The sequence below is a fragment of the Aquibium pacificum genome (genome assembly GCF_040839445.1).
Lineage (GTDB): Bacteria > Pseudomonadota > Alphaproteobacteria > Rhizobiales > Rhizobiaceae > Aquibium > Aquibium pacificus.
Window position 1 is genome coordinate 510,520 of record NZ_JBDPGJ010000003.1, and the last position, 55,272, is coordinate 565,791.

58 protein-coding genes (2 of these 58 cut by a window edge) are annotated in these 55,272 nt (G+C 65.2%); 15 read left to right on the top strand and 43 right to left on the bottom strand.

The window, feature by feature from the left end; all coding sequences use genetic code 11:
• The 3 genes from ABGN05_RS14925 to tpiA form a co-directional block, all read right to left on the bottom strand.
• Window positions 1–558: the 5' portion of a L,D-transpeptidase gene (locus ABGN05_RS14925; RefSeq protein ID WP_367954825.1), read on the bottom strand. The gene continues 321 nt to the left of window position 1, outside the view; 558 of the gene's 879 nt are visible here — the first part of the coding sequence; its start codon is at window positions 556–558; its stop codon lies off the left edge, out of view.
• 236 nt (window positions 559–794) lie between these two features.
• Entirely contained in the window at window positions 795–1,178 is a 384-nt protein-coding gene (secG, locus tag ABGN05_RS14930; protein ID WP_367954826.1) for a preprotein translocase subunit SecG, read from the bottom strand.
• Window positions 1,179–1,337: 159 nt separating this feature from the next.
• A complete protein-coding gene (tpiA, locus tag ABGN05_RS14935) occupies window positions 1,338–2,102 on the bottom strand; it encodes a triose-phosphate isomerase (protein WP_367954827.1) in 765 nt (254 codons plus the stop codon).
• A 149-nt stretch (window positions 2,103–2,251) separates the two neighbouring features.
• Here tpiA and ABGN05_RS14940 point away from each other — a divergent pair, with 149 nt between their 5' ends.
• From ABGN05_RS14940 to lexA, 6 genes are all read left to right on the top strand, one after another.
• Window positions 2,252–4,138 (top strand): SurA N-terminal domain-containing protein, encoded by a 1,887-nt coding sequence (locus ABGN05_RS14940; RefSeq protein WP_367954828.1) that lies wholly within the window; start codon window positions 2,252–2,254, stop codon window positions 4,136–4,138.
• A 6-nt stretch (window positions 4,139–4,144) separates the two neighbouring features.
• A complete protein-coding gene (trpD, locus tag ABGN05_RS14945) occupies window positions 4,145–5,167 on the top strand; it encodes an anthranilate phosphoribosyltransferase (protein ID WP_367954829.1) in 1,023 nt (340 codons plus the stop codon).
• Window positions 5,164–5,982 carry an indole-3-glycerol phosphate synthase TrpC gene (trpC, locus tag ABGN05_RS14950; protein WP_367954830.1) on the top strand — a complete coding sequence of 273 codons (819 nt, stop codon included), beginning with the start codon at window positions 5,164–5,166 and terminating at the stop codon, window positions 5,980–5,982. The genes trpD and trpC overlap by 4 nt, the downstream gene beginning before the upstream one ends.
• A 7-nt stretch (window positions 5,983–5,989) precedes the next feature.
• Complete coding sequence (gene moaC, locus ABGN05_RS14955; protein WP_367954831.1) at window positions 5,990–6,481, top strand: cyclic pyranopterin monophosphate synthase MoaC; 492 nt, start codon at window positions 5,990–5,992, stop codon at window positions 6,479–6,481.
• Entirely contained in the window at window positions 6,471–7,691 is a 1,221-nt protein-coding gene (locus ABGN05_RS14960; protein ID WP_367954832.1) for a molybdopterin molybdotransferase MoeA, read from the top strand. The genes moaC and ABGN05_RS14960 overlap by 11 nt, the downstream gene beginning before the upstream one ends.
• A 112-nt stretch (window positions 7,692–7,803) precedes the next feature.
• A complete protein-coding gene (gene lexA / locus ABGN05_RS14965) occupies window positions 7,804–8,514 on the top strand; it encodes a transcriptional repressor LexA (protein ID WP_367954833.1) in 711 nt (236 codons plus the stop codon).
• A 55-nt stretch (window positions 8,515–8,569) separates the two neighbouring features.
• On the opposite strand, the gene ABGN05_RS14970 is transcribed toward lexA, so the two are convergent.
• Window positions 8,570–10,915, bottom strand: coding sequence for a ComEC/Rec2 family competence protein (locus ABGN05_RS14970; protein WP_367954834.1), 2,346 nt, complete (start codon window positions 10,913–10,915; stop codon window positions 8,570–8,572).
• Between the two features lie 153 nt (window positions 10,916–11,068).
• On the opposite strand from ABGN05_RS14970, the gene gltX reads away from it, so the two are divergent.
• Both gltX and gltA read left to right on the top strand, forming a co-directional pair.
• Entirely contained in the window at window positions 11,069–12,490 is a 1,422-nt protein-coding gene (gene gltX / locus ABGN05_RS14975; RefSeq protein WP_367954835.1) for a glutamate--tRNA ligase, read from the top strand.
• 186 nt (window positions 12,491–12,676) lie between these two features.
• Window positions 12,677–13,966: a citrate synthase gene (gene gltA, locus ABGN05_RS14980; RefSeq protein WP_367954836.1), complete on the top strand. Its 1,290-nt coding sequence runs from the start codon at window positions 12,677–12,679 to the stop codon at window positions 13,964–13,966.
• Window positions 13,967–14,052: 86 nt separating this feature from the next.
• Here the strand turns inward: gltA and lpxB are convergent, their stop codons facing one another.
• The 15 genes from lpxB to ABGN05_RS15055 all read right to left on the bottom strand — a co-directional run bounded on the left by lpxB (window position 14,053) and on the right by ABGN05_RS15055 (window position 28,477).
• Window positions 14,053–15,225, bottom strand: coding sequence for a lipid-A-disaccharide synthase (gene lpxB, locus ABGN05_RS14985; protein ID WP_367954837.1), 1,173 nt, complete (start codon window positions 15,223–15,225; stop codon window positions 14,053–14,055).
• The gene (locus ABGN05_RS14990; protein WP_367954838.1) at window positions 15,222–16,109 is read right to left on the bottom strand and encodes an LpxI family protein; all 888 of its coding nucleotides are present in this window, start codon (window positions 16,107–16,109) and stop codon (window positions 15,222–15,224) included. The genes lpxB and ABGN05_RS14990 overlap by 4 nt, the downstream gene beginning before the upstream one ends.
• On the bottom strand, window positions 16,093–16,923 hold the full coding sequence (lpxA, locus tag ABGN05_RS14995) for an acyl-ACP--UDP-N-acetylglucosamine O-acyltransferase (RefSeq protein WP_367954839.1): 831 nt from the start codon (window positions 16,921–16,923) through the stop codon (window positions 16,093–16,095). The genes ABGN05_RS14990 and lpxA overlap by 17 nt, the downstream gene beginning before the upstream one ends.
• Before the next feature lie 3 nt (window positions 16,924–16,926).
• The gene (gene fabZ, locus ABGN05_RS15000; RefSeq protein ID WP_367954840.1) at window positions 16,927–17,397 is read right to left on the bottom strand and encodes a 3-hydroxyacyl-ACP dehydratase FabZ; all 471 of its coding nucleotides are present in this window, start codon (window positions 17,395–17,397) and stop codon (window positions 16,927–16,929) included.
• Window positions 17,394–18,449 (bottom strand): UDP-3-O-(3-hydroxymyristoyl)glucosamine N-acyltransferase, encoded by a 1,056-nt coding sequence (gene lpxD, locus ABGN05_RS15005; RefSeq protein ID WP_367954841.1) that lies wholly within the window; start codon window positions 18,447–18,449, stop codon window positions 17,394–17,396. The genes fabZ and lpxD overlap by 4 nt, the downstream gene beginning before the upstream one ends.
• A gap of 60 nt (window positions 18,450–18,509) precedes the next feature.
• The gene (gene bamA / locus ABGN05_RS15010; RefSeq protein ID WP_367954842.1) at window positions 18,510–20,876 is read right to left on the bottom strand and encodes an outer membrane protein assembly factor BamA; all 2,367 of its coding nucleotides are present in this window, start codon (window positions 20,874–20,876) and stop codon (window positions 18,510–18,512) included.
• A gap of 214 nt (window positions 20,877–21,090) precedes the next feature.
• Entirely contained in the window at window positions 21,091–22,230 is a 1,140-nt protein-coding gene (rseP, locus tag ABGN05_RS15015) for an RIP metalloprotease RseP (protein ID WP_367954843.1), read from the bottom strand.
• 82 nt (window positions 22,231–22,312) lie between these two features.
• Window positions 22,313–23,131 (bottom strand): phosphatidate cytidylyltransferase, encoded by an 819-nt coding sequence (locus tag ABGN05_RS15020; protein ID WP_367954844.1) that lies wholly within the window; start codon window positions 23,129–23,131, stop codon window positions 22,313–22,315.
• A 28-nt stretch (window positions 23,132–23,159) separates the two neighbouring features.
• Window positions 23,160–23,960, bottom strand: coding sequence for an isoprenyl transferase (locus ABGN05_RS15025; protein ID WP_373695937.1), 801 nt, complete (start codon window positions 23,958–23,960; stop codon window positions 23,160–23,162).
• Window positions 23,917–24,477: a ribosome recycling factor gene (gene frr / locus ABGN05_RS15030; protein ID WP_367954845.1), complete on the bottom strand. Its 561-nt coding sequence runs from the start codon at window positions 24,475–24,477 to the stop codon at window positions 23,917–23,919. Before frr ends, ABGN05_RS15025 begins: the two co-directional genes overlap by 44 nt.
• Before the next feature lie 40 nt (window positions 24,478–24,517).
• A complete protein-coding gene (gene pyrH, locus ABGN05_RS15035) occupies window positions 24,518–25,240 on the bottom strand; it encodes a UMP kinase (RefSeq protein WP_367954846.1) in 723 nt (240 codons plus the stop codon).
• A 98-nt stretch (window positions 25,241–25,338) separates the two neighbouring features.
• Window positions 25,339–26,262 (bottom strand): translation elongation factor Ts, encoded by a 924-nt coding sequence (gene tsf, locus ABGN05_RS15040; protein ID WP_367954847.1) that lies wholly within the window; start codon window positions 26,260–26,262, stop codon window positions 25,339–25,341.
• Between the two features lie 150 nt (window positions 26,263–26,412).
• Window positions 26,413–27,174 carry a 30S ribosomal protein S2 gene (gene rpsB, locus ABGN05_RS15045; protein ID WP_367954848.1) on the bottom strand — a complete coding sequence of 254 codons (762 nt, stop codon included), beginning with the start codon at window positions 27,172–27,174 and terminating at the stop codon, window positions 26,413–26,415.
• A 189-nt stretch (window positions 27,175–27,363) separates the two neighbouring features.
• Window positions 27,364–27,648, bottom strand: a complete 285-nt coding sequence (locus tag ABGN05_RS15050; protein ID WP_367954849.1) for a DUF4031 domain-containing protein — start codon at window positions 27,646–27,648, stop codon at window positions 27,364–27,366.
• A gap of 4 nt (window positions 27,649–27,652) precedes the next feature.
• Entirely contained in the window at window positions 27,653–28,477 is an 825-nt protein-coding gene (locus ABGN05_RS15055) for a cell envelope integrity EipB family protein (protein ID WP_367954850.1), read from the bottom strand.
• 139 nt (window positions 28,478–28,616) lie between these two features.
• Here ABGN05_RS15055 and ABGN05_RS15060 point away from each other — a divergent pair, with 139 nt between their 5' ends.
• From ABGN05_RS15060 to ABGN05_RS15070, 3 genes are read left to right on the top strand one after another with little or no spacing between them, the layout of a single operon-like run.
• Window positions 28,617–29,081, top strand: coding sequence for a RidA family protein (locus tag ABGN05_RS15060; protein WP_367954851.1), 465 nt, complete (start codon window positions 28,617–28,619; stop codon window positions 29,079–29,081).
• A 21-nt stretch (window positions 29,082–29,102) separates the two neighbouring features.
• Complete coding sequence (locus ABGN05_RS15065; protein ID WP_367954852.1) at window positions 29,103–29,819, top strand: glycerophosphodiester phosphodiesterase; 717 nt, start codon at window positions 29,103–29,105, stop codon at window positions 29,817–29,819.
• A 59-nt stretch (window positions 29,820–29,878) separates the two neighbouring features.
• Window positions 29,879–31,084, top strand: a complete 1,206-nt coding sequence (locus ABGN05_RS15070) for a GNAT family N-acetyltransferase (RefSeq protein ID WP_367954853.1) — start codon at window positions 29,879–29,881, stop codon at window positions 31,082–31,084.
• 3 nt (window positions 31,085–31,087) lie between these two features.
• Here the strand turns inward: ABGN05_RS15070 and ABGN05_RS15075 are convergent, their stop codons facing one another.
• Complete coding sequence (locus ABGN05_RS15075; protein WP_367954854.1) at window positions 31,088–31,417, bottom strand: DMT family transporter; 330 nt, start codon at window positions 31,415–31,417, stop codon at window positions 31,088–31,090.
• A gap of 89 nt (window positions 31,418–31,506) precedes the next feature.
• Between ABGN05_RS15075 and ABGN05_RS15080 the strand changes: the two genes are divergently transcribed.
• Complete coding sequence (locus tag ABGN05_RS15080; RefSeq protein ID WP_367954855.1) at window positions 31,507–31,932, top strand: HIT family protein; 426 nt, start codon at window positions 31,507–31,509, stop codon at window positions 31,930–31,932.
• A 10-nt stretch (window positions 31,933–31,942) separates the two neighbouring features.
• On the opposite strand, the gene ABGN05_RS15085 is transcribed toward ABGN05_RS15080, so the two are convergent.
• From ABGN05_RS15085 to ABGN05_RS15105, 5 genes are all read right to left on the bottom strand, one after another.
• On the bottom strand, window positions 31,943–32,296 hold the full coding sequence (locus tag ABGN05_RS15085; protein ID WP_367954856.1) for an AzlD domain-containing protein: 354 nt from the start codon (window positions 32,294–32,296) through the stop codon (window positions 31,943–31,945).
• Complete coding sequence (locus ABGN05_RS15090; protein WP_367954857.1) at window positions 32,293–33,042, bottom strand: AzlC family ABC transporter permease; 750 nt, start codon at window positions 33,040–33,042, stop codon at window positions 32,293–32,295. The genes ABGN05_RS15085 and ABGN05_RS15090 overlap by 4 nt, the downstream gene beginning before the upstream one ends.
• Window positions 33,043–33,207: 165 nt before the next feature.
• A complete protein-coding gene (gene clpA / locus ABGN05_RS15095; protein ID WP_367954858.1) occupies window positions 33,208–35,676 on the bottom strand; it encodes an ATP-dependent Clp protease ATP-binding subunit ClpA in 2,469 nt (822 codons plus the stop codon).
• Between the two features lie 8 nt (window positions 35,677–35,684).
• Window positions 35,685–36,035: an ATP-dependent Clp protease adapter ClpS gene (clpS, locus tag ABGN05_RS15100; RefSeq protein ID WP_367954859.1), complete on the bottom strand. Its 351-nt coding sequence runs from the start codon at window positions 36,033–36,035 to the stop codon at window positions 35,685–35,687.
• Between the two features lie 254 nt (window positions 36,036–36,289).
• Window positions 36,290–36,616 (bottom strand): phasin family protein, encoded by a 327-nt coding sequence (locus ABGN05_RS15105; protein ID WP_367954860.1) that lies wholly within the window; start codon window positions 36,614–36,616, stop codon window positions 36,290–36,292.
• A 257-nt stretch (window positions 36,617–36,873) separates the two neighbouring features.
• Here ABGN05_RS15105 and ABGN05_RS15110 point away from each other — a divergent pair, with 257 nt between their 5' ends.
• Window positions 36,874–38,217: a serine hydrolase gene (locus tag ABGN05_RS15110; RefSeq protein WP_373695938.1), complete on the top strand. Its 1,344-nt coding sequence runs from the start codon at window positions 36,874–36,876 to the stop codon at window positions 38,215–38,217.
• A 65-nt stretch (window positions 38,218–38,282) separates the two neighbouring features.
• Here ABGN05_RS15110 and ABGN05_RS15115 read toward each other — a convergent pair whose 3' ends face one another.
• From ABGN05_RS15115 to ABGN05_RS15140, 6 genes are all read right to left on the bottom strand, one after another.
• Window positions 38,283–38,975: a DnaJ domain-containing protein gene (locus ABGN05_RS15115; protein ID WP_367954861.1), complete on the bottom strand. Its 693-nt coding sequence runs from the start codon at window positions 38,973–38,975 to the stop codon at window positions 38,283–38,285.
• The gene (locus tag ABGN05_RS15120; RefSeq protein WP_367954862.1) at window positions 38,972–39,718 is read right to left on the bottom strand and encodes a vWA domain-containing protein; all 747 of its coding nucleotides are present in this window, start codon (window positions 39,716–39,718) and stop codon (window positions 38,972–38,974) included. Before ABGN05_RS15120 ends, ABGN05_RS15115 begins: the two co-directional genes overlap by 4 nt.
• 70 nt (window positions 39,719–39,788) lie before the next feature.
• Window positions 39,789–40,727: a division plane positioning ATPase MipZ gene (locus ABGN05_RS15125; protein ID WP_367954863.1), complete on the bottom strand. Its 939-nt coding sequence runs from the start codon at window positions 40,725–40,727 to the stop codon at window positions 39,789–39,791.
• 131 nt (window positions 40,728–40,858) lie between these two features.
• Window positions 40,859–41,296, bottom strand: a complete 438-nt coding sequence (locus ABGN05_RS15130; protein WP_367954864.1) for a DUF1489 family protein — start codon at window positions 41,294–41,296, stop codon at window positions 40,859–40,861.
• 66 nt (window positions 41,297–41,362) lie between these two features.
• Window positions 41,363–42,763 (bottom strand): L-serine ammonia-lyase, encoded by a 1,401-nt coding sequence (locus ABGN05_RS15135; RefSeq protein WP_367954865.1) that lies wholly within the window; start codon window positions 42,761–42,763, stop codon window positions 41,363–41,365.
• A gap of 172 nt (window positions 42,764–42,935) precedes the next feature.
• The gene (locus ABGN05_RS15140; RefSeq protein ID WP_367954866.1) at window positions 42,936–43,064 is read right to left on the bottom strand and encodes a hypothetical protein; all 129 of its coding nucleotides are present in this window, start codon (window positions 43,062–43,064) and stop codon (window positions 42,936–42,938) included.
• Window positions 43,065–43,349: 285 nt separating this feature from the next.
• Here ABGN05_RS15140 and ABGN05_RS15145 point away from each other — a divergent pair, with 285 nt between their 5' ends.
• Window positions 43,350–44,039: a DUF599 domain-containing protein gene (locus tag ABGN05_RS15145; protein WP_367954867.1), complete on the top strand. Its 690-nt coding sequence runs from the start codon at window positions 43,350–43,352 to the stop codon at window positions 44,037–44,039.
• Window positions 44,040–44,057: 18 nt separating this feature from the next.
• Here the strand turns inward: ABGN05_RS15145 and ABGN05_RS15150 are convergent, their stop codons facing one another.
• The 7 genes from ABGN05_RS15150 to ABGN05_RS15180 all read right to left on the bottom strand — a co-directional run bounded on the left by ABGN05_RS15150 (window position 44,058) and on the right by ABGN05_RS15180 (window position 49,400).
• Complete coding sequence (locus ABGN05_RS15150) at window positions 44,058–44,855, bottom strand: YdcF family protein (RefSeq protein ID WP_367954868.1); 798 nt, start codon at window positions 44,853–44,855, stop codon at window positions 44,058–44,060.
• Between the two features lie 45 nt (window positions 44,856–44,900).
• A complete protein-coding gene (locus ABGN05_RS15155; RefSeq protein ID WP_367954869.1) occupies window positions 44,901–45,524 on the bottom strand; it encodes a hypothetical protein in 624 nt (207 codons plus the stop codon).
• Between the two features lie 77 nt (window positions 45,525–45,601).
• Entirely contained in the window at window positions 45,602–46,282 is a 681-nt protein-coding gene (locus tag ABGN05_RS15160; protein WP_367954870.1) for a class I SAM-dependent methyltransferase, read from the bottom strand.
• Between the two features lie 28 nt (window positions 46,283–46,310).
• Window positions 46,311–47,792, bottom strand: coding sequence for an Asp-tRNA(Asn)/Glu-tRNA(Gln) amidotransferase subunit GatA (gene gatA / locus ABGN05_RS15165; RefSeq protein ID WP_367954871.1), 1,482 nt, complete (start codon window positions 47,790–47,792; stop codon window positions 46,311–46,313).
• Window positions 47,789–48,259, bottom strand: coding sequence for a GNAT family N-acetyltransferase (locus ABGN05_RS15170; protein WP_367954872.1), 471 nt, complete (start codon window positions 48,257–48,259; stop codon window positions 47,789–47,791). The genes gatA and ABGN05_RS15170 overlap by 4 nt, the downstream gene beginning before the upstream one ends.
• 5 nt (window positions 48,260–48,264) lie before the next feature.
• A complete protein-coding gene (gene gatC / locus ABGN05_RS15175; protein WP_367954873.1) occupies window positions 48,265–48,552 on the bottom strand; it encodes an Asp-tRNA(Asn)/Glu-tRNA(Gln) amidotransferase subunit GatC in 288 nt (95 codons plus the stop codon).
• Between the two features lie 140 nt (window positions 48,553–48,692).
• Entirely contained in the window at window positions 48,693–49,400 is a 708-nt protein-coding gene (locus ABGN05_RS15180) for a metal-dependent hydrolase (RefSeq protein ID WP_367954874.1), read from the bottom strand.
• Window positions 49,401–49,417: 17 nt separating this feature from the next.
• Between ABGN05_RS15180 and ruvX the strand changes: the two genes are divergently transcribed.
• A complete protein-coding gene (ruvX, locus tag ABGN05_RS15185) occupies window positions 49,418–49,951 on the top strand; it encodes a Holliday junction resolvase RuvX (protein WP_373695944.1) in 534 nt (177 codons plus the stop codon).
• Here ruvX and ABGN05_RS15190 read toward each other — a convergent pair.
• From ABGN05_RS15190 to ABGN05_RS15210, 5 genes are all read right to left on the bottom strand, one after another.
• Window positions 49,921–50,229: a DUF6105 family protein gene (locus ABGN05_RS15190; protein ID WP_367954875.1), complete on the bottom strand. Its 309-nt coding sequence runs from the start codon at window positions 50,227–50,229 to the stop codon at window positions 49,921–49,923. The two genes, ruvX and ABGN05_RS15190, sit on opposite strands and share 31 nt — an antisense overlap.
• Window positions 50,229–50,789: a hypothetical protein gene (locus tag ABGN05_RS15195; RefSeq protein ID WP_367954876.1), complete on the bottom strand. Its 561-nt coding sequence runs from the start codon at window positions 50,787–50,789 to the stop codon at window positions 50,229–50,231. The genes ABGN05_RS15190 and ABGN05_RS15195 overlap by 1 nt, the downstream gene beginning before the upstream one ends.
• A gap of 151 nt (window positions 50,790–50,940) precedes the next feature.
• On the bottom strand, window positions 50,941–52,569 hold the full coding sequence (locus ABGN05_RS15200; RefSeq protein ID WP_367954877.1) for an acyl-CoA dehydrogenase family protein: 1,629 nt from the start codon (window positions 52,567–52,569) through the stop codon (window positions 50,941–50,943).
• A 155-nt stretch (window positions 52,570–52,724) separates the two neighbouring features.
• Entirely contained in the window at window positions 52,725–53,171 is a 447-nt protein-coding gene (locus ABGN05_RS15205) for a BA14K family protein (RefSeq protein ID WP_367954878.1), read from the bottom strand.
• Between the two features lie 259 nt (window positions 53,172–53,430).
• Window positions 53,431–55,272: the 3' portion of a bifunctional 2',3'-cyclic-nucleotide 2'-phosphodiesterase/3'-nucleotidase gene (locus tag ABGN05_RS15210; protein WP_367954879.1), read on the bottom strand. Its footprint extends 141 nt past the window's final position; the window shows 1,842 of its 1,983 coding nt (coding positions 142–1,983); the start codon falls outside the window, past its right edge; it ends in the stop codon at window positions 53,431–53,433.

The window sequence follows — 55,272 nt, forward strand, 5'->3', positions numbered from 1 at the left end:
TCCCTCGCGGCCGACCGCGATGGCGTAACGGCGGGCGCTCGTCGGCGATTCGACAAGATAGAGGAAGCGCTGACCCGTATCGATGACGATGGTCCCGCGCTTGTAGCCGGAGAAGGCGACGGTCTGGGGAACGAACTCGTCCTTGACTGCGAATTTCCTGCCCTTCTGCGTCTGTTCCAGTACGCCGTCGAGCGCCTCGGTCTGGGGCAGCAACCGGGCCGCCGGGCTGCCGAAGAGGCCGCCGAACAGGCCGGTCTGCTGCTGCACGGTGCTGCGCAGCTCGCCATTGTTCCCACTTGAAACGACTTCGGCGACGGTCGGAACCGGAACGCTCGGCTTCTCCTTCTTCGGGGCAGGCGTCTTCTGACGCTCCACCACGGCTTTGGATTTCTCCTTCGACGCGACCTTCGCCTTTTCGTTCCTGGCCGGCTCCTTCTTCAGGGACAAGGGCGGCGGAGCGAAGCGATCCCGGTCACCTTCGGCACGCGCCGAGCCCAACGCAGCGACCGCGACCGCGGCAGTCAATCCCAATGCAAGCAACACACGCGCAATACGCATCGTCTCGATCCATCCTTCGCTACCGCTCAGACGGTCGAGTAAACATCGATCCGCGAGCCGCGGCATCATAGCGGATGAAGCTCATTTTGCTCAACAAGCATCCACTGTTCCCGGGCGCGGTAGAGCGAACCGAGCAAAAAAGGGTTGCAGCAAAACAACAGTCGAAGAAGGGAGCCGCCCGCGCCATGAAAAAACGGCCGGACAACCGGCCGTTTCATTGCGAGACTGGACGATGGCTACTGGTTGGGAACCTGGGGTCCCGCGGGCGCGGCCGGTTGGGCCGGCGCGGGAGTGTCGCCGCCGCCGAGCTGATCCAGGACACCGCCGCCACCGCCGCCCGTTCCGTTTTCCTGTTGCTGCTGGCCCGCGGGCAGGCGCTCGAGGATGTCGATCGGCTGCTCGCCGTAGCGTGCGATGAGCGTCAGTCCGAGCGACGTCACGAAGAAGGCCGCTGCGAGAATGGCGGTCGCCCGCGTCAGCGCATTCGCGGCGCCTCGCGCGGTCATGAAGCCGGACCCGCCGCCGATGCCCAGGCCTCCGCCCTCCGAACGCTGCAGAAGGACGACCCCCACGAGGGCGAGGACGATCATCAGGTGGACGACAACGAGTACGGTTTCCATATTTCCAATCCGCGGAAATTTTCCGGCGAGTTCTGAGCCTTGGGAGAAGACGCGGCTCAATACACGCCTTTTGCGTCGTTTCCAAGTCTGAGTGCCCCAGGGCACGGATGCGGCGGGATGTGGGTGTCCCGCGCCCTCATGTCAAACGAATTCGGGCCGCTACAGAGACCTGTAGGCCTCCGCGATTCCGAGAAAGTCCGCGGCTTTCAGGCTGGCGCCTCCGACGAGCGCGCCGTCGACGTTGTCGACCGACATCAGTTCGACCGCATTGGAGGGCTTCACCGAGCCGCCGTACAGGATGCGGGTTTTCGCCGCTTCGGCGTTCATCTTCTTTGCCAGTTCCCCGCGAATGTGCGCGTGCGCCTGCGCCACGTCCTGGGCCGTCGGGGTCAGGCCCGTACCGATGGCCCAGACGGGCTCGTAGGCAATGACGGTGTTCTTGGACGTGGCGCCGGGCGGCACCGAGCCGGCGATCTGGCGGGAGAGGACGTCGAGCGTTCTCCCTGCATCGCGCTCGCCCCGGGTCTCTCCCACGCAGATGATGGCGGTCAGGCCTCCGAGCCACGCTGCTTCGGCCTTGATCAGGACCTGCGCGTCTGTCTCCCCGTGGTCCGCCCGCCGCTCGGAATGGCCGACGATGACGTGGCTCGCACCGGCATCCTTGAGCATCTCCGCCGATATGTCGCCGGTATGGGCACCGCTCGGCCGCGCATGGCAATCCTGGCCGCCGCAACGCACGGGGGTCGAGGACAGGATCTCGTGGGCCCGCCAGAGAAGCGTGGCCGGCACGCACAGCAAGGCATCGGTCTCGGCATCGAGCCCGCTCATGAAGCCATGGCCGATCGACCGTATCTCGGGGAGCGAAACGCTGGTGCCGTTCATTTTCCAGTTGCCCGCGACGAGCGGCCGGATGCCCTTGGTCATGATTGAAATCCCGATAGGAAACGCGAAGATGCGCGGGTTTCCTACCAAATCGGCACCATAAAGCAATCGACACCCGCCTCGAAGGAGTCTATTTGCTCACCTGAATGCGCGGCCTTCTCGCGCGCCAACGTCACGAATTCGGAACACAAATGCTCGACTCACTACGCGCGGCGGCCGGAACCTGGGTGGCGAAGCTCCTGCTTCTGCTTCTGGTCCTCAGCTTCGCCGTCTGGGGGATATCCGGCCAGCTGGCGGGAACCGCCGGCGGCGACGTCGTCACGGCCGGCGACACCACGGTGTCCGCGCTCGACTACCGGCTGGCCTACGACCGGCAGCTTTCGGCTATTTCCCAGCAGTTTGGCGGCCGCATCACGCGGGAGCAGGCGGTGGCGTTCGGCCTCGACAACCAGGTCCTCGGTCAGGTCATCGCCGGTGCCGTACTGGACGAGCAGGCGCGCGACATGCATCTCGGGGTTTCGAAGGACCGGCTTGCCTTGCTGACCGCCGAGGATCCTGCGTTCCAAGGGCCGAATGGAGGCTTCGACCGCCGGCAGTTCGAGTTCGTCCTTCGGCAGATCGGCATGCGGCCGGAAGACTATCTGAAGAACCGGCAGCAGGTCGCCGTGCGTCAGCAGATCGTCGATGCCGTTTCAGATGGTTTGTCGGTGCCCGACACCTTCATGCGCGCCATGGCGCTCTACCAGGGCGAGGACCGGACAGCGGAATACCTCGTCCTGCCCGAAGCGCTCGTGGAACCGGTCGAAGAGCCGTCCGACCAGGTGCTTGCCGCGTACTTCGAGGAGAACAAGGCGCGCTATGCGGCACCGGAATACCGCCGCGTTTCCTACGTCAAGCTCGAGCCATCCGACATCGCCGATCCGTCCTCGATCACCGACGAACAGGTGGCGGAGGACTACAAGAACAACGCGGACCACTATACGACCCCGGAACGACGCAGGATCGAGCAGATCGTGTTCGCGAACCAGGATGCCGCCAAGATCGCCGCCGATCGGATTTCGGGCGGCGCCACGTTCGAACAGATGGTCACCGCGGAAGGAAAGACACTGGAGGACGTGAAGCTCGGCACGATCGAGAAGGCGCGCGTTCCCGACCGGGCGATCGCCGAAGCCGCTTTCGCGCTCCAGAAGAACGAAGTCAGCGGGATCATCGACGGCGCCTTCGGTCCGGCCATCGTCCGGGTGACCGAGATCACGCCGGAAGTGGTGAAGCCGCTCGCGGAGGTGAAGGAGGAGATTCGCCAGGATCTCGCGCTCGCCGAAGCCAACCGTATCCTGCTCGACGTGCACGATCGCTACGAAGATGCACGTGCCGGGGGTTCGACCATGCGGGAGGCGGCCGCGGACCTCGGCCTCGAGGCGGTGACGATCGAAGCGATCGATTCGTCCGGCCGCGGGCCGGACGGAGAGACGCTGTCGCAGATTCCGGAGCTGCCGCAGCTGATCGGCGGCGTGTTCGACACGGAAGTCGGCGTCGAGAACCCCGCGATCAACATCGGATCCAGCGGATTCCTCTTCTACGAAGTCGAAGGCGTCACGCCCAGCCGCGATCGTACCCTCGAGGAAATGAAGCCGAAGGTGCTTGCCGACTGGCTCACGGCCGAGAAGTCGTCGCGGATATCGAAGAAGGCCGAGGAAATCAGGAAGCGGGTCGCCGACGGAGCTTCGCTGGACGACATCGCCGCCGAACTCGGTCTGGAGAAGCAGGTCAAGCGCGGCATCAGGCGCGGCGCCGCGGATGCCGACATCGGCGAAGCCGGCGTTGCCGGCGTGTTCGGTGTTGCCGAGGGCGGCACCGGGACGACTCCGACGCCGGCCGGCGACGGCCAGATCGTCTACAAGGTCACGGAGGTGTTCGAGCCGGCGGGAGCCAGCGCCGAATCGCTGACGCCGCAGACGCGCGAGGCGCTCCAGTCTGGCTGGTCGGACGATCTGCTCGACCAGCTCGTCTCGGAGCTGCGCGGCCGCTACGACGTGCGCGTCAACCAGTCGGCCATCCAGCAGGCCCTGAGCTTTTGACGCGGGATGAGCGACTTCAAGCCATTCATCGCCAAGGTCGCGTCGGGTAGCGCGCTGACGTTCGACGAAGCGCGCGCCGCCTTCGACATCGTCATGTCGGGGGAAGCCACGCCGGCGCAGATCGGCGGCTTTCTCATGGCCATGCGTGTGCGCGGCGAAACCGTCGAGGAGATCTCCGGCGCCGTCGCGACGATGCGCGCCAAGATGCTGCCGGTTGAGGCGCCCGCGGACGCGATCGACATCGTCGGCACCGGCGGCGACGTTTCGGGCTCCTACAACATATCGACCTGCGCGGCCTTCGTGCTGGCCGGCGCCGGGGTCAACGTCGCCAAGCACGGCAACCGGGCCCTGTCGTCCAAGTCCGGCGCCGCCGACACTCTGTCGGCGCTGGGTATTGACCTCGACATCGGTCCGGCCGGTATCGCGGCGTGCATCCGCGAGGCCGGCGTCGGCTTCATGTTTGCGCCGAAGCACCATTCGGCGATGAAGCATGTCGGGCCCGCCCGGGTCGAACTCGGAACCCGTACCATCTTCAACCTGCTCGGCCCGCTGTCGAACCCGGCCGGCGTGAAGCGCCTGCTGGTCGGCGTCTTCGCGCCCGAATGGGTCGAGCCGGTGGCAAACGTGCTGAAGACCCTCGGCGCCGAGGCCGCCTGGGTGGTGCATGGCGACGGTCTCGACGAGGTCACCACGGCGGGCACCACCAGGGTGGCGGCGCTGAAGGACGGGGTCGTGGACGTGTTCACGATCGAACCCGAGGATGCGGGCCTGGCGCGCGCCGCCTTCGCCGATCTCCGTGGCGGCGATGCGGCCCACAACGCGCTGGCGCTACGATCGGTGCTCGGAGGCGAGAAATCCCCCTACCGCGACATCGTCCTGGCGAACGCAGCAGCAGCACTCGTCGTGGCGGGACGAGCCCCCACGCTGCGCGACGGCGTCTCTCTGGCAGCGGAATCGATCGACAGCGGCAAGGCCGAGAAGGCCCTCGAACGGCTGGTTGCCGTCTCGAACCGCGAGGCCGGCGAATGACCGACATCCTGCGCAGGATCGAGGCCTACAAGCGCGACGAGATCGCCGCGGCGAAGGCGCTCGTCCCGCTTGCCGACATGCGGGCGCGCGCGCTGGACGCCTCCCCTCCCCGCGACTTCGCCGACGCGATCCGCGCAAGGATCGATGCAGGCGCCTTCGCACTGATCGCTGAGATCAAGAAGGCAAGCCCGTCCAAAGGGCTGATCCGGCCCGACTTCGACCCGCCCGCACTCGCCCGGGCCTATGAATATGGCGGTGCCGCCTGCCTGTCAGTGCTGACCGACACGCCTTCGTTCCAGGGCGCGCCCGAATTCTTGACAGCCGCGCGTTCGGAGACGTCGCTGCCGGCGCTGCGCAAGGATTTCATGTTCGAACCCTACCAGGTCTACGAGGCCCGAAGCTGGGGTGCCGATGCAATCCTGATCATCATGGCGAGCGTCTCGGACGGCGAGGCGCAAGCGCTGGAGGAAGCCGCCCGCTCGCTCGGGATGGCGGTACTCGTGGAGGTACACGACGAACCGGAAATGGAACGCGCGCTTCGGCTTTCCTCGCCGCTGATCGGCATCAACAACCGCAATCTGCGGACCTTCGAGGTCGATCTCGCGACATCCGAGCGTCTGGCCGCGATGGTTCCCGGCGACCGCATCCTCGTTGGCGAAAGCGGCATCTCCACGAACGGCGACTGCCGGCGGCTCGCCGCGCACGGCATCAAGACGTTCCTCGTCGGCGAAAGCCTGATGCGCCGGGAAGACGTCACGGCGGCCACGAAGGCGCTGCTCGGGCTCGGCACGTCGGACGTGCGGAAGTCGGCCTGAGGTCCTCATGCCCGGGAAGGCCGCCCTCACCCACATCGGCGCTTCCGGTGAAGCGCACATGGTCGACGTGGGCGCGAAGGCCGAAACCGCGCGCGTGGCGGTCGCCGAGGGCAGCGTCGCGATGGCGCCCGCCACCTTGCGCATGATCCTCGACGGCAATGCCAAAAAGGGAGACGTGCTCGGCACGGCGCGGATCGCCGGGATTATGGCGGCCAAGAAGACGCACGAACTGATTCCGCTCTGCCATCCGCTCATGCTGAACAAGGTGTCGGTCGAGATCGACCCGGACGAGAGCCTGCCCGGGCTGCGCGTCAGGGCCACCGCGTCGGTGACCGGCAAGACCGGCGTGGAGATGGAGGCGCTCACCGCCGTCTCGGTTGCATGCCTCACCATCTACGACATGGCCAAGGCGGTCGACCGCGGCATGATCATCTCGGGCATCCGCCTGCTGGAGAAGTCGGGCGGCAAATCGGGCGACTGGCACGTCGATGCAGGCTAAGGCAACGGCACTCATCCCCGTCGACGAGGCGCTGCGCCTGCTTCTCGACGGCGTCAGGCCGCTGGACGCCGAACGCCTGCCGATCGCGGAATGCGGCGACCGCATTCTCGCCACGGACATACGTTCCCTGCGCACCCAGCCGCCGTTCGACGCCTCCGCCATGGACGGCTACGCGGTACGCTCGGCCGACGTCGCCCGGCTGCCGGCCAGGCTGCGGGTGATCGGGTCTGCGCCGGCGGGACGACCGTTTTCCGGCGCCGTCGGCCCGGGTGAGGCGGTCCGTATCTTCACCGGCGCGCCGATGCCCGAAGGCAGCGACTGCGTCCTGATCCAAGAAGACGCCGCCTCGGTCGCAGACGACATGATAGAGGCGAAGGAGACCGTCGCCGCCAGCCGCCACGTGCGCGCCCGTGGCCTCGATTTTTCAGAAGGCCAGCCGCTCCTGGATCGGGGACGCCGGCTCGACCCGCCGGCCCTGTCGCTCGCCGCCTCGGCCAATCATGCCGCACTCGACGTTGTGAGGAAGCCGCTCGTGGCGATCATCGCGACCGGCGATGAACTGCTGCCACCCGGCAGCGTCGTGGGACCCGGCCAGATCATTGCTTCGAACGGGCTCGGCGTGGCGGAGATCGTCCGGTCGGCGGGGGCTCGGGTCCTCGACTGTGGGATCGTGGCGGACGACCGCGACGCGATCTCGGCCACGCTCGACCGGGCGCTCGAAGCGGGCGCGGACCTCATCGTGACCATCGGCGGCGCGTCGGTCGGGGTCCACGACCTCGTGCGCGAGGTGCTGACGGCACGCGGCGGCGAGCTCGACTTCTGGAAGATCGCCATGCGGCCGGGCAAGCCGCTCATGGCGGGAACGCTCGGCGGCCGCAAGATCGTCGGCCTGCCCGGCAATCCGGTCGCGAGCCTCGTCTGCTCCTACGTCTTCCTGAAGCCGCTGGTCGCGTGCATGGCGGGCCGGCTGCACGAGGCCGACTTGCGGCAGGGCATCCTTGGTGCGCCCGTCCCCGCGAACGACCAGCGACAGGACTATCTGCGCGCCGCAATCCGCCGGGAAGCGGATGGGATTGTCGCAACGCCTTCAGCGATCCAGGATTCCTCCATGTTGCGCGTGATGGCGGATTCCGCCGCTCTGATCGTGCGCGCGCCCTTCGCGCCGCCCGCCGACGCCGGAGAGGAATGCCAGCTCCTGATGCTGTCGTGAACGAACGGTAAACAGATTCACTCAAATTTAAACTGTTGCGGAACAAGACTGGAACAGATAGGTTTGTTCCGGTTTTGTTTTTTAGCCGTCCGATTCCCCGAGGGGTGCAAAGATGCTGACGCGCAAGCAACACGAACTCCTGCTCTTCATCCACGAGCGGCTGAAGGAGTCGGGAATTCCCCCCTCCTTCGACGAGATGAAGGAGGCGCTCGACCTGGCGTCGAAATCGGGCATCCATCGCCTGATAACGGCTCTTGAAGAGCGCGGCTTCATCCGGCGGCTGCCGAACCGGGCTCGCGCGCTGGAGGTGATCCGGCTGCCCGAGTCCATCGCGCCTGGGCTTGGCGGACCGCGCAAGTTTTCCCCGAGCGTCATCGAAGGCAGCCTTTCGAGAAAGCCTGAACCGGCCCCCGCGCGCCGGGCGAGCAACGACGACACGGCGGCGATTTCCATTCCCGTCATGGGCAGGATCGCAGCCGGCGTTCCCATCGACGCAATCCAGCACCAGACGCATTCCGTCGCGGTTCCGCCGGACATGCTCTCCGGCGGCGAACATTTCGCACTCGAGGTCAGGGGCGATTCCATGATCGAGGCGGGCATTCTCGACGGCGATACGGTGGTGATCCGCAGCACCTCGACCGCCAGTCCGGGCGAGATCGTCGTGGCGCTCGTGGACGACGAGGAGGCCACATTGAAGCGTTTCCGCCGCAAGGGCGCCTCGATCGCGCTCGAAGCGGCCAATCCCGCCTACGAAACCCGCATCTTCGGGCCGGATCGGGTGAAGGTCCAGGGCCGTCTGGTCGGGCTGATCCGGCGGTATTGAAGCCGGGCCAGTCCTCCGTCCCCTCGGTTCGACGGAGATTCGCGTTGGGCGACCGCTACGGCTCCCGCTTGTAAGGCGGCATTCCGCGGGCCTCCCGCGAATACCGCCGATGATCATGCCAGGGCCGGTACGGCTCCCGTACGGCGAACCGGATCTCGGCGCGAGGTTCCTCCCCTTCCTCCGCCAAGCGGATCTCGGCACTGCCACGCCGCGCGAGGTCGCGTTTGATGACGACGAGCACCTTTGCCGAGGCGCACGGGTTCGCTGCCGTCGCATCGTCGATCACCAGGACGTCGACGAAACCGCAGAGCGAGCCCGCGTTCCCTCCGGCGGGCACGAACGCCACCATCGCTCCGCCGCCGTGTCGCGCGATGCAACCCGTGTCGTTGCAGACGAAGACCTCCGAAGCGCGTTGTGCCGTTGTGACCGCCGTAAGCGATTCGGAGGTGGAAACCGGTGTCGCAACCTTGTGTGTCATTGCCGCGTCCATCCAGATACCGGTGACGAAACGGTTCGGGCGCTCCTTGCTGACGGCAAGTTCCCCGGCCCGCGTGCGCATCGCGATCAAGTTTCCATCCTCCGAGAGCAGGACGTCCGGGAGATCGCGCGCCGCGATGAGCGCAATTCCCACGATCAAAAACGGCAAGGCGGCGAGGCGCAGCCATGTCGACAGGACGGTCACGAGCACAAGCGCGATGGTCATCGAAAGCACGGCCGACAGCGGGATCGCGCCGACCGCGTCGAACGGCGTGCGTTGGGCAAGCCATTGGGCGATCGAGACCATGACCCCGATCCCCCACCCCATGACATCGAGCGCGAAGCCTTCGAGGCCCAACGGCATCAGGATGCCGGCAAGAACCGCCGAAGGCATGATCACGAAGGACACGACCGGCATGGCGCCGAGATTGGCGAGGAGACCGAGCGGTGCCATGCGGTGGAAATGCCAGACGCCATAGAGCGCAGTCGCGGTTCCCGCTACAAGGGAGGTCACCGCGATGCCGGCGCAGTAGAGCAGGAAGAGCCGCAAGCCGTTGCCGACCGTCGAGCCTCGCGCAGGTTGCCCTCCCGTGAAACGGTCCGATCGACGCTCGGACCACCAGGCGTAGGCCGCGATCAGCGCCGCCGTGGCGGCGAACGACATCTGGAAGCTCGGCCCGACGACCTCGTGCGGGGCGATCGCGATGACGATGAGCGCCGAGATCGCGAGATTGCGCATCGTGATCGCCGACCGGTCGAACAGCAGCGCTACCAGCATCACGGCGATCATGATGAAGCTGCGCTGTGCCGCGACCGCCGCGCCCGAAATCAACAGGTAGTAGCCCGCCGCCAGTAACGCGACGGCGGCCGCGTACTTCTTCACGGGCAGGCGCGAGGCGAACCCGGGAAACAGCGCGAAGACGAAGCGCAGCGCGAACATGACCGTGCCGGCGACGAGCGCCATATGCAGTCCCGAAATTGACAGGACGTGCGCGAGGCCGGTCTTTCGTAGCGCCTCGTTGATCTCCTCCGGAATACCCGCGCGCGTTCCGGCGATGAGCGCCGCCGCGATCTGGCCTTCGGGTCCGTCGATCCGGCCGGTGATCCGGCCCGCGATCGCCTGGCGCATGTCGGCGATCCGGGCGGAAAGGACCGCGCGCCAGTCCGGCGCTTCGTCGAGGCTCACCGATTCTGGATCGGAAAGAAAGAACCCGGTGGCGCCGATGCCGTCCATGTAGCTCTCGAAGGCGAAGTCGTAGCCGAACGGCCGGGCCGGCCCCGAGGGAGGGAAGAGCCGAGCGTAGCCGGCAACGCGGTCCCCCGCGCGGATTTCGGCAGGCAGGGACCGTGCCGAAAGCCGGACCCGCTCCGGCGCGTATCGAAGCACCGGCCGGTCGGTCGACCGAAGGTCGATCGTGAGCCGGACCCGGCCGCTTGCCTGACGTTCGAGCGCCACCACCCGGCCGGTCACGAACGTCGGGATCTCGGAGCCGAGCATTCTGGTCCCGGCACGCCAGGTCTCGAGCTTTCCGGCGAGCATGCCCAGCATGGACACGATGAGGATCGTCGACAGAAGCCGCCACACACCGGCCCGCGGGAGAAAGGCGCGCGCGAGCAAGCAAGATGCCAGGCCAGCGGCCACAAATGTGAACGGCGGTTCCAGGGGCAGTGCCCAATACAGCGCCGCACCCGAGCACAGAATCACCGGAAGAAACAGGAAAGCCGTTCCGCGGTCGCGCTCTGCGGCGACGGCGTCCGCCAGCGCCGCTCCCAGGGAATTGGCGATGGCATCCATCCGCGCGGCCGGCCGATACGCGACGCCTCCTGCGTTCTTATGCTCACGGTCCGCGCCTGCCGTCACGAGCACGCCCGGGACGGGCAGCATCCCCCTTTCCTCCGGATCCGGTTCGTCGACCGTCGCCATCGCGACCCCGTCCCTGCCGTCGAAAGGTGGCCCCCGAAGGTCCCGACATGTCCGACGGCTTGCACCCCGATGATCCTATGCTACATGAACGCCACCCGAAATCACCCGCGCAGTGGCACCAAGGCGCCCAGCACGCAAAGCTCCCGGAAACCGATGTCCGCACCCGTCGTCACGCGCTTCGCGCCGTCCCCCACCGGTTACCTTCACATCGGCGGCGCGCGGACCGCGCTCTTCAACTGGCTTTTCGCCCGGCACACGGGCGGCAGGATGCTGCTGCGGATCGAGGATACCGATCGCGAGCGCTCGACGGAAGCGGCGACCGCGGCGATCCTCGACGGCCTTTCCTGGCTCGGCCTCACCTGGGACGGCGAACCCGTCTCGCAGTTCGCCCGCGCCGACCGCCACCGCGAGATCGGGGAAGAACTCGTCAGGCGCGGCAAGGCCTATCGCTGCTACGCATCCCAGGCCGAACTGGAGGAGATGCGCGAAAGGGCGCGGGCGGAAGGCCGCCCACCCCGCTACGATGGCCGCTGGCGCGACCGCGATCCGTCCGAGGCGCCAGCCGGCGTGAAGCCGGTCATTCGCATCAAGGCGCCCCGCGAGGGCGAGACGATCGTGCACGACAAGGTTCAGGGAGAGGTCCGCTTCCCCAACAAGGACCTCGACGATTTCATCATCCTGCGCTCGGACGGCAACCCGACCTACATGCACGCCGTCGTAGTCGACGATCACGACATGGGCATCACCCACATCATCCGCGGCGACGACCACCTGACGAACGCGGCGCGTCAGACGATCATCTACCAGGCCATGGACTGGGACGTGCCGGTGATGGCGCACATCCCGCTCATCCACGGAGCGGACGGCGCCAAGCTGTCGAAGCGGCACGGCGCGCTCGGGGTCGAGGCCTACCGCGCCATGGGATATCTCCCGGAGGCGCTGCGCAACTATCTCGCCCGGCTCGGATGGAGCCACGGCGACGATGAAGTGATGTCCACGGACGAGATGATCGGCTGGTTCGAGATCGAGGACGTGAACAAGGGCGCGGCACGATTCGATTTCCAGAAGCTGGAAGCGCTGAACGGCATGCACATGCGCCGGATTCCGGATGCCGAACTCCTCGACATCCTCGTCGCGACCCTGCCCTACATCGAAGGCGGGAAGGCTATCGCCGGCAAGCTCGACGATGGGCGTAGGCGCATGCTGCTCGAAGCCATGCCGGGCTTGAAGGAGCGCGCGAAGACGCTGGTGGAACTGGCCGACAGCGCCGGATATCTGTTCGTCGAGAGGCCGTTGGAACTGGACGAAAAGGCCGAAAAACTCGTCGGGGAGCCGCCGCGTGAAGTCCTCGCGGGTGCGAAGGCGGCCCTGGAAGCCATCACGGGCGACTGGAACGCAGCGACAACGGAATCGGCGATCCGCGCCTACGTGGCCGAAACCGGGCTTAAGCTCGGCGCGGTGGCGCAGCCGCTGCGTGCCGCTCTCACCGGCCGTTCGACTTCACCCGGCGTGTTTGACGTTCTCTCTGTGCTCGGCCGCGAGGAGAGCCTCGGCCGCATCGCCGACCTGTTGTGACCGTATCGACCGAAACGGGAGCGGCGGGCAGTTCATTTGGACAATGTGGCTTTTCGCGCTGCAACATTAGGCGCGTCCGCAACTTGGCATCCGCGGTGAAATGGGCTAGCTAGATCACCATTCCAGACCGCGATTTTTCATCGCGGAACTCTTTCCACATAGCCGATTGACGATAAGGAGTCCGCGATGACCGATTCAACCGCAAAGCTCGATTTCGGCGGTAAGGAAATCGAACTCAACGTCCGCCAGGGCTCGATCGGACCGGAAGTCATCGACATCGGGAAACTCTACGCTCAGACCGGCGCCTTCACCTACGATCCGGGCTTCACGTCCACCGCGAGCTGCGAATCCGAGATCACGTTCATCGACGGCGACGAGGGCGTGCTGCTCCACCGCGGCTATCCCATCGAGCAGCTTGCCGAGCACGGCGACTTCCTCGAGGTGTGCTATCTGCTGCTCTACGGCGAACTGCCGACGAAGACGCAGAAGGAGGACTTCGATTACCGCGTCACCCGGCACACCATGGTGCACGAGCAGATGTCGCGGTTCTTCACCGGCTTCCGCCGCGACGCCCATCCGATGGCGGTGATGTGCGGAGTGGTGGGCGCGCTGTCGGCCTTCTATCACGACTCGACCGACATCTCGGATCCCTATCAGCGCATGGTCGCCTCGATGCGGCTGATCGCCAAGACGCCGACGATCGCCGCGATGGCCTACAAGTACCATATCGGTCAGCCCTTCGTTTACCCGAAGAACGATCTCGATTACGCGGCGAACTTCCTCAACATGTGCTTCGCCGTGCCGTGCGAGGACTACAAGGTGAACCCGGTTCTGGCGCGCGCGATGGACCGAATCTTCATCCTGCACGCCGATCACGAGCAGAACGCGTCGACCTCGACCGTCCGCCTCGCCGGCTCCTCGGGCGCCAATCCGTTCGCCTGCATCGCGGCCGGCATCGCCTGCCTCTGGGGTCCCGCCCATGGCGGTGCGAACGAAGCGGCGCTGAACATGCTGGCCGAGATTGGCAGCGTCGACCGCATCCCCGAATTCATCGATCGCGCCAAGGACAAGAACGATCCGTTCCGTCTCATGGGCTTCGGGCATCGCGTCTACAAGAACTATGATCCGCGCGCCAAGATCATGCAGAAGACCACCCACGAGGTGCTCGGCGAGCTCGGCATCAAGGACGATCCGCTGCTCGACGTCGCGATGGAACTGGAGAAGATCGCGCTCACGGATGAATACTTCATCGAGAAGAAGCTCTACCCGAACATCGACTTCTACTCCGGCATCACGCTCAAGGCGCTCGGCTTCCCCACCACCATGTTCACCGTCCTGTTCGCGGTCGCCCGCACCGTCGGCTGGGTGGCGCAGTGGAAGGAGATGATCGAGGATCCGCACCAGAAGATCGGCCGGCCGCGCCAGCTCTACACCGGCGCGCCGCAGCGCGATTACGTGGCGATCGCCAAGCGCTGATTTCCCAAAACGAAGCCCTCGCTTCTTGAACGGCGCCCCCAGGGCGCCGTTTTCCGTTGATGCGGTCGCTTGGGTTCGGGCAATCCTCAGCCGCGATGCGTCCCGATGGTGTCGAGCACGGCGTCGGCTGCGATCTCGCCCGACGGGCGCTGCGTCGCCATCGCGGCGGCGATCACGTCGAAACCGTCCATCTGCGCGGCACGGGTCGGCGTGTCGCCGGCAAGCTGCTCGAGATGCCGCGCGAGCATGCCCGGCCGCACGAAGTGGTCGTAAAACTCCGGTATGACCGGACGATCCGCGATCAGGTTGGGCAGCGACGCGCTCCAGGTGTGGATCATGCCGTAGGCGAGCCGGGCAAGTGCGTCGTTCTTGTAGCAGGCCAGGGTGGGAACCCGGGCGAGCGCCAGCTCCAGCGTCACGGTTCCCGAGGCGGCGAGTGCCGCATCCGCCCGGGCGAACGCCCCGTACTTCGCATCGCTTCCGAGAACGATGTCCGGCTTGATCGGCCAGTCCGCCGTTCGTTCCCGAACCAGGTCGGCGACATGCGCAACCGTCGGGATTACGAGCCGCGGCGTCATGCCGCGCGCGATCAGGATTTCGACGGTCTCCCTGAAGGGATCGAGCAGCTTCGTGACCTCGCCACGCCTGGAGCCGGGCAAAAGGAGCAGTGTCTTTTCCGCCCCCGGGCTTCGCGGGCCGGCGGACCTTTGCCGTTCGGACGCCGCCGAGAGCCCGACATCGTGCGCCAGCCTGTGGCCGACATAGGTCGCGGAAGGTCCCTCCAACCGTTCGAGTTCCGCCACCTCGAAGGGAAGGATGCACAGGACATGATCGACGTATTTTCGCATGCGGACGGCCCGCTGCGGCCGCCAGGCCCACACGCTCGGACAGACGTAGTGGACGATCGGAATGGAGGGATCGGCTGCGCGGACCTTCCTGGCCACGCGCAGGCTGAAGTCGGGCACGTCCACGGTGATGAGGCAGTCCGGATTGCTCGCCACCACGGCCTCGGCGGTCGCCGAGATCCGGCGATGGAGTTGTGGAAGGCGCGCCAGGACTGCCGAGAAACCCATCAGCGAAATCTCGCCGGGATCGAAGATCGTGTCGAGACCGAGCGCCTGAAGATGGCTGCCGCCGACGCCCGAAAGTTCGATGGTCTTGCCGCTCTCCTTCGCCAACGCCGAAACGAGGTCGGCCGCGAGGATATCCCCGGATTCCTCGCCCGCGACGATGGCGATGCGCATGCGGTCCGCCGTCATGACTTGCCGCCAGGGACGCCGGTGACGAAAATGCCAAGCTCGTCTGCGATTTCGACGAGTTCCTTCCGGTGCAACATGATCGCCCTCCCCGCCTCGACGGCGATTCCGGCCAGACCCGCCGCATGCACGCTCCGGACGGTATCGGGACCGATCGCCGGAAGATCGGCGCGAAGCTCCTGGTTCGGCTTGGCGCACTTGACGAGGACCCCGCCAGCCTTGCCGATCCGGCCCGCGGAACGCAGTCGATGCACGCGCTCGATCATCTCCGCGGTCCCTTCCGCGCCCTCCAGCGCCACGACGCGCCCCCTTACCGCGACGGCCGCCTGGCCGATGTCGAGAGCGCCGATCGCCCGCGCGGCCTCCATTGCGGCTGCGATGTTCCGGCGCTCCGCGGTAGACGGCTTCGCTTTCGAGAGCTGTCCTTCCGGTGCAACGAGGTCCGGCAGCAGCTCATGCGCCCCGACGACGTGAAAACCTTCTGCCTCCAGATGGCGCACGATCGTACGAAGGATGCCGTCATCGCCGCGCGCCAGTCCGGCGACCACCCTCGGAAGCATCTTCAGGAGACCGAAATTCCAGCGGATCGATCGTAGCGCTGGCCGCCGCGAAATGCCACCGGCCAGGACGACATGCGTCGCCCCCGCGCGCCGCAGCATCGATATGAGCGTTCCGTAGTCTTCAACCTTGAGCATGCGGTGCTCGTAGCCGAACAGTTCCGGGTCGGTGTCAGGCTGATCTTCGATGATGACGAGGAACGGCGGACGGGCGGGCGGCAGCAGCCCTGCTGCAAGTTCGCCGGGCAGTGCTCCGCCGCCGGCCACGATCGCTACGCGGCCGCCTTGCGCGGCCTGGCCTTGACGCGACGGGTCAGCCGATCGGGTCATCGCCGCTATCTTGGGCTTTCAGATAGGGCGGTACGCAATAGTAGCGCTTGCCGCGATCTGTCATGAAGGAAACGATCTCCATCACCGAAGGGGTGTCCGCAAACTCGACCGCTACCGCTTCGAGGTTCACGGCAACCGGACGTGCCGGATCGAAGATGCGGCGATAGGCTTCCCGCATGCGATAGATCTCCGCCCGGGCCATGCCGGACCGGCGCATGCCGACGAGGTTGAACCCATGAAGCTTCGCCCGGTTCCCCACGACCATGCCGTAGGGGATGACGTCGCCCATGACCGCGGAGCTGCCGCCCAGGAATGCGCGTCTGCCGACCCGGACGAACTGGTGAACGCCCGTCAGCCCTCCTACGATGGCGTGATCCCCGATCTCGCAATGACCGCCCAAGGTTGCGCCGTGGGTCAGTGTCACGTTGTTTCCGACCACGCAGTCATGGGCCACGTGCGAATTGGCGAGGAAGAACCCGTCGTCGCCCACCGTGGTGACGCCGCTGCTCGCATCGGAGCCCACGTGCATCGTGACGTTCTCCCGGATCTTGCAGTTGCGGCCGATTTCCAGCCGCGTGACGCTCCCTTTGTGCTTGGTGTCTTGCGGAGGCCCGCCGAGTGTCGCGTTGGGATAGACCTTCGTCCCGTCGCCGATGCGGGTGGCGTTCATCACCGAAACATGGCTTAACAGTTCCACGTTTCCGCCGATCACCGCGTGCGGGCCGATGTGGCAGAACGGTCCGATCTGCGCGCCTTCCCCGATCTGCGCCCCGTCTTCGACCACCGCGGCGGGGTGAATGAACGTCTCTGCCAAGTGTCAGCCTTCTACCTTGGGGGTCATCATGGCCGTCAACTGCGCTTCAGCGACCTTGTTGCCGTCGACTGTCGCCTCGCAGGCGAAGCGGAAAATTCCTCCCCGCTGCTTTAGCTTCCTGACGTGGATGCGCATCTGGTCACCCGGCTGCACCGGCTTTCGGAATTTCGCCTCGTCGATCGCCATGAAATAGACGAGGCTAGGGCTCGTCGCTGCGCTCTCGCGAATGCAGATCGCGCCGGCAGTCTGCGCCATCGCCTCGACGATGAGCACTCCCGGCATGACCGGATGACCGGGGAAGTGTCCCTGGAAATGCGGCTCGTTGATCGTGACGTTCTTGATACCGACGGCCGAATTGTTTCCTTCGATTTCGACGATCCGGTCGACCAGCAGGAAGGGATAGCGATGCGGCAACAGACGCAGCAGTTCCATGATTGCAACCGACTCGAGCGTCGGGGAAGCTGCGTCACTCATTTTCCGGGTCCCTTGCGTCGCGTGTCGGCGGCGAGTTTCTTTATGACATTCGTCTCGCGAAAGAAATCGGTGGCAAGTTTGGCGGGAAATCCGGCCCATTTCTGTCCGGCCGGTATGTCGTGCATGACGCCGCTGCCGGCCGCTATCTGCACGCGGTCGCCAACGCTGACATGGTCGGCGATGCCCACGCGCCCGCCGAGCATGACGAAGTCGCCGAGCGTGACCGAGCCGGAGATCCCGACATGCGCTGCGATCGCGCAGTGCCTGCCGATCCGCACATTGTGTCCGACCTGTACCTGATTGTCGATCTTGGTCCCTTCCCCGATCACCGTGTCACCCAGCCCTCCGCGGTCGATCGTCGTGTTGGCTCCGATCTCGGCGTCGTCCTGGATGATGACCCGGCCGATCTGCGGAACCTTTTCGAGACCCGACGGGCCGGGAATGAAGCGAAAGCCGTCCTGGCCGATACGGGCACCGGGATGAACCACGACGCGATCGCCGATCAACGACGCGAGGATGCTGGCATTGGACCCGATCCGCGTCTGCCGCCCGATCCGGCAATCCGGACCGACCACCGCGCCCGGACCGACCACCGCGCCGCGCCCGATTTCTGCCCTCGCCCCCACGACCGCGCCAAACTCGACGATCGCACCATCCTCGATCAGTGCGTCCTCGGCGATGCAGGCATGTTCGGAGACGCCGGTCTGGGCGGAGACGGCGGCGGGAAACGTGGCGGCTGGAAACAGCGCCCGGCCGATGCGGGCGAATGCAAGCGCGGGAAACTTGGTGGTTATGACCGCGACACCGGGTGGCGCGAGAGAGGCAAGTTCGGGCTGGCAGAGTACCGCCGCTGCCGACAGACCCGCCATCAGCGGAGCATTGCGCCTTCCATCGACGAAGACCAGCTTTCCGCCGCCGCCCTCCCCGGCCACCGCCAGACCTTCGATGAGCACGGATGCCGCCGACGGGTCCAGCAGGATCCCCTCGATCATGCGAGCGGCTTCGCCCACCGAGATCGCTCGCACAGGCGAGAAGAAGACGGGCTCAGCCATTCCGAATCCGGATCCTCGGACCCGCCTGCGGGCTGGGAGGCCCGCAAGGCAGAGTCAAAGCTAGAAGCGCGTCGAAACGCCGAAATTGAAGTGCTGAACCTGGTCGGTTGGTTCTTTCACGACCGGAACGGCGTAGTCGAACCGGATCGGCCCGAATGGCGACTGCCACAACAGGCTCGCACCGACCGAGGCGCGCCACTCCATGTCTGTCCCCAGGGGCGCCAGATCGTTCCCGAACAGCGTCGCCGCGTCCGCGAAGACCGCGCCCTTGATGCCGAGGCTCTCCGGAACTGCAGGAAGGGGAAACTGCGCTTCGGCACTCGCGTTGATGTAGGTCTCGCCGCCCAGATGGTCGGTTCCGTTCGTGGCCACCGGTCCGATGCCGCTCGATTCGAATCCCCGGATCATGCGCGTGTCGTTCTGGAAGTAGTCGAACAGGCGCAGCGGGCCGCCGGTCTGGACGACGTGTCCCGCGCCAATCGAAACGAGGCCGACGACGTCCTGCTCTTCCAGAAGCGTGTGATAGTAGGACCCGCGTCCCGTCAGCTTGACGAATTCAGCGTCTCCGCCGAGACCTGCATATTCCACGCTGAAAGTCGAATAGAGGCCATCCCGCGGATTCTTCGGGTCGTCGAGCGTATTGTAGAGCAAGGTCCAGCTGACCGAGGACTTGACCCAAGGGCTCTGCACTATGGCATCGAGAATCTGCGGCGCGATGTTGCAGGGGTTCTCGATCACCACCGTCGTCGGATCGTCGACGCACTTATCGTCCAGTTCGTACTCCTCGCGCGAATAGTTGTACGCGATCTGCGAGGTGAGCGAATCGGTGATCGGAAGCCCTAGGCGGATCGTCGCGCCGGTCGTGTCAGAGGAATAGCGGTCGTTATACGCACGCGTCTGCCGATAGACGTCGAAGCCCGCCGCGATGCGCCTGCCGAGGAAGTAAGGCTCCGTGAAGGACAGGCTGTAGTCGCGCGAATTCTTGCCACCGCCGGCCGACACCTTGATGTACTGGCCACGACCGAGGAAATTGCGCTCCGACACGGAACCCTCGATGCTCACCCCGCCGGTGCCGGTTGCCTCGCTCTTGGTCGAGTAACCCGCGCCGACCGAAAACTCGCCGGTCGGCTTCTCGACCACGTCGATGATCAGGTAAACCTGATCCGGTTGCGAGCCGGGCACGGTCGATATGTTCACGGTCTGGAAATAGTCCAGCCGGTCCAGGCGGCGCTTCGCCCGCTGGATCATGACCTGGTTGAATGCGTCGCCTTCGCTGACGTCGAACTCTCGCCGGATCACGTAGTCGCGCGTGCGGTCATTGCCGCGGATCTCGATGCGTTCGATGTAGGTTCGCGGACCCTGGTCGATGGAATAGGCGACGTCGATCGTACGGCTCTCGAAATTCCGGTTGCCGCGCGGTGTCACCTGCGCGAACGCGTAACCGCGCCCGACCACTTCCTCGGTGAGGGCGATGATCGTGTCCTCGACGTTGTCGGCGCTGTAGACGCTGCCGCTGCGCGTGTCGATCTGCGGATTCAGCGACTGGGCATCCACGCCTTCGAGCGTGCTTTCGATCGAAATGTCGCCGAAGGTGTAGCGTTCGCCTTCCTCCACAGTGAACGTGACGGAGTACTGGTTCTGCGCTTCGTCCAGCTCGGCCGACGACGATATGACGCGGAAATCCGCGTAGCCACGGTTGTAGTAGAAGCGCCGTAGCGCTTCCTCGTCGGCGCGCAGACGGTCTTCGCTGTAGACGTCGTTTCGGAACAGGAAGGACAGGATGTTCGACTGCTTGGTCGAAATCACGTCCCGCAGCCGCCCGTCGCTGAAGGCGTTGTTGCCGACGAAGGTCACGCCGGTGATCTTGGTGCGCCCGCCTTCGATGATTTCGAAAACGACGTTCACCCGGTTCTCGCCGAGATCCATGATGCGCCCGCTGACGGTCGCGTCCTCGCGCCCGACGCGGCTGTAGGCCTGACGCACCGCCTCGATGTCGGCGTCGAGCGCTGCCTGCGAGTAGGTGCTGCGCGGCTTCAGCTGGACCGCGCTGGCCAGGTCGGCGTCCTTGACCTTCTTGTTGCCCTGGAAGATGACGGCGTTGACGATCGCGTACTCGTCCACTTCGACCACCAGCGTGGAACCGACCTGGTTGATGCGGACGTCCGAGAACAAGCCGGTTCCGAAGAGCGTCTTGACGGCCTCGTTGATGTCGGCCGGGTCGAAACTCTTGCCCGGCTCGATGCCGACATACTCGCGGATGGTGGCGGTATCGACGCGGCGGTTGCCGCGGACTTCGATGCTGCGGACGACGGCGGCCTCGGCTGAAGCGACGGTCGCGAACTGAACAGCAAACGAACCGGAAGCGACCAAGCCGGCTGAAAGGGCGAGTGCCGATACGGCGCTCACAAATTTACTACCTGCCTTCATCGGGCTTTATTACCTTGTTCTCGTAGTCCCCACGGCGAGAAACCGGAGTGTCGGTCGTGACCGACTCCCGTATGACCCGGATTTCCTATACACGCAAGGCTTCTGGTTAATATGCGTTTACTAATCCCGCGGGCGTGTCGTTCCCGCCACGCATTCTCCCTTCATGGTAAATGTCTCGTCAATCCAACCACCTAGCGCCGGGGCCCGATCCTGCTCAACAGCCGAAGATGTCGTTCCAGAACACGAAGGCCATGAATGCGAGAACGAGGAAGAGGCCCGTCCGGTAGAACGCGTCCATGACCCGTTCCGAGACCGGCTTCCTGCGTACCGCCTCGATGGCATAGAATACCAGATGGCCGCCGTCCAGCGGCGGGATGGGAAGAAGGTTGAGCACTCCTATGCCGACCGAAAGCAGCGCGACCAGCTGAACCAGCCACTCGAAACCCATCGAAGCCGCTCTGCCCGCCATGTCGGCGATCTTCACCGGGCCGCCGAGTTGGCAGCGGTCTTCACGCCCCGCGACAAACCGCCGCAAAAATTGTCCGGTCCGCACGATGATGTGCCCGGTTTCCGCTACGGCCTCCCCCAATGCCTGCATCGGTCCGTACTCGATCACCCGGGGTTGGCCGACTTCCTGGTTGTTGACGACTCCGATGATGCCGATCTTCACCACGTTTCCCATGGCGTCGGTCTGCTCGAGGAGTTCCGGAGTCGCGGTGAGTTCCACCTCGCGACCGTCGCGCAGCATCACGAAGGTGATCGGATCTCCGGCTCTGCCGGTGACGTAGCGCTGCACTTCCCCGAACGTCTCCACGCGATTGCCGTCGACCATCACGAACCGGTCGCCCGGCTGGAAACCGGCCGAAGCCGCCGGACTTCCCTCGCGCACCTCGGCGACCATCGGTTCGGCGACATACCGGCCGTAGATGGAGAACATGACCGCGAAGACCGCGATCGTCAGCAGGAAGTTGAAGAGCGGGCCCGCCAGAACGGTGGCGAAGCGCTTCCATACCGGCTGGAGGTGAAAGGCCCGCGCCCGGTCTTCCTCGCTGAGCTGGTCGATATCGTCCGGATGCGGCTGGCTCGTCGCATTCACGTCGCCCACGAACTTGACGTAGCCGCCGAGAGGTACGGCCGAGAGTTTCCAGCGCGTCCCATGGCTGTCGTTGAAGCCGAGCAACTCCGGTCCGAAGCCGATCGAGAATGCGCTCACGCCGATCCCGCACCAGCGGCCCACCAGATAGTGGCCCATTTCGTGGACGAAGACGACGACGGTCAGGACGAAGAGGAAGGGCACGATCGTGCCCAGGACCAGGCCTTCCGTGCTGAAGATGGAGGTTGCGATCTCACCCAAGCTGCGTATCCGTCCTGTTTTTCTGCGATCCGGCGAATTGAAGTGACGATGCAGGCGCTCGAATGGCGCGGCCCTGATGGAATCAGTTGCCGAAGAGCCCCGCTGCCGGAGTTTCTGCTCCGGAGACAAGCCAGCCGATGACGTACAGCCCAAACGCAGCTGCCACAAGCCCGTCCAGCCTGTCCATGACGCCGCCGTGGCCGGGAATGAAAGAAGACGAATCCTTCATTCCGAAGCGCCGCTTTATCCAGGATTCGAACAGGTCGCCGATCTGCGAGAGGACCGAAAGCACCACGGCGATCGCAACGAACGCCCACCCGGCGCTCGCCCCGGCCACCATGAGGACGGCGATCCCCGCGGCCGTCCCGCAAACGACTCCGCCGACGGCGCCGCTCCAGGTCTTTCCCGGCGAAATGGCCGGCGCCAGTTTCGGACCGCCAATCGCGCGTCCGATGAAGTAGGCGAAGATGTCGGTGCCCCAGACCACGGCGAAGAGGAACAGGATGCCGACCAGCCCGGCTGTGGTATCGCCGCGGACCATCGACATGGAGACGACGGGAAGGACCACATAGAGAATTCCCCAGGCGCCCCAGCGGGACTTGCCGTCGGAACCAGGGATCGCAAGGCCAAGCAGAAACACCGCCAGAAGCGCGGGCAGGACGACACCGACTGGCACGCCGAAGAGAACCAGCAGCAGCGGAATCCCGACCAGGACGAAATAGGCGAGCGAAACCCCGCGCCGGGAAGAGATGCCGGAGATGGTCGTCCACTCGGCGTAGATCGCCAGTCCGGCCAGAACGGCAAGGATACGGAACGGCCAGTCGCCGATCCAGGTCACGCCGAGCGCGACGGCGGCCATGACGAGGGCGGACAGGATGCGAAGTCTCAGATTGCTGGTCATCGCCGCTCCGGACGCCGCGCGAAGGGATTCAAGACGCCACGTCTCGGGCCGAGACCCCTCCGAACCGCCGGTCGCGGCCCTCGAACCAGTGGATCGCCTCCGCCAGGTCCTGCTGACCGAAATCGGGCCAGTAGCAAGGCAGGAAAATCAGCTCCGCATAGGCGGCCTGCCAGAGAAGAAAATTCGACAGCCGCTGGTCGCCGCCGGTGCGGATGATCAGGTCCGGATCGGGCATGCCGGCGGTATCGAGGAAGGCGCCGAAGGTTTCCGGTGTGACCTGCCCCCAGGATATCTCGCCTTCCGACGCCATGCGGGCGATCTTGGCCGCGGCACGCGCGATCTCGTCGCGTGAGCCGTAGCTGAACGCGATGACGAGAGTCATGTCCGTATTGTCCGCGGTCAGCGCCTCGGCTTCCTCGAGCAGGTTGCGAATGTCCGGAGCAAGCCCCCTGCGGTCGCCGATGATGCGCACCCGCACTCCGTTCTGATGCAGTTCGGCCAGGTCGCGGCGGATGAAGAGCTTCAGGAGGCCCATCAGGTCGCTGATCTCGGTCGGCGGGCGGGACCAGTTCTCGGAGGAGAATGCGTAGACGGTCAGCCATTTGACGCCCTGGTCGCCCGTGGCACGCACCACCTTGCGCAACGCTTCGACTCCGGCGCGATGACCGGCGGCGCGAGGCAGTCCGCGCTCGGTCGCCCACCGGCCGTTGCCGTCCATGATGATCCCGATATGGGCAGGCTTGGACATGATCTCTTCCGACTGGCGCGGGCGGAGTTCGCGCTCCTCAGACGTGCATGATCTCGGCTTCCTTCTCCACGAGCGCGGCATCGATGGCGGCGATCGTGTCGTCGGTGAGTTTCTGCACCCTGTCGGAGCGGGAACGCACGTCGTCCTGGCTCAGGTCGCCGTCCTTTTCCGCCTTCTTCAGGCTGTCCATGCCGTCTCGGCGGACATGCCGGACCGCGACGCGGGCCTGTTCGGCATACTGATGGGCGATCTTTACCAATTCCTTTCGGCGCTGCTCGTTGAGTTCCGGCAACGGAATACGCAGATTCGAGCCATCGACGATCGGGTTGAAGCCGAGATTGGACTCGCGGATGGCACGATCGACCGCGCCGACCATCTGCTTGTCCCACACCGACACGGAGATCATTCGCGGTTCCGGCACCGTGACGTTGGCCACCTGGTTGATCGGCATCTGCGAGCCGTAGGCCGACACCATGATCGGATCCAGGAGATTGCTGGATGCCCGCCCGGTGCGCAGCGATGCGAGATCGGACTTGAAGGCGCTTATCGCGCCGTCCATGCGCCGCTGAAGATCCTTGAAATCATATGACGTACTCATGTCGAGGCTCCATGCTTCGGCCGCGACCCGTAGGGACGCATCATGCATCCGCCACGATCGTGCAGCGGCCTTCTCCCTTCAGAATCGCTCCGAATCCGCCCTTCTCGTGGATCGAATAGACGATTATCGGTATGTTGTTCTCGCGCGCAAGCGCAATGGCCGCCGTATCCATGATCGCCAGCCCCTTTTGCAGCACTTCGAGATGGCTGAGGCGTTGGAAACGCACCGCGGTGGGGTCCTTTTTCGGATCGGCCGAGTAAATCCCGTCCACCTGCGTTCCCTTGAATAGCGCATCCGCGCCGATTTCGGCCGCGCGCAGCGCCGCCGCTGAATCGGTCGTGAAGAAGGGATTGCCGGTACCGCCGGCGAAGATGACGACCTTTCCGTCGTTCATGTACTGGGTCGCCTGCCGTTGCGAGAAGCTTTCGCACAGTTCGGGCATCGCGATCGCGGACAGCACCACCGCATCGACACCGATCTTGATCAGCGACGTGCGCAACGCGAGCGAATTGATGACGGTCGCCAGCATGCCCATGTGATCGCCGGTCACGCGGTCGCCGCCCTTGGAGGCCACCGCGACCCCGCGGAAGATGTTGCCGCCGCCTATTACGACGCCGACTTCCACCCCGAGCGACCGGGCCTCCGCGATGTCGGAAGCGATCCGGTCCACGACGGAGACGTCGATGCCGAACCCCTGTTCACCCATCAGCGCCTCGCCGGAAGCCTTCAGGAGCACACGGCGATACGGGGGTTGGGCGGGCATTCTCACCTCTTCTGGCGCGACGGACGGCGTCTGCGATACACGAAGGGCGCCGCGATGTCACGCAGCGCCCCAGGGACGGCCGGATGAGCCGTGAGTGGTTACTTCTTGACCGCCGCCGCCACTTCCGCGGCGAAGTCCGACGTCTCCTTCTGGACGCCTTCGCCCAGCGCGAAGCGCACGAAGCCCGTCAGCTTTGCGGGAGCGCCGATGTCCTTTTCGGCCGCCTTCAACGCCTGCTCCACCGTCATATCGGGGTTGATGACGAAGGCCTGCTTCAGGAGAACGACTTCCTCGTAGAACTTGCGCAGTCGCCCCTCCACCATCTTCTCGATGATGTTGTCGGGCTTGCCGGATCCGCGCGCCTGCTCGGTGAAGATCGCTTTCTCGCGCTCGACGGCGGCCGGATCGACCTGGTCGGACGTGAGCGCCAGCGGGTTCGTCGCGGCGACGTGCATCGCGACCTGGCGGCCGAAGGCGCGCGCGGCTTCGGCATCGCCGGTGGTCTCGATGCCGACCAGAACGCCAAGCTTGCCGAGGTTCTCCGAGACAGCGTTGTGGACATAGGTCGCAACGGCGCCTGATGCGACGGTCAGCTTGGCCGAACGGCGCAGGCTCATGTTCTCGCCGATCGTGCCGATCGCGTCCTTGATGGTGTCGTTCACGCTCTTTTCGCCGCCCGGATAGGTGGCCGCGCCGACGGCTTCGACGGAGCCGTCGGTCGACAGCGCCATCGTGGCGATATTGCGCACGATGTCCTGGAAGGCGTCGTTTCGCGCCACGAAGTCGGTCTCGGAATTGACCTCGACCGCGACCGCGCTCGATGCGTCCGACGCGACGCCGATCAGACCTTCGGCGGCGGTGCGGCCGGCCTTCTTGTCGGCCTTGGATATGCCCTTGGCGCGCAGCCAGTCGACCGCCGCTTCCATGTCGCCGTTCGTCTCGGTCAGCGCCGTCTTGCAGTCCATCATGCCCGCGCCGGTCATCTCGCGGAGTTCTTTGACCTGGGAAGCGGAAATGCTCATTGCTACCTCTCGTCCATGTCCCGGTCCGGCTGCAGCCCCCCGGGCGCAGCGGAACCGGATGAAATGATTTCACGAATCCGGCGCGGCCCGCCGGCCGCGCCACCCGCTTCGCAGATCATTGCGACGCGGATATTACCTTCGACGAGCCGATCAGGCCTGAGGTTCGAGGGTCGGCTCGACCGGTGCTTCTTCGGAGGCGCCGATGTCCATGCCGATGGCGCCCTGCTGGCGGGCAATGCCGTCGATGGCCGCCTTCGAGATCAGGTCGCAGTAGAGCGAGATCGCGCGCGCGGCATCGTCGTTGCCCGGGATCGGATAGTCGATCTGGTCCGGGTTGCAGTTCGAATCGATGACGGCGACGACCGGAATACCGAGACGCTTGGCCTCCTGGATCGCGATCGCTTCCTTGTTGGTGTCGATCACGAACATCAGGTCCGGCGTGGAGCCCATGTCCTTGATGCCGCCGAGCGCCTTGTTGAGCTTCTCGCGCTCGCGCTCGAGGTTCAGGCGCTCCTTCTTGGTGAAGCCCTGGGCTTCTCCGGCAAGGAGCTCGTCGAGCTTGCGCAAGCGCTGGATCGAGTTCGAGATCGTCTTCCAGTTCGTCAGCATGCCACCCAGCCAGCGGGCGTTCACGAAGTACTGGGCCGAACGCTGCGCCGCATCCGCGACGATTTCCGACGCCTGGCGCTTGGTTCCGACGAAAAGGACGCGGCCGCCGCCGGCCACGGTGTCGGAGACGACCTTGAGCGCCTGGTGCAGCAGCGGCACCGTCTGAGACAGATCGATGATGTGGATGTTGTTGCGCGCGCCGAAGATGTAGGGCGCCATTTTCGGGTTCCAGCGGTGAGTCTGGTGGCCGAAGTGAACACCAGCCTCGAGGAGCTGGCGCATGCTGTAATCAGGCAGTGCCATCGTAGTTACCTTTCCGGTTCAAGCCTCCACGGGCCATAGGCGACCGATTGCTCGGATGCGCCACCGGAGGTGTCTGCCGGATTTCTCCCGGACGGAAACCAAAGCCCGTGTGTGGAATGGCCGCGCAGATAGGTGATTTCGGCGCCGAATGCAAGCGCGCCACGCGATCCATTCGAATCTGCAGCGAAATCAGGCGGCCTTGCGCTGCTTGCCGTTCTTCACGCGCACGCGGCGATACACCGCCACGATCTCCTGCCGGCTCGCGCTGACGGCGCCGAGGCTCAGCGCCCGGCTGCGTTCCAGTCCGGTGATGTCGTAATGCGGCGCCGCCGTCTTCGGCGGACCCTGATAGGAGTGGATCGTCAGGCCGAGCTTAGCCGCGAACCCGTGCAGTTCGTGCACGTCGTCGGCGATGAGGTGGCACCATTTGCGGCCCGCCCAGAACCACATAGGCCTGTCGACATAGACCGCCATCCGGCTACTTCGTGCAGCCCTTCGGCTTGTCGAAGACCGCGAGGTCGACGAGCTTTCCCTTCATGGAGAAATCGCCGTAGTCCATCACGAGATCGCGCGTGATGCCGTTCTCATGCAGCTTGAAGTCGATCCTGTAGTCGGGGACTTCCTCGCCGTCCGCCTCGTCCAGGTCGAAATAGGCGATCGACACCGGCCAGAACTTCTTCTGTTCGATGGCCTTGGCGACGGCAAACTCCTCGTCCTCCTTCGACGTCGTGCTTTCCTTGCCGATGATCACCGTCGTCGTCATGATCTTGTCAGCGTCTTCCGAACCGTCGAACAGGTTGGTCTCGTAGAACGTCTCGCCGGCTTCGGCCTTCCTGATCAGTTCCACCAGATGCTGCGTCGGAAACTGCGTCGCATCGAGCGTAACTTCGCTGTCCTGCGGCTTCTCGATGTCGACGATGGTCGAGCCGTCCGCCTTGTGCGCGCTTCCCCTGATCTCCCGGTCGAGCGACCGGTCGACATAGGACTTAGTCGCGAAATCGAACGACGTTCCACCGGGATCCTCGTAGGTCGTCGTCTGCTGGTCGGTCACGCGCGACGTTTCGCTGGTGTCGATCTGGGTGACGAACCGGAACGTGACGGTGTAGCCCTCGCATTCGGACCCGTTGAATTCGTAGACCATTCGACCGCTGAGGCCGGTAATGCCCGAGCGATCGGTCGCCTCGTCCAGCGCGATGTCATAGACGGCCCGGTGCGGCGTGAGCGTCGGCTGCGCAAGCGCAGGCATCGCGGCCGATCCTGCCAGCACTGCGGTGGTGAACGCGGCGGGGCGCATGATGCGCATGGTGCAACTCCAGTTGGTTCCGGCTCCGGACGTCGGCTCGATTCTTCGTCACGATACTTAAAAAGCCGTGGCGTAGGCGAGGCGAAAATAGCAGATTGTGCGCCAAACCCGCCATCCCTCACACGACCGGAGCCGATGAATGTCCGAAACGGTGGAGACGCGCCTCCAATCCATGGGCATAACCCTGCCCCAAGCCGCGGCCCCCGCGGCGAACTATCTTCCCTGGTGCCGGTCCGGGACCCTGCTGTTCACCGCCGGCCAGCTTCCCCTGAAGGACGGCAAACTCGCCGCCACGGGCCTGCTCGGCCGCGATCTCGACACCGCACAGGGGAAGGAGGCGGCCCGCCTCTGCGCCATCAACATCCTCGCGCAGGCGAAAGCTGCGACCCAGGACCTCGAAAAGATCGCCCGGCTTGTGAAAATCACCGTCTTCGTCGCATCCGCGCCCGGCTTCACCGAGCAGCATCTCGTGGCCAACGGCGCTTCCGACCTGTTTGCCGAGGCACTGGGCGAGCGCGGCAGGCACGCCCGGTCGGCCGTTGGCGTGGCATCGCTGCCCATGAATGCGCCGGTCGAGATCGAGGCGATCATCGAGATCGCCTGAAAACCTGCGAGAGATATCCAGATGACCGGAATTTCCTGGCTGACGAGGCGCCCGATCGCGCATCGCGGCTACCACGACATGAACGTGACGCGGTGGGAGAACACGCTCTCGGCCTTCGCGGCAGCGATCGACAAGGGGTTCGCAATCGAATGCGACGTCCATCTCAGCGCCGACGGCGTTCCTGTCGTCTTCCATGACGACAAGCTCGAACGCCTCGCCGGCACCGACGGGTTCGTCTGGCAGCGTACGGCCGCGGAAATGGCCGCACTGCGCATCGGCGGCACCGCCGACCACGCCCCTTCCCTGTCCGAAATGTTCGAATTCGTCGGCGGACGCGTCCCGCTGGTGATCGAGCTCAAGGGCATCCCCGGCCACGACGACGGCCTCGTCGCCAAGGTCGCCGAACTCTTGCGCAGCTACTCCGGCAACGCCGCCATCATGTCCTTCGACCACTGGCTCGTGCGCCGGTTTCCCACGGAGGCGAGCGGCATCCCCTGCGGGCTCACCGCCTGCGGGACGAAGACGCATGAACTCGAAGCACACTTCTCGATGCTCGGTCATGGGATCGATTTCGTGTCCTACGGCGTCTTCGACCTGCCCAATCCCTTCGTCACCTTCGTGAAGGAGAAACTCTCGCTGCCAGTGATCACCTGGACAGTGCGCAAGCCCCAGGAGGTCACCGACACGTACCGGCATGCCGACCAGATGACCTTCGAGGGCTTCGACCCGGACGCCTGATTGCGGCGGTGCGCATTGTTCGACTTGCATCCCTGTTGCGGCGCAATATGTTGGCTTGGATGCGTGCGAAGGAAGGCGACGACCTGGAATTGGATAAGGGCGAGTTCGTCATCCGCGTCGTGCCGTCCATCGGCGGGTTCACGCGCGAGGAATGGGGCCAGCTTTCCGGCACTTCGCGCACTGGATCGGACACGCCCTACAACCCCTTCGTCTCCTACGACTTCCTGTCGTCGCTGGAGGATTCCGGCTGCGCGGTCCGCGCCACCGGCTGGCAAGGCCAGCACCTTCGCCTGGAGGCGCCGGACGGAAGCCTGCTCGGCGCAGTGCCTTGCTATCTGAAATCGCACAGCCAGGGCGAATACGTCTTCGACCACGGCTGGGCCGACGCCTTCGAGCGCGCCGGCGGTCACTACTATCCCAAGCTCCAGGCATGCGTTCCGTTCACGCCGGCGACGGGTCCGCGCCTTCTCGCGCGCCGAGGAACCGACGAGGCCACGGTCCGCGCGGCGCTCGCGGCCGGTCTCAAAGCGCTGACCGACCAGATCGGCGCGTCTTCGGCGCACGTCACCTTCGCCCGCGAATCGGAAGCTGCAGCGCTCGAGGAAGCCGGCTTCCTGCGCCGCAACGACCAGCAGTTCCACTTCTTCAACGAGGGCTATGGCTCCTATGACGACTTTCTCGCCTCGCTGGCATCGCGAAAGCGCAAGGCGCTGAAGAAGGAACGCCGCACGGCGGTCGAGAACGGCATCGGGATCGAGTGGCTGACCGGCAAGGACCTCACGGAAGCCGTCTGGGATGATTTCTTCCGCTTCTACATGGACACCGGCAGCCGCAAGTGGGGCCGCCCCTATCTCAACCGGCGCTACTATTCGCTGATCGGCGAGCGGATGGCGGACGACATCTTGCTGGTGATGGCCAGGCGCAACGGGCGCTTCATCGCCGGCGCGATCAACTTCATCGGCGGCGACACGCTCTTCGGCCGCAACTGGGGCTGCGTGGAAGACCACCCTTTCCTGCACTTCGAGGTCTGCTACCATCAGGCGATCGACTTCGCGATCGACCGGAAACTGAAGGTGGTCGAGGCCGGCGCCCAGGGAGAACACAAGCTGGCGCGCGGCTACATGCCTGTAAGAACCCACTCCGCCCACTACCTCGCGCACCCCGGCCTGCGCCGCGCGGTGGCGGATTATCTGGTGCGGGAACGCGCGGAAGTCGCCGCGATCGGCGAGTTCCTGGAAGAGCGCGGTCCTTTCCGGAAGGGCTGAGCGTCAGTGGACGACGGACCTGGAGAACAGGTTCACGACCAGCACGCCCGCAAGAATCAGTCCGATGCCTATGATCGCCGCGAGATCGAGCGATTGGCGGAACCAGAACCATCCAATCGCGGTGATGAACAGGATTCCGAAACCCGACCACAGCGCGTAGACGACGCCGACGGGCAACACCCTCAGCGGCAACGAGAGGAAGTAGAAAGCCAGCCCGTAGCCTGCAATCGTGACCAGGGACGGCCAGAGCCGCGTGAAGCCATGCGACTGCTTCAGCGCCGTCGTCGCAAGCACTTCGAAGATGATGGCGACGGCGAGGAAGACATAGTTCATGACCGCACTCCCTAGCGCGCCACGAGGTTGACGGGGTTGATCCTACCGACGAAACATGCGCCCTTCCATGCACACCGCACGAGGGATCGATGAGCCAGCCCTATGACGACCAGAACGTCTTCGCAAAAATCCTGCGCGGCGAGATGCCCTGCTACAAGCTCTACGAAGACGACGAGACGTTCGCGTTCATGGATATCATGCCGCGCGCCGACGGCCATTGCCTGGTGATCCCCAAGAAGCCGTCGCGCAACATCCTGGACGTCGATCCCGACAGCCTGGCGGCCGTCATGCGCACCGTGCAGAAGCTGTCGCGCGCCGTGGTGAAGGCATTTTCGGCCGACGGCATAACCGTCCAGCAGTTCAACGAGCGCGCCGGGGGGCAGGTCGTCTTCCACCTGCACGTTCACGTCCTGCCGCGCCACGACGGCGTATCGCTGCGGCCGCACACGGGTGAGATGGCGGACAAGGCGTCGCTCGAATCGAACGCGGAGAAGATCAGGGCCGCGCTGGCTTGAGCCCGAGCGATCAGAGACCGAGCGCGAAGTAGCCGGCGATGAACACGGCCTCCGCGACCGCGATGCCCACGACGATCCGCTTCCCGAGCATGAGGTAGCCCGCGAAACCGGCGGCCGCCGCCCCGAGCCTCAGCGGAATGGGCGTGTCGGCGAGCGCGCCGCCTGGAAACATCACGAGGTTGGCGATGACGGCGGCGACCAGCGCGGTCGCCACCGCGCGCACCAGCACAAGAATGTCGGAATCCTCCGAGATCCGCCCGCCCAGATAGACCCCGAGGAAACGCCAGGCATCCGTCGCCAACCATCCGGCGACGAGGATGAACAGGAAAGGCCACCACCAGGCATCGATGCTTTCGAAACTCATGCGGGACGGCTCCGCCGCGCGAGTTTGTGCCATCCATAGGCGAGCAGCCCGCCGGTGAGGCCGGCCGCGAGAAGATCGAAGCCGGGCACCAGCACGTGGAACAGCGGTCCGAGTCCTAGGCCGAGCAACATGGCAACATGCGCCGCCCTCTCCCGCGCCGAGCCCCAGAGCGAGGTGAGGAAGTACATGGGCGTCAGCAGGAATAGCGCCGCAGAAGCCGCCGGAGGCAGCGTGTCGGCGACCAGATAGACCACCATGACGACGATCATGTTGCCGCCGACCAGCATCCCGCCGAGGCCCGCATAGAAGGTGGTGCGCATGTCGGGCGGCACGTTGCGGAAACGGTCGAGCGCCAGCACCCAGGATGTGACCGCCACGAAATGCGACAGCGCGTAGAGCACCCAGGGACGGGTCTTCTCGACGCGCATCTCCGGCACCAGTGCGACGACCATCGGCATCAGCCGCACCGACGACAGCGCTACCGCGAAGGCCGCCGCGAAAAGCGATGATCCGGACAGGATCGCCCCGATGAGCACGACCTTCGCGGGCAATGCCCAGACCACGAATGTCATGAAGACCGTCTCGACCACCGTGAGGCCGGACTCCTTGGCCAGACCCGCGAAGCCGACGAAAGCACTGGCGAGAATGAGTCCAGGAATCGAGAAGGCCCCTGCGACGCCGCGCAGGAACCAGCGTCGCCCCTCGCCCGCGGCAGCCGCTGTTAATCGGGGCTCGTTTTCAACCATGCAGTGCGCTTAACACGGGGCCTTTGCCGAGGCGAAGCCCCTATTTCGGTCAGGATGTTGCACCAGCACCGGAGCGGCCGGGCGGAGGCGGGGAGTGCCGAAAGAAGAGGCCCGGCGGGTGAAACACCGGCCGGGCCTCGATTTGGTCATTGCTCGTGGGGTACGTCAGTTCTTGCGCGGCAGTTGCGGCACCAGGCTGCGCTTGGGCGGCTCCTTGTCGCCGGACGTGCCTTTCGGCTTCGCCGCGGCCTTCGCCGGCTTGGCCTTCCTTGCCTTCGGCTTGCGCGGCGCCGGCCGGCCTTCGGGGTTCTCCTTCCTCGGCCTCACCGGGGTCTCGTCGGCGATCGTTTCGAGCTTCAGGTCGGTCTTGCCGTCTTCGCTCGTCTCGACGGTGACGCGGACCGTACCGCCCTTCTTGAGCTTGCCGAACAGCACCTCTTCCGCCAGCGGCTTCTTGATGTGCTCCTGGATCACGCGTCCCAGCGGGCGCGCGCCCATGCGTTCGTCATAGCCCTTGTCGGCGAGCCACGCGACCGCCTCCGGCGAGAGGTCGAAGGTGACGCCGCGTTCGGAAAGCTGCGCCTCGAGCTGCATGACGAACTTCTGCACGACTTGATGCACCACTGGCACCGGCAGGGCGCCGAAGGGAATGATAGCGTCGAGACGGTTGCGGAATTCCGGCGTGAACAGGCGGTTGATCGCCTCCACGTCGTCGCCCTCGCGCTTGGTCGAACCGAAGCCGATCGCCGCCTTCTGAGCTTCCGACGCGCCCGCATTGGTGGTCATGATCAGGATCACGTTACGGAAGTCGATCTGCTTGCCGTTGTGGTCGGTCAGCTTGCCGTGGTCCATCACCTGCAACAGGATGTTGAACAGGTCCGGATGCGCCTTCTCAACCTCGTCGAGGAGGAGCACGCAGTGCGGATGCTGGTCGACGCCATCCGTCAGCAGGCCGCCCTGGTCGAAGCCAACATAGCCGGGAGGCGCGCCGATCAGCCGCGACACCGTATGCCGCTCCATGTACTCCGACATGTCGAAGCGCAGGAGCTCCACCCCGAGGGAGGAAGCGAGCTGCTTGGCCACCTCTGTCTTGCCGACGCCGGTCGGGCCCGAGAACAGGTAACAGCCGATCGGCTTCTCCGGCTCGCGCAGGCCCGCCCGGGCGAGCTTGATGGCCGAGGCGAGCGCGGTGATGGCCGTGTCCTGGCCATAGACCACGCTGCGCAGCTCCTGCTCGAGATTGGCGAGCACCTTCTCGTCGTCCGCCGAGACGGTCTTGGGCGGGATGCGGGCCATCGTGGCGATCGTCGCCTCGATCTCCTTGATGCCGATCGTCTTCTTGCGCCGGCTCTCCGGCAGGAGCATCTGCGAGGCGCCGGTCTCGTCGATCACGTCGATCGCCTTGTCGGGCAGCTTGCGGTCGTTGATGTAGCGCGACGAAAGCTCCACCGCCGCCTTGATGGCGTCGTTGGTGAATTTCACCTTGTGGAAGTCCTCGTAGTAGGGCTTGAGGCCCTTCATGATCGCAATCGCATCGTCGAGCGACGGCTCGTTGACGTCGATCTTCTGGAAGCGCCGCACGAGCGCGCGGTCCTTCTCGAAGAACTGGCGGAACTCCTTATAGGTGGTCGAGCCGATGCAGCGGATCGCGCCGGACGACAGGGCGGGCTTCAGGAGGTTCGACGCATCCATGGCGCCGCCGGATGTCGCGCCGGCGCCGATCACCGTGTGGATCTCGTCGATGAACAGCACCGCGCCGGGATAGTCCTCGAGTTCCTTCACGACCTGCTTCAGCCGTTCCTCGAAGTCGCCGCGGTAGCGCGTACCGGCGAGCAGCGTGCCCATGTCGAGCGCGAAGATCGTGGCGTTGGCGAGCACGTCCGGCACGTCGCCCTCGACGATGCGCTTGGCCAGCCCCTCCGCGATCGCCGTCTTGCCGACGCCGGGATCGCCGACGTAGAGCGGGTTGTTCTTGGAGCGGCGGCACAGCACCTGGATGGTGCGGTTGATCTCGTTCTCGCGGCCGATCAGCGGATCGATCCGCCCCGACTTGGCCTTGGCGTTGAGGTTGACGCAGTAGGCCGTCAGCGCGTCCTGCTGCTGCTTCTTCTTGCCACCCTCTTCCGGCTCCGGACCGGCCTGGCCGGGCTGGTCGTCCTCCGCACCGCGCGGCGGACGCGTTTCCGTCGCGCCCGGACGCTTGGCAATCCCGTGCGAGATGTAGTTGACGGCATCGTAGCGCGTCATCTGCTGTTCCTGCAGGAAATAGGCGGCGTGGCTCTCGCGTTCCGCGAAGATCGCCACGAGCACGTTCGCGCCCGAGACTTCCTCCCGGCCTGACGACTGCACGTGGATCACCGCGCGCTGGATGACGCGCTGGAACCCGGCGGTCGGCTTGGAATCCTCGTCGTAGCCGGTGACGAGGTTGTCCAGTTCCGTATCGATGTAGTTGAGGACGGTCTGCCGCAATTCGTCGAGATCCACGTTGCAGGCGCGCATGACGGCGGCCGCGTCGGTATCCTCGATGAGCGACAGCAGGAGGTGTTCGAGCGTCGCGTATTCGTGGTGACGCTCGTTGGCGAAGGTGAGCGCCTGGTGCAGCGCCCGTTCCAGGCCTTGGGAGAAAGCCGGCATTCAGTACCTCACTTCTTCTCCATCACGCATTGCAGCGGGTGCTGGTGCTGACGGGCAAAATCCATGACTTGCGACACTTTGGTCTCGGCGACCTCGAATGTATAGACCCCGCATTCCCCAACTCCGTGATTGTGAACGTGGAGCATGATCCGTGTCGCCGCCTCCCTGTCCTTCTGGAAAAACCGTTCCAGGATGTGGACGACGAATTCCATCGGCGTGTAGTCGTCGTTGAGGATCAGCACGCGATACAGGCTGGGCTTCTTGGTTTTCGGCTTGGTACGCGTGATGACGGCGGTGCCACGCCCGGGTGTGTTCGACCGCTCGTCGTCGCCTTGCGATCGCCTTGTGTGGTTTGCCATGGCTACCCCACCCGTCATCAAGTCCAGCTGTGCCTTGTCCCGGTCGTCTGAGTGAATGCTCAATGTAGGCGCTCGTCTCCAGATTTTAAGGTGTTCTTTTGCGCTGACAATACGGCGGGAATCTCCAGGGCGGGGATTTTTTCGTCGGGCGGCGATGCGGCGCCCGCCCGAACGCACGAAAGCCCGGCCGCGCAGCGCGACCGGGCCACCCCTCGCGCCTTGCGGCGCGCCGTCCCTGCCTCGAAGGTAGATATCTACTTCGGATTCTTCATAACTGATTCGAAGGGCTGGAACGCATTTTTCGCCATGTCGGCGAAAAGTTCGCCCATCTTCGTGGTCTCGGCCACGAATGCCTCGTAGGCTTGGCGCGCGTAGTCGGTCTGAACCTCGACCGCCTTGTCTAGCGACTTCGACGCGAACAGTTTCTCGAGCGTCGCGCTGCCGGCTTCCACCGACTTCTTGGAGTACTCGGTAGCCTCCGCGGTGATCGACTGCGCTCCCTTGGAAAGGGCTGCGACGCTCTTGAGGCTCGTGTCCATGAATTCCTTGCCAAACTTGTTGGCGTCTTCGAACGAAAGCATGTGTTCGGTCCTGACGTGGATGTTGCGGGAGGGGTGAACGGCCGTTGTGCGGCGCATCTTGGTAGTGTGCAGTGCACAAAAAGTCAACGGAAACGAGACATGCTCCTCGCGCGATTGGCTCGAATACGCCCCAAATCCTCCCGATTCTGGAAAGAAAGCAGTTACCTTAAACGGATTGGTAACGACGTCCCCCCTACCGTTTGTCCACAAACAGCGGCGGCAAGCCGTAAAGCCTCAATAAGAAGACTTTCGAAGGTGTGACAGTGCGTCAGTCAAACCAAGCTCAATCCCGACGACTCTCGACCCCCGCCAACCTGCTGATCGCCATGTTCTTGGCGATGGCGACGAGTTTCGCGACATCTCCGGCCCTGGCCGGCAAGTACGCGGCCATCGTGGTCGACGCCAACACCGGCAAGACCCTGTTCTCCTCGCATGCCGAGGAAGCCCGCTATCCCGCGTCGCTGACCAAGATGATGACGCTCTACATGGTGTTCGAGGCCATGCAGGCCGGGCGCATCACCAAGGAGACGCGCGTTCCATTCTCTGCGCATGCCGCCGCGCAGCCGCCGACGAAGCTCGGCGTGCGGGCCGGGAGTTCGATCACGGTCGAATCGGGGATCTATGCGCTGGTCACGAAGTCCGCCAACGATGCCGCCGCAGCCCTCGGCGAGATGCTCGGCGGCAGCGAGACAGGCTTTGCTCGCCTGATGACGGCGAAGGCGCGCCAGCTCGGGATGCGCGACACGACGTTCCGCAATGCGTCGGGTCTTCCCAACAACGAACAGAAGACAACCGCCCGCGACATGGCGATCCTCGGCATGGCGCTGCGCGAGCACTATCCGCAGTACTATTCCTATTTTTCCACCCGTTCCTTCACCTTCGGCAAGACGCGCATGGGCAATCACAACAAGTTGCTCGGCCGCGTGAAGGGCGTGGACGGCATCAAGACCGGCTACATCCGCGCATCGGGCTTCAACCTGGTCTCTTCCGTCAAGACGGACGGCAAGAGCCTCGTGGCCGTAGTCATGGGCGGCAACACCGGTGCCAGCCGCGACGCCCACATGGCGGAACTCATCAGGACATATCTTCCGAAGGCCTCAACCCGCGATACCGGACCGGTGGTCGCGGGACGGATCGTCAATGCGGGGGGCGCGGTCGCCATCGCCGGTATCGCGCTGCCGAAGGCCGATGTGCCGACGCCCGAATTCCGGCCGGCCCCGATCGAGGTCGTGACCGCTTATGCGGATGCGGAGGCAGCCGTCACGCCGACGCAGGCCGAAGTGGCCGAGATGGCGGATGAAGGCATCGGACAGGGCGACATCGATCCCGTGAACACCGCTTCGACGCCAGCGGGGGCCTGGGTCGTGCAGGTCGCTTCGACGCCCAGCAAGCAGCAGGCCCTGTCGGTGCTCACCCAGACCAGCCAGCGGGCGGGATCGATCCTGGCGGGCGCCTCGCCCTTTACTGAACTCTTCGAACTGAAGGGCAACGTCTATCACCGCGCCCGGTTCGGAGGGTTCAACACCAAGACGGCGGCATTCGATGCCTGCTCCGCGCTCAAGAAGAAGAGAATCGACTGCTACGCGGTCCAGCAGCAGTAAGAGCTTTCAAATCCGGGGCGTCCTCGCCCCGGTCTCCCGGAAATGTGTTCGTGTCGACGGAGACTTCAATGACCATTCAGCAGGACGTCCTTGGCCTCGTTGATCCGCGCCGCAAGGAAGTCGGACCCTCCGAGGTCGGGGTGCAGGCTCTTCATAAGGCGGCGATGCGCCTTTCGGATGTCGGCCGTGCTGGCCCCCGGTTTAAGACCAAGGATCTGGTAGGCCTCCTGCTTAGTCATGGCGCCCGTGCTTGGCGCGGTTCCCTCCCGCCGGTCACCGTCCGCGTCCGCGCTTTCACGCCAACCGGGAAACCGGCTGTCAAGATAAGCTTCGAGCAGCTGTAGGCTCTCGCCGTCTCCCGAAAGCTCCGCATGCAGGGCCACGAGCTCCGCCTTGCCGAGCGTGCCGAGCACCTTCCCTTCGTGATGGCCGGCCAGGACAATGCCCTCGAGACCGCCCGTGTCGTGATCGAGTTCCATCTCGAGCGCCGCGGTCCTGACGGTGGAGCGCTTTCCACGGCTTGGCCTGGAGGATCGGCGCGAGCGGCCCGACATGTACCACGCCACCGCGGCTGACAGCGCTATGCCGGCCAGTCCCGCGCGGCCAAGCACCAGCATCGCCAGTCCGCCCAGCCCGACGGCCACCGGACCCGCGACGTTTATCGCTCCCGCGATCCTTGCTGCGTCGGCGCGAACGAAGGCGAGCAGGAGAAGGAATGCGATGCCGAAGACGGCGGTCGCATAGAACATGAAAGTCATGGACCGGAACCGCCCCGCTTGCCCGACAGGTTCTCGAGCAGCAATCGGTCGGACGCGCTGCCGCGCGCCTCGAGTGCCTTCAAACCTCCCGTTGCGAAGACGGCGATCGATGACAGCAGGCGCGCCAGCGTCGCGGCCGATTGCTGGTCGAAGCGGAACCATGCCCCGCGCGATAGCCGTGCAATCTCCTTGAACGCGGTCTCGGCGCCAGGATCGCGGCCTTCCTGGAAAACGAACACCGGAACCCCGTGAAGGCCGAGCCGCCCGGCCTTTTCGGCCAGATCGTCTACGTTCTCCTCCATCGCGTCGCCGATGTAGACGAGCGCGTCGATCCTGGAGCGCGCGTTCTCCTTTGCCGCGTGCGACAGGACCTTGCCGATCTGGGTATGCCCGCCCCGGCAGTCGATCCTGGTCATGATGCGGGTGAGCTCGTCGGTATCCGGCACGAATTTCGAGGCCCGGCACTCTCCGAAACCGCGGAAATAGACCAGCTGGACGTTGAGGCCGCCTGCCTTGCCCACGGTCCGGAACATCTCGCCCTGCAGCCGGCATGCGAGATCCCAGGTGGGCTGGCGGCTCATCGTCGCGTCCATCGCGAGGACCAGCCGCCCCTTTGCGCCTCCGGAGCGCGCGCCGAGTTCCTTCACCTGCTTCAGGAAGGCCGCGACGTCGCCGCCGCTCGATTCGGCACGTTCGGCGGGCGTTTTTTCCTGCCTCGGACTGGGCGGCCTGGGGTTGCTCATCGTAGCAAAGATGTGGCGCAACGCCCCGCTATGCAAGCCCCGGCGGGTGTCGCCCGCCGGTCATCGCTCATCAGTTGGCAAAGATGTCGGGCAGCGAAATCGGGCGGCTCGTGGCCTCGGCGAACTTGCGCCTGATATCGGCCCTGTTGCGCCCGCGCTCGTCCGTCGGCAGGCGCAGCGCCGATATGAGCTGGCGGATCTCCTGCCGGGCCGCCAGATGGGACAGAGTCGGCTTGGTGGCCAGAACATGCTCCTCGAATTCGTCGAGCGCAGTGAGGCCGATTGGAAAGAACTCGCGGAAGATGACCCGCTCGGAGATGCCGTCCGCGATCCGGAAGCCGAGTTGCGCGGAGAGGCTTTTCAGGCACGAATCGATCTTTTGTTCGTTTCGCGAGGTGATGTTCGACATCCGGTTGCGGACCACCACCCAGTCGAGGATCAGATTGTCGGTCTGCCGCCGCTCGCGCCGCGCATCGCGCACGGCGGAGGCGTACTGCGAAACTTCCAGCACTTCGTTGCTGACCGGATCGACTCGGGCCAGCACATCGAAATCGATGAAGCTGTCGTTCATCGGCGTGATCAACGTGTCGGCGATCCGGTGTGCCAGCCGGTTCAGGAAGGTGTCGGCGCCTGGCGTGTCGATGACCAGAAAATCATAGCTGCTCTCGATGTCCGCAAGACCTTCCGAGAGGTGGCGGAATTCCTCGCTCTCGGCATCCGTCACGCTGTCCTTGTGCGCCGGCGGCACGTGGAAATGATGCGGAACGAGGAGCGACAGTTTGGCCTTGGCGGACCATCGGCGCCGGTTCTCGACATAGCGGGTAAGGGTGAGCTGACGCCCGTCGAGGTCGACGGTCGCGACGGAGTAGCCCGAGCGCAGGAGTGCAACGGCAACGTGGATGGCGGTGGTCGACTTGCCCGACCCGCCCTTCTCGTTGCCGCAGACGATAACGTGCGCACCGCGCTGCCGCCTAGTTTCGGGAGAGCCATTTAGCCCCGAGAACGTCAATGTCCCAAACTCCCACGCCCCGACGCAGGATGCCCCTATTCGCGCTATGCATCAAGGCAGGCGAGGGGAAGAAAAATCAAGATTACGACATCTGGGCCGAAAGTCTTCGCGACGGGGAACAACGGGGTTTGCTAAAGAAGCCCGAGATCGGCCAGTTCGCGCCGCAGTTCCGACGGCAGTGCGGTCAACCCTGCCCTGCCCTGGCCGACGTCCGGCGGCGCATCGGCCCCCGTCAGATACCTCCAGCCCTGGAACGCGCGCCGCGGCTGCCATTCGGTCGCGATCACCTTTGGATCGAAGATGAGGTGGCAGCGCTCGATGCCGTCCGCATCGGTGAAAGGCCGGATATCCAGAAGCCGCTGGCGGCACTGGACGTTTCCCTTGATCACCCAGTAGAGCGAGCCGCCGCCGAGCAGTTCGTCGCGGCGCCTGGGGATCATGCGGGTGGTGTGCCGGTGTTCGGGCGTCTCGCCGGCGCGGCGCATCTCGTCGCGCCGGAACTCTATCCAGTTCTCGAGATCCTCGACGCTGTCGGCGCCCACGCAGAGCTTTACCAGGTTCAGGGCCATGGCCGATGGTGTAGCGTTTCGAGCGGCGCGGTCAACGCCGCGCCGGGGTTCTCCACAATCGTCGGTTCAGCACTCCACAACGTTGACCGCGAGGCCGCCCAGGCTGGTTTCCTTGTATTTCTCGTTCATGTCGAGGCCCGTCTGCCGCATCGTCTCGATGGCGGCGTCGAGCGGCACGAAATGGCTGCCGTCGCCCTTGAGCGCCAGCGATGCGGCCGTCACCGCCTTGACCGCCCCCAATGCGTTGCGCTCGATGCAGGGAACCTGGACGAGGCCGCCGACCGGGTCGCACGTCATGCCGAGGTGATGCTCCAGCGCGATCTCGGCGGCATTCTCGATCTGCTCCGGCGTGCCGCCCATGACCGCCGCCAGTCCCGCCGCTGCCATGGCGGAGGCCGAACCGACCTCCCCCTGGCAACCCACCTCGGCGCCGGAAATCGACGCGTTGTGCTTGATGATCCCGCCGACCGCCGCCGAGGTGAGCAGGAATTCGCGCACGTCGTCCTGGTCGGCGTCGGGGAAGAAATGCTGCCAGTAGCGGATGACGGCGGGCACGACGCCGGCGGCCCCGTTGGTCGGCGCAGTGACCACGCGGCCGCCCGCCGCGTTCTCCTCGTTGACCGCCATGGCGTAGACCGAGAGCCAGTCGTTCGCGAGCAGCGGGTTCGGCCGGTTTTCCTTCCAGTCGTTCTGCATGCGCTCGAACAGCATTTTTGCACGGCGGCGAACTTTCAGGCCGCCCGGCATGATACCGTCCTTGTTCAGTCCGCGCTCGATGCAGGCATTCATGGCGTTCCAGATGCGGTCGAGGCCGGCATCGAGTTCCTCACGGCTAAGATGCGCCTCCTCGTTGGCGCGCTTCATCTCGGCGATCGAGAGGCCGCTCTCCCTGGCCATCGACAGCATCTCGGCGGCGCTGCGGAACGGATGAGGCACCGCCGGGCCGGCTTCGGGCTCGCTGCGCGTCTGCAGGCGCTGCAGTTCTTCTTCCGAGACGACGAAACCGCCTCCGACCGAATAGTAGATGCGCCGCAAGAGGAGCCGGTCGTCTCCGTCATACCCGGCAAACGCCATGCCGTTGGCGTGGCCGGGCAGCGGCGAGGACTTGTCGAAGACGAGATCGACCGCCGGGTTGAACAGATAGCTCTTGTGGCCTTGCGGACGGACCGTCTTCTCGGCCGCGATGCCGGCAAGTATCGCGTCGATCCGGTCGGGATCGATCGTGGTCGGCTTTTCGCCCGCGAGCCCGAGGATCACCGCCCGGTCGGTCCCGTGCCCGACGCCCGTGAATGCCAGCGAGCCGTGCAGGCTCACGCCGATCCGCACGACCTCGGCTCCGCTCGGCCGCGGCCAGTCCCCGCCCTCGATCTCGTCGAGGAAGCGGGCGGCCGCCGTCATCGGTCCCATCGTGTGGGAACTCGAAGGTCCTATGCCGATCTTGTAGAGGTCGAAAACAGAGAGAAACATTCGCGAGGTCCGCTGCTGGCTAGCCGCATTGTTCGGCGTTTCGCCGCACCGAGGACGTATCTGGGCCGACCAGGCCTGCTCCGCAAGCGACACGCGCGTCCGCGCGGTTCCAAAAAGGCTGAGGGCGCGGCATTGCCTGCCGCGCCCTCGAAATCCCGGTCCGTTCCGGCTGTCAGTTGGCCGCGACGACCGCTACGGTCTCGGCCCCACCGATCAGCCACGCGAGGAGGATAACTCCCGCGAAACCCAAAATCGCCTTGGCGGTTACGCCCCAGCACGATTTCTGAACACTATCGTCCATGATTTTCCGTGTGTTTGGTTGCCCCCGGCGCGCCGTCTTCTTGTTACCGTCCGCGCCGCATTCACGTCCCGCATGTAACCTCTCCGCCCCTTCTTCGCAACCGCAAAAAAGGCCGGATCAGGGCGCGTTCTGGATACCCATCCCGGAGACAGCATACGCTTCCAAGGTAAAACAAGCACTTAACGCCCCAGACCGCACCGGACATTTTTAATCGATTTGACCAAAGTATGGCGAGAGTGCATGGGAGCCATGAAATTTCGCCGAGGCGGGAGTAGTCTCGATCCCATGGAAGCTGATTCCCTGCACTGGCACGACGCGGTCGCGCTCGGCATTTTCGTCGTCGTATGGGCGATGTTCTCGCAGGCGGCGTCCGGCCGGTTCGTTAGCCGCATGTCTCTGACGAAACTCATGAATCTTCAGCGCGAGAAATGGATGCGCACGATGGCGCAGCGCGAGTTGCGCATGATCGACACCGGCATCATGACCGGGCTTCAGCAAGGCACCGCCTTCTTCGCCTCGAGCGCGCTGATCGCGCTCGGGAGCTGCTTTGCGCTACTCCAGTCTTCGGAAGAGGTCCTGTCGCTCCTGCGCGACATTCCGTTTGCCGCGCCGCCGGACAGGTCCGTGTACGAAATGAAGGTCCTCGGGCTGATGGTGATCCTGGCCTACACCTTCTTCAAGTTCGGCTGGGCCTACCGGCTGTTCAACTACTGTTCAATCCTGATCGGAGCCGTGCCGATGGCCAGGGACGCCGAACCGGGATTGATGGAGCCCGGCCTGATGCTCGCAGCGCGGATGAACGTGATCGCGGGAAAACACTTCAACGCCGGGTTGCGCGGGCTGTTCTTCTCCATCGGTTACCTCGGCTGGTTCGTGGGTCCCCTCGTTCTGGTCATGACGACGATGCTCGTCCTGTTCGTCCTGGTCCGGCGCCAGTTCTTCTCCGACGCGCGGGCGGCCCTGCTCGCGTCGTGAAACCGCGGTCCTCGCCGCTCAGTCGGGAGCGGGCAGCAAGGTCTTCGTCCTGCCGGTCAGGCGGTAGGCGATGAGGCCGATCCATTCGCGCATGGCGACCGCGGTGTTCTGGAGCGAATCGAAGGCATTGTCGCGCGCGAGGCCAAAACCCTCGTCGCCGGCCGTGCGGTAGTCGGCCGGCCAGGGCACGACCGGGAAGCCGGCTTCGCGGAACAACCCGACCGAGCGCGGCATGTGGAAGGCGGAGGTCACCAGCAGCCACATCTCGCCATCCCGCGGCTCGGCAAGACGTTTCGAATTGACGGCGTTCTCGTAGGTGTCGCGCGACTGGCTTTCCAGGACCAGGCGGTCGCCGTCGACGCCCAGCGCTTCGAGCAGCCTCGGCGCCGTCTCGGCATCGGCCTCGCCCTTCAGGAACAGCGCGCCGGTTCCGCCCGAAACCACCACCTTCGCCTGCGGATAGCGCCGCGCCAGGATCGCCGTCTCGACGAAGCGGTCCGCCGACGAATTCAGTTCGTACCCGCCCCGCACCCGGTTCACGCCCCCTTCGAAGCCGCCGCCGAGCACCACGATGCCGTCGACCCGGTCCGGAAGCTCGGCGGGCCGCGCGAACCGGTCTTCCAGCGGATGCAGCATCACCGCGCCGAGCGTCGTCCATCCAGAGAGGCCAAGGACCAGGAGCGCGAGCCCGGTTGCCGCGGCCGACACACGCGCGAACCCCGCGACCGCCAGCACGAAACCCGCCAGGACGAGAAGAGCCGTCAGGCTCAGCGGATTGGCGACCGCCCAGAACACTTTCGAAGCGATGAAGAACACGTTCTTGAGCTCCAACGGCTACGTGGTTGCTGCGTCGGTCCGGCGTCAGGCGGTCGCGGCAGCCTCGTCGCCGGGTTCGATGGCCTTCGGAGCCTCGACCGTGTGCCGCTCGATGAAGCGGGTCATGAGGTCGATCACCTGTCCGGCCTCCTTGTCGTCGAGCTCGATGCCGAAGCCCGCCGGCTTGCCGTCGACGAAGAACCGCACGCGGCCGCGCGACAGGAAGCCGTCGGCGGCGCTCTTCGCGGCCGGTGGGGCGAACCCAACCTCGGTCACCTTTTCGACGGGGTAAACCTTGCGCCGCTTGAGGGGCCCGAAGCCGCGCTCGACGACCACGGCGCCGCCATCGATCAGGAACAGTTTCTCCACGCCGAACAGTTGCCAGGCGACGACCGACCAGACGATCACGCCGCCGAAGGTCCACGCGGTTACCCAAAACATCAGGAAGATGTCGGCCGGGAACGGACTGCCGCCGCCGAAAATTTCCGTCAGGGCGAAGAATTCGCCGACCGACCAGCCCCCCAGCCACACGATCATGAACAGGATGAGCCCGATCTTGCGCCGGGTCGGATTGTAGACGCCAATGCCGTCGGCGGTCTTGCGGATGGTCATGCGCGCCGTGCCGCCCGCCGGAGTTTCGCCCAGATCCTGCACGTCGTCGACCGCCATCCGCCCTACCTCTCCAGCAACAGCGTCACGCTAGCAACTGTGCCGGCACCGCGCAAACCCCGCACAGGGCGGCGGCGTCAGCGCCGGGCGATGGCGAGATAGTTCATCGGCATCCCGCCGCGGTTATAGCGCGATTTCGCCGCCGCGCGCGCCGCCAGCCCCGCCATCATACGGGCAATAAGGCGGAACGGCGTGAAAGCCAGCATGTAGAGGACGCCCGGAAGGCCTGGCGCATAGTCTCCCGGCTTCCAGGGCAGCCTGCGCGAGACGAAGCGCAGCTGATGCGCCACCGTCGAAAGCGTCCCGTCCAGGGGCCGCAATTCCTCCACCGCGAAGCCGGCTGACGTCAGCAGGTGACGCACCCCGAACTGCGTGTAGCGGTAGAAGTCGTAGGGAACCTCATGTTCTTCGTAGACGAGCGGTCCGGTGTAGAACAGGACGCCGCCCGGCTTCGTAACCCGGAAAAGTTCGCGCAGCGCGGCGGCCGGCTCCGGCAGATGCTCCATCACCTGCGTGAACACGACGGCGTCGAACCGGCCGTCCTCGACGGGAATGGCGGCGAGATCGCAGACATAGGTGCTGGACGCGTAGGTCTTGTCGACCTGCTCGAAGTCGGTCGATTCGTAGGTGCAGTGGGCGAACAGCCCGCGATAGGGCTGGCGCCCCGCCCCGGCGTCGAGCACCATCGATCCGGCGGGCAGCGTCTGCGCGAACCGTTCGAGTTCGCGCTCGAGCCACAGGCGCGGGGCATTGATCATTCTCCTGAGCCCGCCCAGCCGGAGACCGTTACCACCACTTCGCCGGTTCGAACCGCCCGGCAGCCTGCTCGATCACGTGGCCCGTGCGGAACAGCGTCTCCTCGTCGAACGGCTTGCCGATGAGCTGGAGCCCGAGCGGAAGACCCTTCGAGTCCAGCCCGGCCGGCACGGCGATGCCCGGCAGCCCGGCCATGTTCACCGTCACCGTGAAGATGTCGTTCAGGTACATCTTCACCGGATCGGCGGCCATGTCCTGGTCGGCGATCCCGAAGGCGGCCGACGGCGTCGCCGGGGTGAGGATGGCATCGACGCCCGCCGCGAAGACCTCCTCGAAATCGCGCTTGATCAGCGTGCGCACCTTCTGCGCCTTGAGGTAGTAAGCGTCGTAGTAGCCCGCCGAAAGAACGTAGGTGCCGATCATGATGCGCCGCTTCACCTCGCGGCCGAAACCTTCCGCGCGGCTCTTCTCGTACATGTCGGAGATGTCCTTGCCGGGCACGCGCAGGCCGTAGCGCACGCCGTCGTAGCGGGCGAGATTCGACGAGGCTTCCGCCGGCGCGACGATGTAGTAGGCCGGCAAGGCGTATTTCGTGTGCGGGAGGGAGATGTCGACGATCTCCGCGCCCGCGTCGCGCATCCAGGCGATGCCCTTCTGCCAGAGCGTCTCGATCTCGTCCGGCATGCCGTCCACCCGGTATTCCCGGGGAATGCCGATCTTCATGCCCCGGATCGACTGGCCGAGCACTGCCTCGTAGTCCGGGACCGGCCGGTCGACCGATGTGGTGTCCTTGGGATCGACCGAGGCCATCGACTTCAGGAGGATCGCCGCGTCGCGCACGTCGCGCGAAATCGCTCCCGCCTGGTCGAGCGACGAGGCGAAGGCGACGATGCCCCAGCGCGAGCAGCGGCCATAGGTCGGCTTGATGCCGACCGTCCCCGTCAGGGCCGCCGGCTGCCGGATCGATCCACCGGTGTCGGTCGCGGTCGCACCGGCGCAGAGCCAGGCGGAGACGGACGACGCCGAGCCGCCGGACGAGCCGCCCGGCACGAGGTCGAGGTTCGATCCCTGCGCCCGCCACGGGTTCTTGACCGGGCCGTAGTAGGACGTCTCGTTGGACGAGCCCATGGCGAACTCGTCCATGTTGAGCTTGCCCAGCATCACAGCGCCGTCGGCCCACAGGTTCGACGTCACGGTCGATTCGTAGCGCGGTTCGAACCCGTCGAGCACGTGGCTGCAGGCCTGCGTGTGCACGCCCTCGGTGGCGAAGAGGTCCTTGATGCCGAGCGGAATTCCCTCAAGCGCCCCGCCCTCGCCTTTCGACAGCCGCTCGTCGGAGGTCGCCGCCATGGCGCGCGCCTTGTCGTGGGTGACTGCCACGTAGGCATTGAGCTGCGGATTGGCCGCGTCGATCGCCGCGAGATAGGCGTCCGTCAGTTCGCCTGCCTTGATCTCCTTGCCGCGCAGCTTCTCGCGCGCCTGCGAAATGGTCAGTCTGGTCAGATCGGTCATCGGGTGAGGTTCTTCTCGTAGAATCGGGAATAGCCGGAATCGGGATAGTCGAGAACGGCGCCGCAAACCTTGAAGTCGCCGCGCTCGTAGACACGCCAGGCCGGCTCGAAACCGGGTGCCTCGCCGGTCTCGAGCACGAGCCGGCTCAGCCCCTTTTCGCGCGCGAGCGCCTCGATCCGCTGCAGGAGCAGCGAACCGACACGCTGTCCGCGCACCTCGGGAAAGGTGTACATGCGCTTGACCTCACCCAGTCCGCCGCCATGGTCCTTGAGCGAGGCCATGCCGACGGCCCGGCCGGTCGCGTCGCGCGCGATCAGTACGGTCACGCTCGGTTCCGCCATCTGCTCGACGGTCAGCTGGAACTGGAACTCGCGCGGCGTGAGCGGCATCATGTACGCATTGAGGTCGGCGACCATCACGCGCACCTCGTCCTGCAGCGGGCTCTCCACGGAAATTGCGATCGCCATGCCGGCTACTCGACGACCTTCGGCACCAGGAAGAAATTCTCGTCCGTGGCCGGCGCGTTCGCGACGATGTCGTCGGCCTTGTCGCCGTCCGTGACGATGTCCTGCCGCTTCTTCATCTCCATGGGGATCACCGACGTCATCGGCTCGACGCCGGAGACGTCGACCTCGTCCAGCTGCTCGACGAAGCCGAGAATGGCGTTGAGTTCGCCCGTCATGCGCTGGGCGTCCTCGTCGGTGACGGCGATGCGGGCCAGATGCGCGACGCGCTTCACGGTGGCGATATCGACGGACATTGAATTCTCCGGAACGGCTGGAAAAGTCCGATCCGGGCTATAACGGTCGGGCGGGCACCGCGCAACGGCCGACCTATGTGCAAGCACCGATCGAAAAGCCCCGCGCGCGAGCGGGGTGCCCTCTCGTCGCCCCCGGGAGGCTACGCTTCGAACGCCTCCCCGACCGTTGGCGTCACGACCTTCGTTCCCGATCCCTCCATGCCCGAGATGAACTTGTCGGCGCTCTGGTCGACCATCGGGAAGGACGCGTAGTGGCAGGGGATCACCGTGTCGAACTTGAAGAAGCGTCGGCAGGCGAGCGCGGCAACGGCGCCGCCCATGGTGAAGCGGTCACCGATGGGCACCAGGCCGATCTTTGGCTCGTGCAATTCGTTGATCAGGCCCATGTCGGAAAAGATATCCGTGTCGCCCATGTGGTAGAGCGTCTTGTCGCCGGGAAAATGCAGCACGAGGCCGAGCGGGTTGCCGAGATAGGTGTTCTGGCCGCCCTCCCCGCCGAAGGACGACGAATGCAGCGCCTGGACGAAGGTCGTGGTAAAGCCGCCGCAGTCCACCGTGCCGCCCGTGTTGCCTGGGTTGATCCTGTTCTGGTCGACGCCCTTGCCGACCAGGAACATGCAGATCTCGAAGCTGGCGACGAGCATGGCCCCCGTCTTCTTAAGGATCGCCTCCGCGTCGCCGACGTGATCGTTGTGCCCGTGCGTCAGGAGCACGTGGGTCACGCCCTCGGAGATCGGCTCCCAGCCCTTGTTCCACGACGGATTTCCGGTGAGAAAGGGATCGATCAGGATCGTGGCGCCGGCCGCCTCGATGCGGAATGCCGAATGTCCGAGCCAGGTGATCTTCATTCTTGTCCTCCTTGCGAATGGCTGGCGGCAGGATAGAACGCGAGGGAGTGGAAACGAAAGAGGCCTTCGTGCCGATCATTTCAGTCGAGGAGCTTCCCGCCCTTTTGAAGGGCGGGGCTACGCTTGCCGGGCTCGATCTCGGGGAAAAGACGATCGGCCTCGCCGTCTCCGACAGGGGCCTGCTCTTCGCCCACCCCCGCCCCGTCATCCTGCGCAAGAAGTTCACGGAGGATGCGCAGCGCCTGCTGCTCGCCCTCGGCAAGGAAGGCTGCGCCGCCGTCGTCATGGGATTGCCGGTGAACATGGACGGCAGCGAGGGCCCCCGCGTTCAGGCGAGCCGCGCCTTCGTGCGCAACATGCAGCGCCTCACGGACCTGCCGTTCCTCTACTGGGACGAGCGCCTGTCCACCGTAGCCGCCGAACGCGTGCTGATCTCGATGGACGTCTCGCGGCGCAAGCGGGGGGACCGGATCGATTCGGCCGCCGCCGCCTTCATCCTCCAGGGCGTGCTCGACCGGCTTCAGGCGCTCGGCGCGGAGCCGTCGAGATAGCGCAGCCGCCTGGTTTTCGCCCAGCCGATGATCTCGCGCCGGCGCCGGAAGGCGAGGATTCCGAAGATGATCGCCGTGTCCACCAGGCATGCGCGCGCGACCAGCGGCGGAAGGGTGGCCGGATCCATGCCGAGGACGTGGCCGTATAGGCCGAAGACCTGGTCGTGGATCTGCCGGCTGAAGAAGAGCATGCCGAAATTCATGTCGTTGACCGACAGCAGGTACCAGGACCAGAAGGAGCCCATCGGCAGACCCCAGAAGAGCAGGATGTAGCGCATCAGAATGCCTCGTCCCTGTTGCTGGTCCGACCCGAGATGCGTGTCAGCATCGAATGGTGCGCCGCGCCGACCGCCATCACGCGCGCCGTAATCTCGCTCGGTTCGCCGGGATGGCGGTTCGAGTCCGAGGTCCGGCGCTGTTCGGCCTGCACCGCCATGTAAGAGACCAGGAGAGCAAGGAGTTGCAGCGAAGCGGAGGCGAAAAGTCCCCGCACGATGAAGATCGCCCCGACCGCCAGCAACACGGTCATCATGGCCGCCGCGACGCCGAACGCCGTGCGGGCGATTTCGTCGCTCTCCGGCCGCGTCCCGCGCATCTGCGCGACCGCCGTGACGATCATCCACAGGAACAGCACCGACGCCAGCGAGAATCCGAAGGCAAGCACCGTGGAAAGCAGCGGTCCGGCCGGAATCCGGCTGTCGAGGAACCCACCCGGGAAGCTGAGCGCCTGGAAGATCGCGAAGACCTCGCCCGTCGCCTCCGCCATGGCGGCCAGCGCCAAGAGGCCGAAGAAGGCCATCCAGTAAGCCGGTACGAATATGCCGATAATCCGTCGCATCGCTCTTCCGTTTCACCAACAACGATGGAGCGGTGGGCGGGCCAGGGCAAACGAAACCATTCGTTAAGGTTAACGAAACCGATCCAAACCGTACGGATCGGCCGATGCACCGGCCGGGTCCCTTCCCCGGCCCTGCGCCCGGTAAGTGGGATCAGAGCGCTTCGGGGTAGAGCGTGTCGATGATCATGCGGCTGTCGTGGCGCGAGTCGAGCATGCCGTAGGTTGTGCGCCACTGGCCGGCGAGCCGGGTCTCCATGAAGGCGTCAGCGATGCGACCCGCGCCCAGCCGTTTCAGTTCGGCCGCAGCCGCGGCGAGCGCCAGCTGCTCGGTGAGGATGCGCGCCGAGCCCTCGTCCGACTGGGCCACTTCGAGTGCCGCCCGCAGGACGCCTGACGTGCCCTTTCCGCCGGGCCCAAGGTCGCGTTCGATCGTGCCCATCACCTCGTTGAAGAGATTCGGCGCCTGAACGAGGACCCGCAGCACGTCGAGCGCCATTACGTTGCCCGAGCCTTCCCAGATCGCGTTCAGCGGCGATTCGCGGAAATGGCGCGCCAGCGGCGCTTCCTCTACATAGCCGTTGCCGCCAAGGCATTCCATCGCCTCGTAGACCACGCTCGGGCAGATCTTGCAGACCCAGTACTTGACGACGGGCGTCATGGCGCGCGCGAACGCCGCCTCCGCCCGGTCCTCGGCGGCCTGGTCGAATGCGCGTGCAAGACGGAAGGCGAGCGCCGTCGCGGCAGCGACGTCCAGCGCCATGTCGGCGAGCACGCGCTGCATGATCGGCTGGTCGACCAGGACGTTGCCGAAGACCATGCGATGGCGCGTATGGTGGACCGCCTCCGCGAGTGCCGCGCGCATGATGCCCGCCGATGCCAGCGCGCAGTCCAGGCGTGTCAGCGTCACCATGTCCATGATCGTCTTGACGCCGGCACCCGGCGCTCCGACCATCTCCGCCATGGCGCCGGCGAACTCCACCTCGGAGGAGGCGTTCGAGCGGTTCCCCAGCTTGTCCTTCAGCCGCTGGAAGCGGAAGCCGTTGTTGTCGCCGTTCGAGAGGATGCGCGGCATGAGGAAGCATGACAGTCCCTCGGGCGCCTGCGCAAGCACCAGGAACGCGTCGCACATCGGCGCGGACATGAACCATTTGTGTCCGGTGATCCGGTAGAAGCCGCTCTCCGTGCGTTCGGCACGTGTCGTGTTGGCGCGGACGTCGGTCCCGCCCTGCTTTTCTGTCATGCCCATGCCGAGCGTCAGGCCGAACTTTTCGACCGGCGGCTTCTGCGCCGGGTCGTACTTGCGCGTCGTCACCCGCGGCGCCCACTCGCGGAACAGCTTCGGCGCGGCCATCAGGGCCGCGAGCGAGGCGTTTGTCATCGTGATCGGGCACAGGTGGCCGCATTCCAGTTCAGCCGTCATGTAGAAGCGCGCCGCCCTCACCTGGTGGCGGCGGCCGGCTTCGTGTTCGCCGTTCTCCCATACCGACGAGTGCAGCCCGGTCATGACGGAACGCCGCATGAGCGCGTGATACGCGGGGTGGAACTCGACGAGGTCCGCCCGGCGGCCCTGCCGGTCGTGCGTCCGGAGCTTGGGAAGTTCGGTGTTGGCGAGCCGCGCAAGGTCCTGCGCTTCGGCTGACATCACGAAGCGGCCGACCGAATCCAGTTCCTTGCGAACTTCCGGGGAGAAGTCTTCCGACAGTTGCACAAGGAGGGGATCGCCGCGCCAGGCGTTCGAGCCCGAAAGCGGCGGCGGCTGGTTCGTTACGTCATGCGTCAACTGCGATACCCCGTCGGCCCTGATTTGCCCGTTTATAGCGCATCGCAGGACCGGTGCGCGACGAAATCCCCGTTTTCCTCATCCAATCCGGGCAACACGGGATGGAGCCCGGACATGCCGGGCCTCGCGATTTCGCCGAAAAACCGGTGCCGGCCCTACCGGTAGGGCGACCGGCAGTACCGCCGGGGGCCGTGATACGGCTGGAACGTGTCGGACCGGACATCGTAGGAGCGGTAGCGGCGCAGGCACCAGTCGGAATGGGCATCGTAGCCCCGGTAATAGTAGCGCTCGCGATAGATCGGCCGCGGCGGCTGCTGGCTTGCGATGATGCCCGAGATGATGGCGCCTGCCACCAGGCCGCCGACGATGGGCCCGAAATCATTGTGCCGGTGCCGGTAATACCGATGCCGCGGCCAGGGTCCCTGGTTCCGCCAGTGGCGGCGGTGCCCGTAGTGCCTGTAATCGATGTTCGTCGCGCCGTCGGACGTATCGGCGGCGGGAACGCTCGGCTTCGGCGGCGCGGACATGGCAGAAGCGGGCGACGTCACTCCCATGGTCACCGTGATCGCCACGGCGCAGATGGCCGACAGTATCCTGTTCATCCCTACCTCCTCGGGTTCGACAACAGGAATATCCTATCAAGCAACGGCGTGTAGAGGAAGCAGCATCGCTGAGGACGATCTTTTGCAGGAGGAAAGCTCCGGCCCGCCATCGCCAAGTGGGTCCGATTGATCATTCCCGTTCGACAACCCGAAATACGAATCGGAAAGGATGCCGTCACGAGCATCGGCCCGGTTCGAGACAATAGAACGATAAAGGGCCGCGACGTGCGGCCCCTTCCCGGTGCGGATTCGGTCGATCCTACAGCGTGATACGGTACTTCGCGAACCCGTCGGCGCCCTCGCCCGCCGGCTCGATCTTCACGCCCTTGACGTCGGCCAGATACTCCTTGGCACGCGGCCCCGTCTCGAAGACCACCGTCGTGTTCTCCATCGGGGCGAAGTGCCAGTTGGCGTCGGCCGACGGATTGATCGTGCCCTGCTCGATGATGTAGCGCACGATCACGTCGCGGTTGGTGTCGGGTGCGGCGAAGACCACCTTCTCGCTGTTGATGCCGGGGAAATTGCCGCCGCCGCCGGCACGGTAGTTGTTTGAGGCGACCACGAACTTCTGCTCCGGATCGATCGGCTTGCCGTCGAACTGGAGGTTCTTGATGCGGTTGGCGTCCGCATTGATGACCGCGCCCGTCTTGTCGTACTTCATCGGCTCCGACAGGTCGATCTCGTAGGTCACGCCGTCGATGATGTCGAAATTGTAGGACGGGAAGTCGGTGTTGAGCAGCGGAGCGTCGGTCGCGCCGGGCTCGACCTGATTGAACATTCCGGCCGACATCTCCAGCCAGTTCTTCACGTCGGCGCCGGTGATCACCACAGCCTGGACTGTGTTCGGGTAGAGGTAGAGGTCGGCCACGTTCTTGATCGCCACGTCGCCGGTCTTCACCTCCGTGAAGTACTCCGGACCGCCGCGACCGCCGGCCTTGAAAGGCGCCGCCGCCGAAAGCACCGGCAGGTCCTTGTACTCGGTCTCCTTCAGCATGTCCTTGATGTACCAGGTCTGTGCCTGGCTCACGATCTGGACCGACGGATCATCGGCCACCAGCGCGAAGAAGGAATGCAGCGGCGCCGAGGTCTGGCCGACCGACGTGCGGACGTATTCCAGCGTCGCTTCATGCTCGTCCTTGGCCGCCGCGAGGACCTCCTCCTTGCTTTCCACGAGCGGGACGATCTTGCGATCCTCGGTGCGCTCGTAGATCGGCCGCGCCTCGGTGGTGAAGTCGGCGATCCGCCAGCCGTTGCCGTCCTTTTCGAGCAGGAGGTCGATGAGGCCCATGTGCGATCCCCAGAAGCCGCCCATTACCGACGGCTTGCCCCGGAGCGTGCCCTTGACCGGATCGACGCCCTCGATCGCGTCCCACGATTTCGGACCGGGGAAGACCAGGTGCTGGTGGCCTGTCATGATGGCATCGATGCCCTCGACGCCCGCGAGGTAGAGCGATGCGTTCTCCATCCGCTCCGCCGGGCCGCTGCCGTCGATGCCGGAGTGCGAGAGCGCGATCACGATGTCGGCGCCCTCTTCCTTCATTGCCGGCACCCAGGCCTTGGCGGCCTCGACGATGTCGCGGGTCTGCGCCTTGCCTTCGAGGTGGCGGATGTCCCACACCATGATCTGCGGCGGCACGAAGCCGATGAAGCCGACCTTGACCGGGCTTTCGTTGCCCGAGCCGTCCTTCACCATCTTCTCGACGATGACGTAGGGCTTGAAGAACAGTTCGTCGTCCTTCGGGTCGGAGGCGAGTTGTCCCTTGGTGAGGTTCGCGCACACCCATGGGAAATTGGCGCCGTTCACCACGTTGAACATGAAGTCCAGGCCATAGTTGAACTCGTGGTTGCCGAGCGTGCCGACGTCGTAGCCGAGCACGTTCATCGCCTCGATCACCGGATGCTTGTCGCCTTCCTTCATGCCCCGCTTGTAGGCGATGTAGTCGCCCATCGGGTTGCCCTGCAGGACGTCGCCATTGTCCACCAGCATCGAATTGCCGGCCTCGGCGCGGATCGAATCGATGATCGACGCCGTGCGGGCGATGCCCATGGTGTCGTTCGGCTTGTCGGCATAGTAGTCGTAGGGGAAGACGTGGACGTGGAT

Excerpts from the sequence above, each read along its gene's own strand:
- secG (WP_367954826.1), bottom strand. The coding sequence starts at position 1,178 with ATGGAAACCGTACTCGTTGTCGTCCACCTGATGATCGTCCTCGCCCTC.
- tpiA (WP_367954827.1), bottom strand. The coding sequence starts at position 2,102 with ATGACCAAGGGCATCCGGCCGCTCGTCGCGGGCAACTGGAAAATGAAC.
- ABGN05_RS14940 (WP_367954828.1), top strand. The coding sequence starts at position 2,252 with ATGCTCGACTCACTACGCGCGGCGGCCGGAACCTGGGTGGCGAAGCTC.
- trpD (WP_367954829.1), top strand. The coding sequence starts at position 4,145 with ATGAGCGACTTCAAGCCATTCATCGCCAAGGTCGCGTCGGGTAGCGCG.
- trpC (WP_367954830.1), top strand. The coding sequence starts at position 5,164 with ATGACCGACATCCTGCGCAGGATCGAGGCCTACAAGCGCGACGAGATC.
- moaC (WP_367954831.1), top strand. The coding sequence starts at position 5,990 with ATGCCCGGGAAGGCCGCCCTCACCCACATCGGCGCTTCCGGTGAAGCG.
- ABGN05_RS14960 (WP_367954832.1), top strand. The coding sequence starts at position 6,471 with ATGCAGGCTAAGGCAACGGCACTCATCCCCGTCGACGAGGCGCTGCGC.
- lexA (WP_367954833.1), top strand. The coding sequence starts at position 7,804 with ATGCTGACGCGCAAGCAACACGAACTCCTGCTCTTCATCCACGAGCGG.
- ABGN05_RS14970 (WP_367954834.1), bottom strand. The coding sequence starts at position 10,915 with ATGGCGACGGTCGACGAACCGGATCCGGAGGAAAGGGGGATGCTGCCC.
- gltX (WP_367954835.1), top strand. The coding sequence starts at position 11,069 with ATGTCCGCACCCGTCGTCACGCGCTTCGCGCCGTCCCCCACCGGTTAC.
- gltA (WP_367954836.1), top strand. The coding sequence starts at position 12,677 with ATGACCGATTCAACCGCAAAGCTCGATTTCGGCGGTAAGGAAATCGAA.
- lpxB (WP_367954837.1), bottom strand. The coding sequence starts at position 15,225 with ATGACGGCGGACCGCATGCGCATCGCCATCGTCGCGGGCGAGGAATCC.
- ABGN05_RS14990 (WP_367954838.1), bottom strand. The coding sequence starts at position 16,109 with ATGACCCGATCGGCTGACCCGTCGCGTCAAGGCCAGGCCGCGCAAGGC.
- fabZ (WP_367954840.1), bottom strand. The coding sequence starts at position 17,397 with ATGAGTGACGCAGCTTCCCCGACGCTCGAGTCGGTTGCAATCATGGAA.
- lpxD (WP_367954841.1), bottom strand. The coding sequence starts at position 18,449 with ATGGCTGAGCCCGTCTTCTTCTCGCCTGTGCGAGCGATCTCGGTGGGC.
- bamA (WP_367954842.1), bottom strand. The coding sequence starts at position 20,876 with ATGAAGGCAGGTAGTAAATTTGTGAGCGCCGTATCGGCACTCGCCCTT.
- ABGN05_RS15020 (WP_367954844.1), bottom strand. The coding sequence starts at position 23,131 with ATGACCAGCAATCTGAGACTTCGCATCCTGTCCGCCCTCGTCATGGCC.
- ABGN05_RS15025 (WP_373695937.1), bottom strand. The coding sequence starts at position 23,960 with ATGCCGCGCTCGTGGAGAAGGAAGCCGAGATCATGCACGTCTGAGGAG.
- frr (WP_367954845.1), bottom strand. The coding sequence starts at position 24,477 with ATGAGTACGTCATATGATTTCAAGGATCTTCAGCGGCGCATGGACGGC.
- pyrH (WP_367954846.1), bottom strand. The coding sequence starts at position 25,240 with ATGCCCGCCCAACCCCCGTATCGCCGTGTGCTCCTGAAGGCTTCCGGC.
- tsf (WP_367954847.1), bottom strand. The coding sequence starts at position 26,262 with ATGAGCATTTCCGCTTCCCAGGTCAAAGAACTCCGCGAGATGACCGGC.
- rpsB (WP_367954848.1), bottom strand. The coding sequence starts at position 27,174 with ATGGCACTGCCTGATTACAGCATGCGCCAGCTCCTCGAGGCTGGTGTT.
- ABGN05_RS15050 (WP_367954849.1), bottom strand. The coding sequence starts at position 27,648 with ATGGCGGTCTATGTCGACAGGCCTATGTGGTTCTGGGCGGGCCGCAAA.
- ABGN05_RS15055 (WP_367954850.1), bottom strand. The coding sequence starts at position 28,477 with ATGCGCATCATGCGCCCCGCCGCGTTCACCACCGCAGTGCTGGCAGGA.
- ABGN05_RS15060 (WP_367954851.1), top strand. The coding sequence starts at position 28,617 with ATGTCCGAAACGGTGGAGACGCGCCTCCAATCCATGGGCATAACCCTG.
- ABGN05_RS15065 (WP_367954852.1), top strand. The coding sequence starts at position 29,103 with ATGACCGGAATTTCCTGGCTGACGAGGCGCCCGATCGCGCATCGCGGC.
- ABGN05_RS15070 (WP_367954853.1), top strand. The coding sequence starts at position 29,879 with ATGCGTGCGAAGGAAGGCGACGACCTGGAATTGGATAAGGGCGAGTTC.
- ABGN05_RS15075 (WP_367954854.1), bottom strand. The coding sequence starts at position 31,417 with ATGAACTATGTCTTCCTCGCCGTCGCCATCATCTTCGAAGTGCTTGCG.
- ABGN05_RS15080 (WP_367954855.1), top strand. The coding sequence starts at position 31,507 with ATGAGCCAGCCCTATGACGACCAGAACGTCTTCGCAAAAATCCTGCGC.
- ABGN05_RS15085 (WP_367954856.1), bottom strand. The coding sequence starts at position 32,296 with ATGAGTTTCGAAAGCATCGATGCCTGGTGGTGGCCTTTCCTGTTCATC.
- ABGN05_RS15090 (WP_367954857.1), bottom strand. The coding sequence starts at position 33,042 with ATGGTTGAAAACGAGCCCCGATTAACAGCGGCTGCCGCGGGCGAGGGG.
- clpA (WP_367954858.1), bottom strand. The coding sequence starts at position 35,676 with ATGCCGGCTTTCTCCCAAGGCCTGGAACGGGCGCTGCACCAGGCGCTC.
- clpS (WP_367954859.1), bottom strand. The coding sequence starts at position 36,035 with ATGGCAAACCACACAAGGCGATCGCAAGGCGACGACGAGCGGTCGAAC.
- ABGN05_RS15105 (WP_367954860.1), bottom strand. The coding sequence starts at position 36,616 with ATGCTTTCGTTCGAAGACGCCAACAAGTTTGGCAAGGAATTCATGGAC.
- ABGN05_RS15115 (WP_367954861.1), bottom strand. The coding sequence starts at position 38,975 with ATGACTTTCATGTTCTATGCGACCGCCGTCTTCGGCATCGCATTCCTT.
- ABGN05_RS15120 (WP_367954862.1), bottom strand. The coding sequence starts at position 39,718 with ATGAGCAACCCCAGGCCGCCCAGTCCGAGGCAGGAAAAAACGCCCGCC.
- ABGN05_RS15130 (WP_367954864.1), bottom strand. The coding sequence starts at position 41,296 with ATGGCCCTGAACCTGGTAAAGCTCTGCGTGGGCGCCGACAGCGTCGAG.
- ABGN05_RS15135 (WP_367954865.1), bottom strand. The coding sequence starts at position 42,763 with ATGTTTCTCTCTGTTTTCGACCTCTACAAGATCGGCATAGGACCTTCG.
- ABGN05_RS15140 (WP_367954866.1), bottom strand. The coding sequence starts at position 43,064 with ATGGACGATAGTGTTCAGAAATCGTGCTGGGGCGTAACCGCCAAGGCG.
- ABGN05_RS15145 (WP_367954867.1), top strand. The coding sequence starts at position 43,350 with ATGGAAGCTGATTCCCTGCACTGGCACGACGCGGTCGCGCTCGGCATT.
- ABGN05_RS15155 (WP_367954869.1), bottom strand. The coding sequence starts at position 45,524 with ATGGCGGTCGACGACGTGCAGGATCTGGGCGAAACTCCGGCGGGCGGC.
- ABGN05_RS15160 (WP_367954870.1), bottom strand. The coding sequence starts at position 46,282 with ATGATCAATGCCCCGCGCCTGTGGCTCGAGCGCGAACTCGAACGGTTC.
- gatA (WP_367954871.1), bottom strand. The coding sequence starts at position 47,792 with ATGACCGATCTGACCAGACTGACCATTTCGCAGGCGCGCGAGAAGCTG.
- ABGN05_RS15170 (WP_367954872.1), bottom strand. The coding sequence starts at position 48,259 with ATGGCGATCGCAATTTCCGTGGAGAGCCCGCTGCAGGACGAGGTGCGC.
- gatC (WP_367954873.1), bottom strand. The coding sequence starts at position 48,552 with ATGTCCGTCGATATCGCCACCGTGAAGCGCGTCGCGCATCTGGCCCGC.
- ABGN05_RS15180 (WP_367954874.1), bottom strand. The coding sequence starts at position 49,400 with ATGAAGATCACCTGGCTCGGACATTCGGCATTCCGCATCGAGGCGGCC.
- ruvX (WP_373695944.1), top strand. The coding sequence starts at position 49,418 with ATGGCTGGCGGCAGGATAGAACGCGAGGGAGTGGAAACGAAAGAGGCC.
- ABGN05_RS15190 (WP_367954875.1), bottom strand. The coding sequence starts at position 50,229 with ATGCGCTACATCCTGCTCTTCTGGGGTCTGCCGATGGGCTCCTTCTGG.
- ABGN05_RS15195 (WP_367954876.1), bottom strand. The coding sequence starts at position 50,789 with ATGCGACGGATTATCGGCATATTCGTACCGGCTTACTGGATGGCCTTC.
- ABGN05_RS15205 (WP_367954878.1), bottom strand. The coding sequence starts at position 53,171 with ATGAACAGGATACTGTCGGCCATCTGCGCCGTGGCGATCACGGTGACC.